Here is a 57,671-nt window from a genome sequence, read left to right on the forward strand (position 1 = left end):
AGTATTAAGTATTAAGTATTGAGTATTAAGTAAATTTATTTCCTCAGTTATATTTTCCAAAGTCAAAAAAGATACATAAAATTTTATAATTGGATAAAAATATATTTAAAAGATTCGATATTCTGTTATCGCTGACGACGGCTATACTTATTACGATTGGTATTCTTGCTATTTACAGTGCGACATACGGCAATGCAACAAGTCACGAATTTTATATGAAGCAGTTGTACTTTGCTTTATTCGGTTTTGCGCTTATGATTGGTCTCAGTTTCGTTCCTCCGCAGTACATGTCTAAAGCTTCATATCTGATGTATCTCGTAACTATAGGACTGCTCATTGCTGTGCTGCTCTTCGGTCGTGTTATCAAAGGAAATAAAAGCTGGTTTTACATAGGAGGATTCGGTATTCAGCCCTCGGAGCTTGCAAAGTTTACTACGATACTCTGCCTTGCAAATTATCTATCCTCAGGCGGAGAAGAGACGCGGGATATTAACAAACCATGGGAGTTCATTAAGGCAAGCTTGATTGTATTAATACCTTTCGCTCTTATTTTAAAGCAGCCAGATACAGGAACATCTTTGGTGTTCTTATCATTTCTTATCCCGATTTTTTTCTGGGCGGGACTTTCCCCATACTTTTTAGTTGCGCTTATTTCATTTGGTGTGATAGCATTCGCGGCATTTATAAGTCCAACATATTTCATCGTGGCAATTATTATAATAGCTATAAGCCTGCTGCTGTTTAAGCGGAATTATATTATATCCGGAATTATTGTAGCAGTAAATGTTGCTATAGGTTTTTCCGTCCCTAAGGTATTCAGCAAGCTGCAACCGTATCAGCAAAAAAGAATTATGGCTGTATTCGATCCTTCAACTGACCCGCTGGGCAGCGGATACAATGTTATCCAGTCAAAAGTTGCTATCGGTTCAGGCGGTATCTGGGGCAAAGGTTTTCTCGCAGGGACTCAGACACAGCTGAAATTTATTCCTGAACAATGGACAGATTTTATCTTCTGCATGATAGGCGAGGAGTTTGGATTTATCGGTTCAATTATTCTTCTTACATTATACATCGTAATTATTTATAAGCTAATTAGCAACGCATATCTTACAAGAAGCAGATTTTTATCAATTGCATGCGTAGGTTTCGCCTCTATTATTTTGTTCCACTTAGTTATTAACGTTGGAATGACTATCGGTCTCATGCCCGTTATAGGAATTCCGCTTCCGTTGATGAGCTACGGTATATCTTCTTTGCTTTCATTTCTGATTATGCTTGGTATTGGCATGAGCGCGTACAGGAACAGAAATCTTTACATATAAATTCAGAATTCAGAATTCAGAATTCAGAATTTTTAAAACAAATATTTTAATTCTACATTTTAAATTCTTAATTCTAAATTGAAGTATGATTCTCTCCGACAAAAAAATTCTCGAAGAAATAAAAAATAAAAATATTGTTATCACTCCGTTTGACAGGAAATGTCTCGGCACAAACAGCTATGACGTTCATTTAGGCGAATGGCTTTCAGTTTATGATGACGATATTTTAGATGCTAAGAAGCATAATAAGGCAACTGCGTTTAAAATCCCGAAGGAAGGAATTACTTTACTCCCATCGAGATTATATCTTGGAGTAACTCAGGAATATACTGAGACGTATAAATATGTGCCGTTCCTGGAAGGTAAGTCGAGCATCGGAAGACTAGGAATTGATATTCACGCAACTGCCGGTAAAGGTGATGTTGGATTTAAAAATTACTGGACGCTTGAAATTTCAGTGAAGCAACCGTGTATTGTTTATCCTTTCATGCCGGTCGGCCAATTGATTTATTTTTTGGTAGAGGGAGAAGTCGAGAATTCATACGATAAAAAGAAAAGCGCAAAGTATAATAAGAAGACGAACAAGCCCGTTGAAAGTATGATGTGGAAGAATTTTTTAAAGAAGTAGAATGACTTACTTAGAAAAACTCAAAGCAGTCGTTAAGAAAAACAATTCGAATCTTGTAATCGGACTTGACTCCGATATTACAAAAATTCCGAAGTGTTTTCATAAGTATTCTGACCCTGTGTATGACTTCAATCATTATATAATGTGTTCAACGAAGGATATTGTTGCCGGATATAAACTGAACATGGCTTTTTATGAGAGTGTTAAAGGTTATAAGACGGTTGAGAAGACATTGAAGTACATCCCGGATAATCTTATAAAGATATGTGATGCAAAAAGAGGGGATATAGGTAATACTGATGAAATGTATGCGCGCTCATTCTTAGATGAAATGAATTTTGATGCAATTACTTTTCAGCCGTACATGGGATATGACTCCCTTGAGCCGTTTATTAACAGAAAAGATAAACTGACCTATGTGCTTGCACTGACTTCTAACGAAGGTTCAAATGATTTTCAGAAACTAAAAGTCGGCAATAAGTTTTTATATGAAAAAGTCGTTGAGAAATGTATAGAGTGGAATAAAAATAAAAACATCGGATTTGTGTTCGGTTCTAATTATGTTAAAGAGATTGGAAAGTATTCCAAGGAACTTCCTGACTATCCTTTGCTAATCCCCGGAGTAGGGAGCCAGCACGGAGAAGCAGGGGACTTGCTCAAAAATCTCCATAATAAAAATTTTGTAATCAACTCCAGCAGGGGAATAATTTATTCTTCTCCTATGAATGTTGAAAGAAAAGAATTTGAAAAGATAGTGAGACAGAAGACAATAGAACTGAATAATACAATTAATAAATTATAAAACACCCCTCCCGACCTAAAGGTCGGACTCCCCTCAAGGGGAGAGTTGAATAGTCTAACTCCTCCCATGAGGGAGGTGTCAACGAAGTGAGACGGAGGGTGTTCAGAATGCAATTAATTTTCACTATAAGATAAATCAAAATAATTCATAAATCATAAACCATTATTATGAATAAAAAATATTATATAAGTTCTTTCGTATTTTTATTTGCCCTCACAGCAGCGTTTATAATTTCCGGATGCGGAAAAAAAGACGACGGCACTAAAATGACAAATCTGCAAGGCGGAATAAAAGGCGGCGGAACATATTTAATGAATGAAAACGATAACGTCCGAAGCTTAGACCCTGTCGGTATTAATGATGACATTTCTCATCACGTTGCCCATCAGATCTATGATTTATTAATTGATTTAGATTCAGCTTTAAATTTAACTCCGGCACTTGCAACACGCTGGGAGATTTCACCTGACGGACTTGAATATACATTCCATCTGAGAAAAGGTGTTATGTTCCATGATAACGCATGCTTTCCAAATGGAAAAGGAAGAGAACTCACTGCAAAAGATGTGAAGTACTCCTATGAAAGAGTCTGCGACCCGAGAACATCAACTCGCGGATTTGATTTCTATAAAAATTTAGTTGTCGGCGCTTATGAATATTATTATGATATCTCCAATGCTACCAAAGAAAACAGAGAGCCGAAGCTTAAAGAAGTAACAGGTTACGTTGTAAAGGATGATTCTACCTTTGTTATTAAATTAAAGAAACCATTCGGACCGTTTATATATTATACATGTCTCGGTTTCGGATATATCGTTCCCAAAGAAGCTGTCGATAAATACGGAAAAGATTTCTTCCAGAATCCCGTTGGTACAGGTCCGTTTATTTTTGAAAACTGGACTCAGGATAAGGACCTTAACCTGAAAAGAAATCCAAACTACTGGATGAAGGATGATTTCGGAAATCAGTTACCTTATGTAGATAACGTTAAGTTTAAATTTATAAAAGATCTTTCACAGCAGTTACTTGAATTCAGAAACGGAAACATTGACGAGTCATACAGAATACCTAACGAATCATTCAAAGAAGTTGTAGATGCAAGCAAACAGTTAACACCGGAGTTTGCAAAGTTCCAGCTTCAAAGAGTGCCATCATTATCTGTTCAGTTCTATGGATTTTTAACCACAGGCAAAGTTTTAGGAAACGTTAAGCTCCGCCAGGCAATCAACTATGCACTTGACAGGGAAAAAATTATAAAGTTCGTTCTTAACGGACAATCAAGCTACGCAGGTATTTACGGAGTGGTTCCGCCTTCAATGCCGGGTTATGATTACAAGAGTATAAAAGGGTATTCATACGATAAAGAAAAATCAAAACAGCTTCTGGCTGAAGCAGGTTATCCTGACGGAAAAGGACTTGAAGATATTTCTCTGCAGATTAACGACGGCGGCGGAAGAAATACACAGGTTGCAGAAGCAATACAAAGTATGCTTAAGGAAGTCGGCATAACCATGAAAATCAATCAGATACCGTTTGCCCAGCACTTAGATAATATTGATGCAGGACGCGCTAACTTTTTCAGACTTGGCTGGATTGCAGATTATCCCGACCCTGAAAACTTCCTGAATTTATTCTATGGAAAGAATGTACCGGCTAATCCGAAAGATATAAGCCCGATAAACAGCACAAGATATCAGAACAAAGCATACGATGAATTATTCGAGCAGGCAATAACTAAATCTGACAGGAACGAAAGATATAAATTATATTTGCAGGCAGAGCAGCTTGCAATGAATGACGCTCCGCTTCTTATAATCTTTTATGATGAAGACTACAGGTTACTGCAGCCATATGTGAAAGGTTATCCGCTTGATGCTATGCACAGAGTTAACTTCAGAAGATTGTGGCTGGATAAGTAAAATCTTTGTAATAAGATTTATAATAAGATTTTCTTTCTGCAAGATACAATTGGTATTTAGAGTTGCGCTTTGAAAAGTTTTTATAAGTAGTAATTCTGTAATACAAATATGATTTTATTGATTGATTTTTGATTTTAGATATTTTCTCGTAAAAAGTTCTTTAAAAGTTGAAATTTTAAGTGTGACATTTTTGAGAAAATGACATATTGTGCATTTTTAATTTGGGGAAAATGGATATTTAAGCTATAATTGAGGTTGGTTTTGTCAGTCTTTTTTGACAAAAATTAAGAAACCTTAAATTGCAGAAAAAATGATCTTGCAAAATAATATTAAATATAGTACTTTTACAACATTGTTCTTTTAATATAATAAACTAAACGGAGGAATTTAGTTAATGCTAATTGGCAGGCAACCAAGAACTACTTCCGAATCGTTAAAGTTTATAGTAATGATTGCAATGGCAGTATTCGTTGTTAGTTCTACAGCAATGAGCCAGGAGATTAAAGATAACCTTTCTAAGAAGGTTGGCAGCAGCTACAAGAAAACAGAACAAGTGGCAAGCGTCAATTTTAAATCTAAAACAGAAATTAATAAAGGTAATCTCGAATCTCTATCAAGCTCACTCGCAGGATACATCGAAACCGTCAGCAACACATCAGCTGTAAACAGTGACGAAGTTATGTACAAAGTGATTGAATACCTTAACACTCCATACCTATGGGGTGGTACTTCAAAAAGAGGTATCGATTGCTCAGCATTCGTTCAAGCAGTAATGTACCAAGCCCTCGGCGTTGCATTACCAAGAACTTCACTTGAACAATCAGGTGTCGGCACAGAAGTAGAAGTCAAAGATTTAAAATTCGGCGACCTTCTTTTCTTCGACACAATGCATAAAGGAAGAGTTACACACGTAGGAATGTATTTAAGCGATGGATATTTTGTTCATTCAGGTTCCAGCACAGGTGTGATTGTAACATCTCTTGAAAAAGAAACATATGCGAAAGCATTTCTTAAAGCAAAGAGAGTTATCGAGCAGTAAGAGAGAAACTACAAGTTTCGAAAAGTCTCGGATTCTATATGAATTCGAGACTTTTTTTTTATACTACGTATGTTATATTGCATCATACAAATTTTATAATATTCATATTCAGTCATCATTGAATAAAAATATTCTTATCAACAGCGCCTCAGTATAATGACAGCTTATATAATAAGAAATTTTCTTTACACAATTTTAATTCTTCTGGGTGTAGTAACAGTTACTTTCTGTTTGCTATATGTTGTTCCCGGAGATCCTGCAAGAATAATGCTCGGGCAGCGCGCAGATGTCGCTTCTGTTGAAGCAGTCCGCGAAGAGCTCGGATTAAATAAACCTCTCTACATTCAATATTTCAGATTTCTCGGGAACGCAGTTCAGGGAAATCTTGGCCGCTCATACTCAACTAACAGAGACGTTGTTCAGACTATAATAGATAAGTTTCCTGCAACGGCTTTGCTTGCAGTAAGCGCATTGATTATATCGGCAATTCTCGGAGTGATAATAGGCATCATATCGGCAGTTAAATCATACACGGCTTTGGATAACGCGTCGATGCTATTTGCGCTCTTTGGAATATCGTTTCCTACGTTTGCATTCGGTTTGATAATGGCGCTTGTCTTCGGCTTCTGGCTGAAGTGGTTTCCGCTTTCGGGATATATTTCCGAAGGACCGAGTTATTTAGTGCTGCCAATGATAACTCTTGCATTGAGACCGCTTGCAATAATTGCGAGAATAACGCGTTCATCAATGATGGATGCAATGAGCCAGGATTATGTAAGGACTGCAAAGGCAAAAGGACTGAGCTCAGGCAAAGTGATTTTCAAACATACATTAAGGAATGCATTAAATCCGATTGTAACTACAATCAGCACATCGCTTGCTGCAACACTTGGCGGCGCGTATTTTATAGAGTATATTTTCAACTGGCCGGGTATCGGTCTGCTGGCATTCGATTCGATTTTGAAGCTTGATTTTCCTATGATACAGGGCACGGTGCTTTTCAGTGCAGTTGTATTTGTTGTGATTAATTTCTTTGTTGATATATTGTATGCAGTACTTGATCCTAAAGTAAAACTATCTTAAAAATTCTTGGAAACTACAGAACAAGTTTATATACGTGAAGAGGGGATGGTACTCGACCCCTCACCTAAAAGTCTCTGGCACTACTCATGGAAAAGATTAAAGCGCAACAAGCTTGCAATGATTGGGCTTATAATAATTGCGCTCCTTTTTATTATAGCTGCTACAGCGGAATTAATAGCGCCCTTCAATCCTAATCAGCAGATATTGGAATACTCCGTTAAGCCAATCGGCTTTAAAGGAAATGTTATAATAAAAAAGCTTGAAGGAAGCGAATTACAGTATATTCCTATAAAGAATATTATAAGAGAAGATAACAGCAAAGTTTATTATACGGATTTCTCCGGAAGCGAAGCGAACATAGATAAAGCTGAGCTGAAAGGGACTTCTCAGAAAGAATGGAACAAAGAGCTTAATTTTTATCTGGGAACGGACAGGTTCGGGCGTGATGTGCTAAGTAGATTAATTTATGGCAGCCGAGTGAGTTTATCAGTCGGGATTATATCTGAAAGCATTGCAATATTTCTTGGCGTAATGCTCGGGGCTATGGCAGGATATTTCAGAGGTAAGACGGATGGTGTGATAATGTGGGTGATTAATGTTGTATGGGCATTCCCTTCGATTTTATTCATTATAGCGCTCTCTGTAGTGCTCGGTAAGGGCTTCTGGCAGGCATTTGTAGCCATAGGATTGACAGGTTGGGTTGATATAGCAAGAATAGTAAGAGGTCAGTTCTTCTCATTGCGAGAAACGGAATATATTGAGGCAACTAAGGCAATAGGATTTAAAGCTCCGAGAGTTATTATTAAACACATGCTGCCAAACTGCATGGGTCCTGTGATAGTAACAGGTACCGTGGGACTTGCAACGGCAATATTATTCGAGGCAAGTTTAAGCTTTCTGGGACTTGGAGTTCAGCCGCCTACGGCAAGCTGGGGACAGATGATTTTTGACGGATATAAGTACATTATAGCAGGCTCCAATTGGGGACTTGCAGTATTTCCATCGATAGCTATTATGCTTACAATTTTCGCAGTGAATCTTGTGGGTGACGGTTTGAGGGATGCGTTGGATCCGAAGTTGAAAAGATAGTTTCTAAAGTTAAAAGTTTTAAGGTTTATAAAGTTTATAAAGTAAGAATTTAGATTTGAAATAAAATTGCCACGGCTTTCAAGCCGTGGATTAATGATGTAACGGATGTTTGCCCTTTAGGGCAAATAATAAGTCAGATTGCCCTGAAGGGCATCATTATTGAGACTATTTTTATCCACGCCTTAAAAGGCGTGGCAATTAATTATAGAGGCACAAATTTTGTGTCCCGACAAGAAGCGTTTAAAGAAACTTTTAACACGAATTATAAGTATATTATATATAGATATACTAAACACTTGGGAATGCACCGGTTTCGACGGATTGTTAGGTGTTTAAAACTGCATATGGTGGTCCTGCCAGGCACCTAAAAAAGGGTAGAAAACTACAATCGGCAACGATTACAATTACGCTTTAGCAGCTTAATAAAGCAGCTAACACTTCAAATTCTCTCCACCTCTCGGCGGATTTGAAGTGATAAACAGAGGGGTTGGCTTAAGGTGATACTCTGTAACTTTAAGTGAGATTTTCAGGGTTGGTGATAAGCATTTTGTCGGTTTAGCCGTTTATCACGAGATAAAGAAAACCAGACTAAATATGTAGAAGTTTTAATGGTCTGCTTTCCGGACCCGGGTTCGACTCCCGGCATTTCCACAAGCTTTATTAACCTGTCAGGTTTTTAATCCTGACAGGTTTTTTTATATTCTTTCCGAAATTTTCACAAATTTCTCGTAAATATCCTCAGCGTTTATATCTTCAATTCCTTTTTCGCTGTTAGAAATTATAGTTTCATTTATATCACTTAGCGGTTTAAATCTTTCATAATTCCAGTCAACTTTAGGATATAATCCTATTATTGGTTTATTTAATCCTGAAGAAAAATGAACAATAGATGTATCAGCGGAGATAATTAATTTAGAGCTATTTAATTCGTTAATTAACTCCTTTAAGTCGTAATTATACTTGTAAGTTATGTGTTCAGTTTTAAATGTTTTATCAATATCAAGCAAAAGTTGAGCATCCTTCTCTATTCCAATTAGATGAATTCTGATGGATGGGTTTTTATCCAGAACATTCCCGACAAGGGCATTCCACTTTCTGATGTCAAGATATCTTGAAGGGTCGCCTGCAGATAAATTTATAAGTAGGTCGCTTTTACCGTTAGTTTCTTTTTGGATAAAATCAGTCAGAACAGGCTTAGGGTTTACCGGTTCTTTTCCAAAATAATATACCGTGGCAAGGCTTAAATCTACAGCATGCTTTCCTTTTGTAAATTCCTTTAAATCTACATCAAATACTTTTTCATTCTTTGGATTGGGAACATTATATCCCAGCGCTAACTTCGGCTTTGCAAGTTTCAGCAATGAAGACGCTGTTCTGGAATATCCGTCTTTCACGTCTATCCATAAATCGAAATTTTCCTTCTTTAGCCTGCTGGCAAGAAATAAATCCTTCAGCACATTTTTCTGATATACAATTACTTCATCAACAGCCTTCAATCCCGAAACAAATTCTTTGTTAACGGGGGAAGCAAGTACTTTCAGCTTTGCCTGCGGGAAAATATTTTTAAGCTCATAAAAAAGGGGACTGGTAAGCACCATATCGCCTAATTTTCCTATTTGAACAACTAATATATTCTTTGGATTTATCTCCACGTAAAACCTTTCTTATAAAATCCTGAATTTCTTTTTAATAAAATAAAGAACTATTCTAAAATTATTTCTTTGGTGTATTTGGTTTACTATTCGTCTGCACAACGGTTACTTCACCTGCTTTTTCTTTATCTTTTTTATTTGTATAGTACTGCTGAATAATAGAAAGAAGATTAAATGTGAAATAATACAGGTTCAGTCCTGCAGGGAAACTGAAGAACAAGAGTGTCATCATTATCGGCATTACATATACCAAAGCTTTTTGCTTAGGGTCAGTAACAGTCATCTTTTGCTGAATGAACATTGTAATACCCATCAGTGTTGCAAGTCCCGATACTGCATGAATTCCAAAAATAGGAATTGTAAACGGCAGATTGAAAATAATATCAGGTGCAGCTAAGTCATGAATCCACCATATAAACGGCGCGCCTCTTAACTCAATCGTTGAACGGAAAACACCGAACAGCGCATAAAGAATAGGAAGCTGAAGCAGCATCGGCAGACATCCGCCGGCAGGATTTATTTTTTCCTCCTTGTACAGCTTCATTATCTGCTGATTCGCCTTTACTGGGTCATCCTTATATTTTTCACGGATGGCAGTCATCTTTGGACTTAATTGTCCCATCTTCTTCATCGATTTCATCTGCGACTTTGTCAGCGGATTCAATATTATCTTCAATACAACAGCAAAAATAATAATCACAAGTCCGTAGTTTGGAATAAATCCGTGCAGGAACATGAAGAAAGGAATAATCAGGTACTGAGCAATTGGTCTTACAATAAAGTCTAAGCTGAAACGCAGAGATTTTTCAAGGTCAACTCCGTATGCTTTTAATAATCCGTACTCTAACGGTGTAACTAAAATTTTGAAAGAAGATTTTTCGTAGTTATCGGCTTTTATATCTTTCTTGATTGCGATGGAATAATTTTCCTTCACTCCGTTATCGGGAAGATGCTCGCGTGAGCCGGTTAAATATGCTCCGTCTCCCGGCGCTCCGTCAGGAATAATATAAACTCCGAAATATTTGTTTCTGCTTGCTACATATTTTGTGTTTCCTGTAAAATCTGCTTTGTAAGGCTCGTCAAACTTTGCAGCATCAAGCTGTTCTATATCTGTCCCCATTAAAGCAAATGCTTCTGAGAATGTTGCTTCATCGTCGCTTCTGTTTTCGGAGAGGTTCAGAGAAGTTTCCCATGCAACCTGATACTTTGAACCTGAAATAAATTTATCACTATTGAATAATTCATAGTTAACATCGAACTCATACGAGTCCTGTTTGAAAGTATAAGTCTTTACAATTTTCTGAGAGCCGTCAGGTGTTATGTTTAAAGTATATTTAAGAGCGAAATCTTTTTTATCTTCAATATTTATCTTTTCCCATTCTTTATAATCCGCTTCAAAGACTAAGTTAGCTGTATTGATCTGCTTGCCGTCTTTAGATGTAAATATTAAATGAAGCTCTTTGCCTTTCTTCCAGTTGACTAGCTGCATAGGATTGTTATCCCATGTCTTGAAATCTTTTATCGTGAATTTTCTTAATGTTCCGCCGTAGTTAGTGAACTCAATCTCAACTTTTTTATTTTCAACTGTAATAATCTTTTCGACTGCAGGTTTTGTGCTTGCAGAATCACTTGAACCTGTTGATGAGTTCTTTGAAAAAATATTTCCTAATGAACTTGTTATCGAATCATTCTTTGACTGAGTACTAGAAACTATATTATTTGGTGCTTTGCTTGTATCTGTATTTTGTTTTGTTTCAACTTTCACCGAATCCTGTTTCTTAGGCGGAGGCGGGGGAGTTTTGGAAGTGTTCCAGTAAAGCCAGAACATTAAAACTACTCCGATTAACACAAAACCTATTATTGAACGTCTATCCATTTTTGTATGATGTAAAAAATTTAATGTTTATGAGCGCAGTCTTTATGAGGAATGGGGTCAAACCCTCCTTCAAAAAAAGGATTGCACTTTAAAATTCGTTTAACTGATAAATAAAAACCTTTGAATACGCCGAATTCCTGAAAAGCTTCAAGACTGTATTGTGAGCATGTGGGATAAAATCTGCACGACGCAGGTAAAAGCGGGGATATGAACTTCTGATAGAACTTTATAAGATAGATGAATATGATCTTCAACTGAGGAGCCTGAATATTTTTAAATATTTCCTAAGCATTCTGCTTAAATATTTTAATTAAAAGCTTTTGCATGTCGCCTTTGGCTGAGAGAAGACTGAACTTGCCTTCTTTAAAATTCTCGTAACCTGAGTCAGACAAAGTAAAAATTATTTCAAAATTCTTTTTAACCGGTTTCAAATCGATGGAAGTTTTTTCCGTTCTGTAAGATTCTCTTAAAAGCCTTTTGATTCTGTTACGTCTTACGGAGCTTTTAATTCTTTTCTTAGTAACAACAAAGCCCGCCTTTATGGAAACTGACGGGCTGTTAAAATCGGATTTGCTTTCACTGATGTAAGTTCTTACGTATGCTCTTAGTGCGCCGCTGTTGGTTTTCGCAGAAGACTCAAAAATCTTTGAAAATGCATCATGGCCCCTGATAATGAGCTCCTTAGGAAGCTTATTACCGGTGAAAAAATCATTATACTGAACGGTTGTATTCGTCGCTGACTGTGAGTTTTTTTCTGCCTTTAGCTCTTCTTCTTGCAAGAACTTTTCTTCCGTTTTTTGTTTCCATTCTTTCACGGAATCCATGTTTATTTTTTCTTTTTCTGTTGCTTGGCTGAAAGGTACGTTTCATTGCTTATAAAAATTTAAAGTTTAATCTATAATATACGGATTATCTGCAAATTAAACAATACATTTATGGAGATGGAAAGCTTATTTCGCCGGTAACTTAACCACAGAAGACACAGAGATTTTACCCAAAGGACACAGAAAAAATATAGTTTTAACTGAAATATAAATTTTCTGTGTTTTCAGTGGTTTTAATCTGTGTTCTCTGTGGTTAAATAATCAAGTATTAGCAAAAGCTGTTTTCTTTAACTCTTCTTCCTTTGGCTTATTTTTCATGTAAAGAAAAATTCCTCCTATTATCATTGCTACAGAAATTATCTGAGCCTGGCTGAGTTCAAGTATTATTCTTGGATTTGTTCTGATTATCTCTACTAAAAATCTTTCAAGTCCTGCAAGTATTAAATAAATAGCAAACAAGGTTCCCGGTACGTTATAATTCTTTCTTATTTTCATCAGGAACAAAAATATTAAAAACGCTGCAGCGAATTCATATAATGGAGTAGGGTGTACAACTACTCCGGGAGGAGTAGGGTATGTGCCTTTCTCATAACTCATTGCAAGAAATGACCAGAACGAACCTTGCGGAATCGGCATTCCGTAATCTCCGTCTCCTGCAAGATGACAGCCGATGCGGGCAATTCCGTAACCGAGAATTGTACCGGGTGACATCATATCAAAAATTCTGAGAACAGAAAGTTTTTTTACTTTGCAATAAATAATTATAAGAACGATGGACATTACTAATCCGCCATAAAATGTAAGTCCCGATGCTGAAAACATTTCTTCAAAAGTAAAGTAGTGCATCAAGCTTGCAAAACTTCCGAAGTTCCACTGCTCAATGAAATAAAATAACTTTGCACCGACGATGCCGCCGAAAAGAGCAAGGAATACTATTATTACACCTGTGTTTTCATCGTAGCCGTTGCGTTTCAATTCTTTTCCGAAAAGCCAGTTGCCGACTAAGAATGCAATGCCGAGCATCAGCCCGTAACTATATACAGGAATGGGACCTATTTGAAATAATTTTGGATACAATTTCTTTAAATGTTTACTTTGATAAATTTATTCGAAGCCGGAGCTTTAAGAATCTTGATATTGTTTTTCATGACTTTGAACCTGTACAGATTTTTCCTTTTCTCATGATTAAAAAGCACAAGCTCATATTCCTTTGAGTTATAATCATAAAGTTTATATACGTAGCTTGCAATTCCTGCCTGCGAGAGGGAAAGTTTTGGAGCAGATAAACCTTCTACATTAAACTCAATTTTGTTTTTAGCCAGGTCAACTTTTTCATATACGACTACCTTGTACTGGAAGTTCATAAATTCTTTAGTAGTAACAAATTCAAACTTAACGAAGTTCTTATCCTGAAGGTCGTCATGTTCCTTTGTAATTGTAAGCTCGTACTCGAATTCTTTTTTTTCAGGTCTTACTTGTTTAGTCCGCATTATTTGCTAATGTTTGTTTGTTTAATAACTCTTCAAAGAGCATTATGTCATCGTAAATTCTGTTTATGTCCGCCTCAATTTCCTTACTGTCAGCCATTCTTTTTAGTTTACACTTTTGAGATGTAATTTCATTTTCACCCAGCACGATAGTATATTCAGCGTTATATTTATTAGCTTCCTTCATCTGTGATTTCACGCTGCGCGATAAAAAATCCGACTCGCATTTTATTCCCATAGTTCTTAAAACTGTAAGAATACTTTGTATTCTTGATGTATCTTTTAATCCTGCATTGACTATGTAAAGATTAAGTTTATTATCCTCAGGAAATGTAAATCTTCCTGCTTTAGCTTTCTCTTCAAGTAAAATTAATATACGTTCGATTCCTGCGGCAAAGCCGATTGCAGGAGTAGGTTTTCCGCCAAGCATTTCAACAAGAACATCATATCTTCCGCCGCCGAGAATAGTACTCTGCGCGCCAAGCTCTGCGGAAATAAATTCAAATGCAGTTGAAGTGTAGTAATCGAGTCCGCGCACAAGCTTATAATCTATAACATATTTTATTTTTAATGCATCGAGCGATGATAAAATATTCTGAAAATGATTTTTAGATTCATCGTTTAAAAAATCATAAAGAGCAGGTGCGTTCTCTAAAATTTTTCTTTCTTCGGGATTTTTTGTATCAAGTATGCGTAACGGATTTTTTTCTAATCTTACTTTGCTAGTTTCAGATAACTGCGATTCAAACGGTTTGAGAAATGCTTTAAGGTTATCAAGATAAATTTTTCTTTCTTCAATAGTACCAAGTGTGTTAAGTGTAATAGTATAATCTTTAAGTCCCAGCGCTTTCAGAATCGAATCTGCAAGTACAATCATTTCAACATCGATAGAATAATCTCCGCTGCCGATTGCCTCTGCACCGAATTGTGAGAATTCGCGATAGCGGCCTTTCTGCGGACGCTCAGCCCTGAACATATTTGAAATGTAATATAGTTTCTGCAAAGGGGACTCGTTGTACAAGCTGTTCTCAAGATAAGAACGGATTACTGATGCAGTCATTTCAGGCTTAAGCGTAAACTCGCCGTCACTGAATGAATACATTTCTTTGGAAACAATGTCGGTCTCTTCGCCTATGCCGCGTTTAAATAACTGAGTATTTTCAAATGTAGGTGTGCGAATCTCACTGAAATTGAAATTGGAAAAAACTTTTCGCGTAGTTTCTTCAACATATCTTCTTTTTACAACTTCAGTTGGGATTAAATCGTACGTTCCGCGTGGTTTTTGTATTTGCATCTACAAAAATAGTCGGAAAAGGGATAAGTATTAAGGGGGAAATTAGTAACAGGTAGAAAGTAGAAAGTAGAAAGAAAAAATAAATTATCCAATAATGTCCCCGCCTTTGCAAGGAGGCTGGAGGGATTAAGGAGGTGTTAAAATAAAAAGACCTGACAGGGTTGAAAACCTGTCAGGTCAGAATTGCTTTGGATTGAGAAAACACTGGCTCATAATTTCCCCCTCCTTTACAAGGAGAGCTTGTCCCGCCAAAGGCGGGAGAGATTAAGGGGGGTGGTTAAAATAAAAAGACCTGACAGGATTGAAAACATGTCAGGTCAGAATTGTTCTCATTCCCAAACCTCAGTTTGTGACGGAAACGGGTATAGAAAGTTTACATACCTTTTTTATTATTTCTTTTAAAGAAAAAGAAATAATAAATCAATAAAGCTGCTATTGACGCTGCGAATGTAAGGTACTCTCCGAAATAATTTTCAAAAATACCAGCACCGCAGGTAATAGCCAGAACTATAACAATAGTTACTGCAAAATTTTTTACTCCGAAAACTTTTTTAAAATCCAATGGATAAATCCTTATTTCACCAACAGCATTTTTCTTGCAAGGTTAAAAGACGGAGTAGTAAGCCTGTAAAAATAAACTCCGGATGCAAAGTTTGAGTTAGCGCTGAAGTCAATCGTATGTTTGCCTTCAGTAATTTCTCCGCTTATTAAAACAGCAACTGAGCGTCCCGTTATATCAAATATTTCTAATCTTGCATATTCTGCTTTTGCAAGGCTGAATGATATTTTGGTAGTGGGATTGAACGGATTCGGATAATTCTGATTTAAATAATATGTGTTCGGAATTACAACAGGTTCTCCTGTAGGCTCATCGTAAGAAATTTTAGCATTAACTTCTATTTCTGCAAGTCCTGCAACACTTTTGTTCATAATCTTCCCTGTAAAATTTCTTATGAACACAGACATTCTGTCAAATTTTTGTACTGGTGTTAACGGAATAATAAGCCCGTCTGCAGGTATTGGTCCTGTTGAAGGAATATACTTCAGTAAAACATCTTTATAATAGAAAAATATTTCGCAGTCATTGACACTTATGTTTGTGCCTGCACCTTCGTTTGGAATAATATTATATAATTTTATTTTTCTGCTCTCAATCGGAATCTCCCATTTTAAATCCACATACTGGTCATTTGCTCCGTTTGCAATCCAGTTAACTGATGCATTGACGTTGTTTGCTTTTCTGTCGACGACTTTTTGTCCTGCAAAGGATGAATCATTATTTAATATACTGCTTGCAGTTACTAATGCAGAAGTGGATAAATTTGTATATCCGCCTTCAGTTACATTGTTTGCAACAGAAATTTGTGTATGTCCTGCATGGCAGCCAACGCATTTTGTACCTGAACCCTGCGCGCCGAAATTAAATCCTGATACGTGAGCAATATTACCTTTTCTGTTCTGCATTACTTTTCCTGTGCTGTCAACCATCTGCTCGAACATTGATACGTTTGCCGGCATATCGCCTTGGGCAATTTTACCGTCAAAATCCAAGTCAATTTCTCTGAATAAAATAGGGTAGTCCTGACCGTTAGGGTCCTGTCTCTGGAAGTTTAAAAAGAACTGAAACTTTGCTCGCTTTTTAATCGGAGGAGCATCGTCAATAGGAGTATCGACCGGAGCATTTGCATAAACATTAAGACAGTCGAATCTGAACAATCCGCCCTGATAAAATGTATTCGGGTCAGTAGTAGGAGGAACCTGGCTCTGATCGTAATCATCAACTCCTAAGTTAAGCGGGGGTCTCGGTCGGGAAACTAAAGGCTCAGCATTAAGCTCAAGAGTCCCGGGAATATCATAGAACGGACTTATAGTATTTGTATTTAAGTCATATGTATATAAAGCGTAATCGGAGTTTATAGGAGAAAGAGCATAGGAGAAAATAATGCGTCCGTCGGGCATTTCAGCAGGGTCAGTTGCATATGGTCCTGCATATGTATAAGTCGAAGTCGGGTTTAGCAGAGCAGTGTTTGTATCAACTCCTGCAAGATATTTGTAATATGATAATCCTTTATCAGTGATTCTAATTCCCGGGCTTCCGCTAGTCATAGTCATTGAACGGTCGGGAGTAAAAACCGATAGCAGCTTTCCGTTTGACATTACTCTGCCGCGATAATTGTTCAGTGTAATTCTATGCTGCGGGTCGCCGCCATAAAATTTCAATACATCAGAATCGGTAACGCAGGATGCTACCTGCCAAACATTGCCGAAATCTGTAGTAAGGGCCAAATTGTCATCTCTTGTGATCTTATTTTCAGTAGCGTTACTCGGCCTGTCAATATTTTGCCACCAGCGTGAGTAAATTATTGCTCCGTTCTGTGGATTTATGGAAGGCTTTTCACCGCTATTTCGTTCTGAAGTAACACGTTTTATATATGTGCTATTTGAGTCTGTTACAAATAAGTTTGTTGCAGGAAATCCTTTTTGTGATAAAGTAGGGTAGCGGGTTGATGCGAACAATATTCTGCCATCCGGTAAATAAATAGGGTCAATATCTTCATATGTTCTGAATTTATCTGCTGCAGGACCAAACTGGTTAAGACTTATATTTCTGTTGCTGAACGTAAGTTTTTTAAATCCTGTACCGTCTTTATATATTTCATAAATTCTCCATGAGCTGTCCCTGCTTTCAACGCCTGCAAAAATAATTTTATTGCCGTCATAGCTTACGAACGGCTGCTGTACATCAACTAAAGATATTCCGTTGAAATTTTTTGTACTGTCAATTAATGTGAAGATGCTTCCGTCAGTGTTGCGGATGAGAAGCTTGCCGCCGACAATTGCAAATCTGCCGTAAGGACCCATACCCGGTATAAGGGTAGCCTGAGGAAATAAAACGTTTCCGTTGCTTACCATGTTTCTGGAAACAAATACTACAGGATAGTCAGTCGCAAAAACAACTGAACTTCCTGAGAGAATAACAAGCCCCAATAATAAAATCGTAATTACTTTTTTCACTTTTCTGAGATGAGATTTTGTTACTTTTAGTAACAACAATAAAGGTATTAAAATTTAATTTTTAATAAAATAGAGTAAGCAGGTAGTTTCATTTTTAAAAGCGGAATGGCAATTTTACGTATTCCTAAAAATAATATCTGAATTATGCCTGAAGAGAATTCTCCTTTCAAAGTAGTTTATGCGTTAATATGGAAATCGCACGAACCCGATGAAATATTCAACCCGCAGGAATTCGATGAAAGAATTCCACGTCTGATGCTCTGGCTAAAAGAAATTCATAGTAAAGGGAAACTTGTGGCCTGCGGCGGAGGGGGATTTGAAAATCACACAGGAGGATTAACATTAATAACTGCTGATAACATCGAAGATGCCATAGCAATAAGCGAAGGAAGCCCGATGAATGAGATTGGGGGTACTGAAATTCTTATGTGGGATGTTTTTTATGGCAATTTAAATGAGAAAAGCCAAATTGGTAAGCTCAAATGAATACTTATTAAATCCTATTGTATTATTAATAATAATTTTTTAAGTTTTAAAACCTCTAAGTTATTGCTCAACTCCACAAATAACTTAAAAAACTGCTATGAAGAAAAATTTACAGCTCTTCCTGTTCTGTTCAATCTTAATTTTATCAGCTCAAAATTTATTTTCTCAGGGGTTAAATGCTATTATTGCTCCCGATAATTTAAATGTTGTTGCCGCAGGTAATAACGGAAATATATTCCGCTCAAGTAATGGTGGAGCATCATGGTCAAGAACCATAATAGGTTCTGTAAATTATAAAAGTATTACTTCATTCGGCGATGATGTCTGGATAAGCGGAAGCGACGGCAAGGTTTATAAAACAAGTAAAGTAAATTCTCCTCTCAACGGAATTGCAACAGGAACATCAAATTCTCTCAATGGAATATCTTTCACAAGTCTTACTACCGGATTTGTATGTGCCGATGGCGGTTTAATTTATAAAACAACAGATGCGGGCTTCAACTGGACTTTGAGTAATTCTGGTATTCCGAACGTAAAGTTAAACGCTATTAATTTCAGAGATGCAAATTATGGAGTAACAGTCGGAGATAACGGAAAAATTTATTTAACAGATAACGGAGGAGCGAGCTGGACAGCCGTAACATCCGGTACTACAAGAAATCTTCTTGCAGTAAAGGCATTCGGGACGGGCACAATTATAACCGGTGAGTGGGGAACACTGATATCACTAACGGGAGTCACTGCTGCGATAATCAACTCAAGAGTAAATTCAGATATTAGAGCAATAAGCGGTACAAGTTTTACTGATGTTCACATAGTTGGCGGCGGCGGGTTTATACGAAACAATAAAAATTCAAGCAATGAGTTTTTGAATTTTGAAATCAACCCTATGATGGGAAATCTTGCAGATGTAAATTTTCTTGATGCTACAACAGGTTTTGCAGTAAGCAGTTTAAATAATGCTATTATTAAAACTACAAACGGAGGACAAAGCTGGCAGTTAACTGCGGGTAATTCAGCTAATATAACATATTCCCAAAAACTGACATCATTCAGCGGAATAGGCAACGGACTTTGTCTTCATCCGAATAACAGAGATGCAATTTTTGTATGCTATGGAAGAACTATTTACAGAAGTTTTAACAGAGGAGAAAATTGGACACAAATTGCAACCATACCAAACACATTAATTACTTCAAACAGTACACATTCATTTTATGTAAGCCCTCTCGATACAAGTGTTTTTATTGCTGCCTGTGAAAGCGCTCCAAATGACAGAGTAATCAGAAGTACTGATTATGGAACAACATGGAGTGTTATACTTAATTCAAATTTTACAAGCTACGGTACTCCTCTTGAAATTGACCACGTAAATCCTGCAATTTTTTATTATGCCCCGGATGGCGGCGGTTTTTATAAATCCACTAACAGCGGCGCAACATTTACAGAAATAAGCGGGATTTATCCGTTCAGAAGTCCTTGCGATATATCAGTATCCTGGGAAGAACCCAATGTGATTATTTTAGCTGACGGAGTTACAAGCGCAGCTCAGCCGGCGGATTTATTTAAATCAACTAACGGTGGTGTGAACTGGGTGAAAGTTTTTACAAATCCCGGAACCGGAGGAAACTTCAGTGAAATTCCCTGCATTATGAATTCCCGTTTCGATAAAAATTTATTGTATATCACGAACTGGAGCGGAAACATGAGATTTAAATCTACCAATGGGGGAGACAACTGGTTTTCAATACAGTCAACTTCTTTCAGCGGGTGGACAGGTGAAATCTGTCAGGAAGACCCGTCTTTAGTTCTTACCGGCCGTTACGGTCAGAGTGTATCATTATCCACAAACAGCGGTGCTAACTGGACTGAGTTTTCATTGCCGAGCGGAAACTGCGGAGCGGGCACAATTGTTCCTGCAAGAGATTATCTTATATCGCAGCAGTGTGACGGAGTTTTAAAAATGAAAATACAATATGATGGAGCAGATATAATTGAGGAAGGAATAATATCAAATAATGTACCTTCAGATTATTCTTTATATCAAAATTTCCCGAATCCGTTCAACCCAACGACTGAAATCCGTTATGATATTAAGAGTGGGGGAATGGTAAAGCTTAAAATTTATTCGGAAGAGGGAAGAAATATTTATACTCTTGTAGATGGAAATAAAAATGCAGGTACATACAGCGTGAAATTTGATGCATCTAATTTTTCATCCGGAGTTTATTATTATACATTAGAAACCGTGGGAAATCTTTTAACAAAGAAAATGGTTTTAGTGAAATAATAGTATAGAATCGTTTTATAAAGGGTGCCGGTTTAATTTCGAATGTAAAATCTTTTGAAGACATAAGATTTATATTGTATTCTAAAAAGAGATTTTTTAATTTCCATACTATATTTAAAAAAACATTCCGGCTCCCCAGGACAACTTTAAATAGCTGCCCTACCTTTTATAATTTCAAGTTTATTTATTCAAAAATATATTTTAAAAATTAAATCTTTTACTAAATGAAAAAGTATGTAAAGATTTTTTTACTTTTATTCTTTATTATAGTTACTGTTTCAAATTCCTATTCTCAGGGTTTGAATACAATGGCTTATGGAGATTCAAATACTGTTTTTGCCTTTGGTGATAACGGTAAAGTTCTGAAAACTTATAATGGCGGTTTGACATGGTCAAGAACGACTTTAGGGACTGCTAATTTTGTAAGTTCAGCCGCAGTTGGCTCGTTCTTCATGGCAGCGAGTAACGACGGTAAAGTTACAAGAATAAATTTTCAAACAGGTGAAACTATTGTTTACACTACACCTGCTACTTCCATAAATGGCTGTAACTTCCGCGGATTCAGTGACGGATTTATCGTTGGAAATAATGGAAGTGTTTATAAGTCAACTGATTTCGGTATATCTTGGACATTAAAGAATTCAGGAATCCCCGGTACAGTGAAACTTAATGCAATAGGAGGAACCGACCCATATTATATTACAGTTGGTGATGGCGGAGTCGCATACAAAACAACGAATGGCGGAAATAACTGGACTGCATTAACAACAGGTACAACTAAAAATTTACTCACAGTATTCACCTCCGGACCCTTAGTTGATTATTTTGTTGGCGGTGAATCAGGTGCATATTTTTCCGGTACGGTATCAGTTGCGGGTAACCCGACAGTTACTTATTTGACACCTAGTGATATAAGAACTATATCAGGTGTTAATTCATTTTATATAAGGATTGGCGGCGGACAGGGATTTATAAGAAATAATACATTCCCTAACGGTGACGGTTTTGCTCATTTTGAACCAAATCCTTTAATGTCGGATTTATCCTGCATAACTGTAAACAGAGTAAATCTTAACGGCACTTATTATGCATGCAGCAACAAAACCGATGCTATAATTAAAACAACAAATAACGGTGCTAATTGGGAATTTACCGGCGGAGCAACCAAAAGTATATCATGGGTAACTAAATTATCAGCTTCAGGCGGAATAGGAAATAATCTTTGCATGAACCCAAACAACAAAAATGAAATGTACGTTGTTTACGGAAAAAATATGTACAGAAGTATGGATAGATGTGAAACCTGGACAAATTTCGGAACTGTAGGAGCTACGTCAGGAACAATTTCTATAGCTCACTCTTTCTATGTAAGCACACTTGATACAAATGTTTTAATGTGCGCAATTGAAGGTACGCCAACTGACAAAGTGGTCAGAAGCACTAACTATGGAGCAACGTGGACTACAATAATTGCAAGCAACTTCAGCAGTTATGGAATGCCGCTTGAAATGGACCAAAACACTCCGGGTGTATTTTATTATGCACCGGATAACGGCGGTTTCTGGAAATCCACAGATAACGGAGCAACCTTTACTGAAATAAGCGGAGCTTATCCGTTCAGAAGTCCTTGTGACGTAGTAGTTGAATGGGGAAATTCAAATAATATTTTACTTGCTGATGGTATCACAGGAAGCGGTGTTGCAGATATTTTTAAATCAACAAACGGCGGAGTTAACTGGGTAAAAGTATTTACAAATACAAGCGGAGCAAGTGAGATTCCTTCTATGTGCAATAGTCAGTTTGATAAAAATTTAGTTTATGCAACTAACTGGTCATCGGCAAACAGATATAAATCAACTAATGCCGGTAGTAACTGGGCGGGAATTCAATCTACGTCATTCAGCGGTTGGGGCTCGGACATTTGCCATGAAGACCCGAATGTAGTATTGACGGGAAACTACGGACAAGGCTCATCATTCTCTACAAACGGCGGTACAAGCTGGACTGAATATAATATGCCTGCAGGCGGATGCGGCGCAGGAATTATTGTGCCTGAAAGAGGATATCTTGTCGCGATGGAGTGCAGCGCGCTTCTTAAAATGAATGTAACTTACAATGTTATTACAAATGTTGAAGAGCAGACACTAACAGGTATTCCTTCAAAATATAACTTGTATCAAAACTATCCTAATCCTTTTAACCCGATAACAGAAATCAGATACGATATAGTTAATCCGGGAAATGTTTCAATGAAAGTTTTTGACCAGTCAGGTAAAGAAGTTTATAATCTGGTAAATGGTTTTAAAAATGCCGGTTCATATAGTGTTAAATTTGATGCGGCTTCTTTTGCATCAGGAGTATATTATTATACATTAGAAACAGGCGGTAACATTTTTACAAAGAAAATGATTTTAGTAAAATAAATTTTATCTAAAATTTGATTGTTAAAAAAAGGAGGCTTGTGCCTCCTTTTTTTATTTACACAAAGTGAAAGTTTTATATTGTTTCAAAAGATAAGAATTATTAATTTTTATGATTAATTTTTAAAATGCGGCACACCTAGGCAACAATTAAGTTTGTCTTATCCTCCTTACATAAATCAATTTTACGATTACGGTTTTTATTTTATTTAATTTTTTTATTAATAACAATTTTTAAAAACTAAAACTTTTATAAATGAAAAAGTATGTTAAGATCTTTTTATTAACAATCCTTACAACGATTATATATTCAGATTCTTACTCTCAGGGTTTGAATGCTATTGTTGTACCGGATACAGTTAATATCCTTGCCGTAGGCGATAACGGTAAAATGCTACGCACCAGCAACGGTGGAGCGACCTGGTCGAGAACAGCTTCCGGTACTGCAAATTTTAAATGCGCAGGTTGGGTAGGAGATATGGTTCTTATCGGCGGCAGCGATGGTAAAGTCTACAAAACTACAAAAGCAAATTCATCTGTTTCAGGATATAACACTGGAACTTCTAATTCAATAAACGGGATTTCTGTAAGATTTGCAGTTGCTTATGCATGTGCTGATGGTGGATTGGTATATAAAAGCACTAACCAGGGAGTTAACTGGTCATCTGTAAGCGCCGGTTTACCAAACGTAAAGTTGAACTCAATCTACTTTATGGATGATAATACAGGGATGGTAGTCGGAAATGCAGGCACTGCATATAAAACAACAAACGGCGGCACAAACTGGACCGCTGTAACTACCGGAACTACAAGAAATTTATTAACAGTTTACGGTCGCGTTTTAGAGTATTACATCGGCGGTGAATGGGGCACATTTTTATACGGAAGTTTCCCAAATCCTGCGCCACCGGTTGCATGGGATATGAAAACACGAAGCGATATTAAGTGTATTACCGGACCAGGTTCGTTTGATTTGAAAATTGTCGGAGGCGGTGGTTTTATAAGAAATAATAAAGTACCAACAGGAACATACTTTAATAATTTTGAAGTAAATCCTATGATGGCTTCATTAGTAAGCATTGAAACATCCGCTTTAACAGGTACAAGTTTCGCCTGCAGTAATGTTACTGATGCTATAATTAAGACATCTAACTATGGTGCTTCATGGGAGTTTACAGCAGGTGCATCAAAGAGCATTACATGGGTATCTAAATTATCAGGTTCAGGCGGTATCGGAAATAATTTGTGCATGAACCCTAACAACAGAGATGAGTTGTATGTGGTTTATGGAAAAACGATGTACAGAAGTATGGATAGGGGAGAAACATGGACAAATTTTGGTACAGTTGGTTCAAGCACAACAACAGTAAGTTCCGCTCACTCCTTTTATGTAAGTCCGCTTGATACAAATATATTGATGTGCGCAATTACAAGTTCTCCTACAGATCTGGTTGTAAGAAGCACAAACTATGGAGCAACCTGGACAACAATTTTATCTATAAATTTCAGTAATTATGGTATGCCCTTAGAAATGGACCAGAACAATCCTAACGTTTATTACTATGCTCCTGACAATGGCGGGTTCTGGAAATCTACAAACAATGGTGCATCATTTACAGAAATCAGCGGTAACTATCCGTTCAGAAGTCCCTGTGATATAGTAGTTCAATGGGGAAATTCAAATAAAATAATGGTTGCCGATGGTATTACAGGCAGCGGCGTTGCAAATATTTTCAAATCTGATAATGGCGGAGTTAACTGGACATTGGTTCATACAAATCCAAGCGGCGCAAGTGAAATTCCATCTATGTGTAATTCAGCACAGGATACTAATATTGTATATGCAACAAACTGGAGCCAAAGCACCAGATACAGAACAGTAAACGGTGGAAGCAACTGGGCTTCAATACAATCTACATCATTCAGCGGCTGGGGTTCCGATCTTTGCCGTGAAGATCCGAACGTTGTTCTCACCGGAAACTACGGGCAAGGTTCTTCACTCACTACAAACGGAGGGCTGACATGGACTGAATATAGTATGCCTTCCGGTGGCTGCGGAGCAGGGATAATTGTACCCGAAAGAGGGTATCTCATTGCAATGCAATGCAGCGGACTTTTAAAAATGAATATTACATACAATGTTATTACAAATGTTGAAGAGCAAACTTTGACGGGAGTTCCTACAAAATATAATTTATATCAGAATTTTCCGAATCCGTTCAATCCTACGACAGAAATAAGGTACGATGTTTTAAATACAGGAAATGTATCTATGAAAGTTTATGACCAGTCCGGCAAAGAAATTTACACATTAGTAAATGGAATAAAAAATGCAGGTTCATACAGTGTAAAATTTGATGCTTCTTCTTTTGCATCGGGTGTTTATTATTATACATTAGAAACGGGCGGAAATATTTTCACTAAAAAAATGATTTTAGTAAAATAATTTTCAGGATTTTTCCATCTTAATCAAACAAAGGAGGCATAAAAGTCTCCTTTTGTTTTTTATAAACTCCTCACAATTTCTAATTTGTTTAGTTTTTACTAATAAGTTTTCATATTGATTTAAAAAAAGGGTTTTGGTATGTTAAAGGCTTATTCACAAAAAACCAAAACTAAAAACTTTTAAGAAAACTTTAAAAATGGAAAAGTATTTAAAGATTGTTACATCTTTATTTATTCTTGCCTTGTTCACCTGCAATGCTTTCTCTCAGGGATTAAACGCAATTGTAGCTCCGGATAACAGCAATGTATTAGCTGCGGGAGACAATGGTAAAATTTTACGTTCTAATAATGGCGGTTCAACTTGGTCTAGAACAACAAACGGTACAGTAAATTTCAAATCGGCAGCCTCTTTTGGCAGCAACATCTGGATTGGTGGTAATGATGGAAAAGTTTACAAAACAACTTCAGGAAATTCTCCTATAACAGGGTACTTTACAGGCTCTATTAATTCAATTAATGGTGTATGTTTCGTATCTTCACTTGTCGGTTATGCTTGCGGAGATGCAGGTGTAGTTTATAAAACAACTGACGGAGGTCTTACATGGGCTCCAAAATTCAATGGTTCCGGTTCAGAAAATCTTTATGGAATCAGTTTTAAAGATGCCAACAATGGTATTATTGTGGGTAATAACGGTGCTGCATATGTAACTGTTAACGGCGGCGATAACTGGACTGCTATTGCAACAGGTACAGCAAGAAAACTTCTTACTGTAAAATATTTTGCTTCAAACGCATTTATAGGAGGTGAGTGGGGAACACTTTTAAATTATACAGGTGTGCCGAATACTTCAGTAATAAAATCAAGAACCAGAAGTGATATAAAATGTATAACCGGCTTAGATAATGCAAATGTTCACTTAGTTGGCGGCGGCGGTTTCATCAGAAATAATACAGCAAGCAGCGCGGAATTTTTAAATTTTGAGCAAAATCCGATGATGGCAAACTTAGTAGGAATTTCTTTCTCCGACCTTAATACAGGTTTTGCTGTCAGCAGTTTAACAGACGCAATTATTAAAACATCGAATGCAGGAACTTCATGGGAGCTTACTGCAGGCGCAACAAGAAGCATATCATGGGTTTCTAAACTTTCAGGTTCAGGCGGAATTGGAAACAATCTTTGTTTAAATCCAAACAACAGAGATGAAATGTATGTTGTATACGGAAAGAATATGTACAGAAGCATGAACAGAGGTGAAACCTGGACAAACTTCGGAACAGTAGGAGCAACTTCAGGAACAGTTTCCAATGCTCACTCTTTTTATGTAAGTCCTCTTGATACAAATATTTTAATGTGCGCTATCGAAGGTTCACCTACAGATAAAGTTGTAAGAAGTACAAACTATGGCGCTACCTGGACAACTATACTGTCAATAAATTTCAGTAACTATGGTATGCCATTAGAAAACGACCAGAATAACCCTAACCTATGGTACTATGCACCGGATGGCGGCGGTTTCTATAAATCAACAGATAACGGAGCAACCTTTACTGAAATCAGCGGAGCATATCCGTTCAGAAGCCCTTGCGATATTTTAGTTGCATGGGAAGATTCACAAACAATTTTTATTGCCGACGGTATTACAAGCGCATCACAGCCTGCAGATATTTTCAAAACAACTAACGGAGGTGTAAACTGGGTAAAAGTTCACACAAATCCGTCAGGCGCAGGAGCAAGTGAAATTCCATCAATGTGCAATACAGCATTCGATTTGAAACAAGGTTTTGCAACAAACTGGAGCAGTTCAAGCAGATATAAATCAACAAACGGCGGAAACAACTGGACAGCAATCCAGTCCACTTCATTCAGCGGATGGAATTCAGATTATTGCCGTGAAGATCCTACAATAACACTTTCAGGTAACTACGGACAAAATTCTTCATTAACAACTAATGGCGGAACGACATGGACTGAATACCCATTGCCTTCGGGTGGATGCGGCGCCGGTATTATTGTTCCTGAAAGAGGATATTTAGTTGCTATGCAATGTTCAGGTTTATTAAAAATGAACGTAACTTACACAGTAATTACAAATGTAAGTGAGCAGACATTATCAGGCATACCTACAAAGTATGACTTGTATCAGAACTATCCGAATCCTTTCAACCCTTCAACAGAAATCAGATATGATATTCTGAATGCAGGAAATGTAACATTGAAAGTATATGACCAGGCAGGAAAAGAAGTTAACACACTTGTTAACGGATTGAAATCAGCCGGTTCATACAGCATTAAGTTCGATGCATCTTCGCTTTCTTCAGGTGTTTACTATTACACACTTGAAACAGCAGGTAACACTTTCACAAAGAAAATGATATTAGTAAAATAAGAAATAAGAACTTATTTTATAAAAAAGGCGGCTAAACACCGCCTTTTTTTTTGCCCTTAAAATAATTTTAATACAAAAATTTGATACTTAATTTTTGTTTAAATAAAAATTATTTTACGTAATAGAGCTTAATGAAAAAAATCCTTATCATAGAAGACGAAGATTTTATCCGCGAGACTGTGCAGGATATTCTGGATGCCGAAGGCTTTGAGACTGATTCTGCCGAGAACGGACAGATTGGAGTTGAAAAAGCTAAAGGATTTCTTCCGGATTTAATTATCAGCGATATTATGATGCCTGTTCTTGACGGTCATGGAGTAATCCGTGAGCTCAAAAAGGACGAAACAACCGCACAAATACCATTCATTTTTCTTACAGCAAAATCAGAGTTAAAAGACTTACGCGAAGGCATGGAGCTTGGTGCCGACGATTATTTGAATAAGCCGTTCACTGCCGATGAACTGATTAATGCTATCCAGGTAAGAATAAATAAAGCTGACCAGACTAAAAAAATAACTGAATCTAAGTTAGATGAACTTCGTTCTAATATTATATATGCCTTACCGCATGAAATGAAAACAGCATTAGGGGGAATTGCTACGACTGTGGAAGTGTTGATTGATATGGATGAAGCATTCAGCAAAGAAGAACGTTTTGAAATGTACGGTATGATAAAAGATTCAGCATTGAGATTAGATGCATTGATTAAGAAAAATTTATTATATGCTAATCTTGAAATTATAAATTCAGATAAAAATAAAGCCGCTGAATTAAAAAGACATACCACTGATCAAATTAAAAAATCTCTTGAGGAAGTTCTTTCAGATAAAAGCGCAAGATACAGACGCGCAGATGATTGGAATTTAATTTGCGGTGAAGATGTTAAAATTAAAATCTCAAAGGATAATCTGTTAAATATTCTCGATGAAGTAATTGATAACGCCTTCCGTCATTCAAAGACGGGAAATAAAGTTACAATAACTGTGGATAACAATCCCGAGAATACTCATTTAAATATTGTTGTAAGAGATGAAGGAAGAGGAATATCGGTTGAAAATTTACAGAAGATAGGCGCATTTATGCAGTTTGACAGAAACAGATATGAGCAGCAGGGACTGGGACTCGGATTAATAATTACAAAAAAATTAACTGAAACACACGACGGAATTTTCGAAATAAAAAGTGAAGAGGGAAAATTTACTGAAGTAAGAATTTCTTTCCTTCTTGATAAATAATTTTTACACTACAAAAAGCTAAACACATACCATATAATTTACAGATGAAAAATTACACAAAAATTAACGACTTTTCGCAGAGACATATCGGACCAAACGATGATGAAATCAACATTATGCTTGAGGCATTGGGCTTAAAATCACTGGACGATTTAATTTACGAAACAATTCCCGATAACATCAGAAAAAAAGAGCCGATGAGATTAGATGCTCCGCTTTCTGAATTTGAATTTTTAAAAAAGATAAAAAGCATTGCAGCGAAGAATAAGATTTATAAATCTTATATAGGAATGGGATACCACCCTACTATTACTCCCGCTGTAATATTAAGAAATATATTAGAGAATCCGGGTTGGTACACACAGTACACTCCTTACCAGGCAGAGATTTCCCAGGGGAGACTGGAAGCGCTACTTAATTTCCAGACACTCATAATTGATTTAACGGGACTTCCAATTGCTAATGCATCATTGTTAGACGAAGCAACTGCAGCAGCCGAAGCTATGCACTTATTTTATGCAGTAAAGCCTAACACAAAAAAAGATGCAAACAAATTTTTTGTATCTAAGAATTGTTTTCCGCAGACAATAGATGTTATAAAAACCAGAGCTGAATCCATCGGAATAGAAATTGTCATCGGTGATAAGAGTACCATGGGTGAACTTAACAATGACTTCTTCGGAGCTCTTGTACAATATCCTAATGCAACGGGTGAAATTCCTGACTACTCAGAATTTTTTGCAAAATGTAAAGAGCATGGGATTTTAATCGCAGTTGCTGCTGACTTAATGAGTCTTGCCCTACTTAAACCTCCGGGAGAATTTGGCGCAGATGCAGTGGTAGGCAACAGTCAGAGGTTCGGAGTACCTATGGGATACGGCGGACCGCATGCAGCATTCTTTGCAACTAAAGAAGAATTTAAGAGAAGTATACCGGGAAGAATTATCGGAGTAACGGTTGATTCACACGGTGACAAGGCATACAGAATGGCTTTACAGACGCGTGAGCAGCACATAAGACGTGAAAAGGCAACAAGCAATATCTGTACAGCACAGGTGCTTTTAGCTATCATGGCGAGCATGTATGCAGTTTATCATGGACCTGAAGGTATATTGGAAATTGCTACTACGATAAATTATAATACTGTTGTATTGAACGATGCTTTAACTTCAATGGGAGTTAAGCAATTAAACAAATCTTTCTTTGACACTTTAAGACTTCAGTTAGATTCAAAAGAAGAAGTTGAAAAAGTTAAAGTGAAAGCAGAATCAAAAAATATTAACTTCAGATACTTCGGTGAAAATAATGTCGGCATTACTTTAAATGAGCAGACAACAGTCGATGATATAACAGAAATAGTTTCTGTCTTTATTGAAGCATTAGGAAAGAAATCTAAAATTAATACTGATCCTATAAAATCTTCAATTCCGGAGAATTTAAGAAGAACAACTGAATTTTTAACTCATCCTGTTTTTAACACATATCACTCAGAAACAGAGATGCTGCGTTATATGAAGAAGTTAGAGAATAAAGATTTATCTTTGACGGTCTCAATGATTCCGCTGGGTTCATGCACAATGAAGTTGAACGCAACAACTGAAATGATTGGAGTAACTTATCCTGAATTCGGAGAAATACATCCGTTCGTTCCTATGAATCAGGCAGAAGGATATTTAGAATTAATAAAAGATCTGGAAAAAGATTTGTGTGAGATAACAGGCTTTGCAGGAATTTCATTGCAGCCGAACTCAGGCGCGCAGGGTGAATATACAGGATTGCTTGTAATAAGAGCGTATCATCACAGCAGAAATGAGCATCACAGAAACATTTGTTTAATTCCTTCATCTGCGCATGGTACAAATCCCGCAAGCGCAGTTATGGCAGGTATGAAAGTTGTTGTCGTTGCCTGCGATGCAGAAGGAAAAATTGATTTAAAAGATTTAGAGGCAAAAGCTGAACAGCATAAGGATAACCTTGCAGCATTGATGGTAACATATCCTTCAACGTTTGGAGTGTTCGACACAAATATAAAAGACGTTTGTAAAATAATTCATGATAACGGCGGACAGGTTTATATGGACGGCGCGAACATGAATGCGCAGGTAGGGCTTACAAGTCCTGACTTAATTAATGCAGACGTTTGTCATCTGAACTTACATAAAACATTCTGCATTCCGCACGGCGGCGGCGGTCCGGGAATCGGACCTATCGGAGTTGCAAAACATCTGGTAGAATTTTTACCGGGACATTGTGTTGTTCCTATGGGAAATAAAAATTCCATTAGCGCAGTATCGGCTGCCCCATGGGGAAGTGCAAGTATTCTCATTATTTCTTACGCATACATAAAAATGATGGGTGAAAGAGGACTGACGAGAGCAACACAGCTTGCAATCCTGAATGCAAATTATATAAAGGCAAGACTTGAAGATGATTACAAAGTATTATATAAAGGTGACAGGGGAATGGTTGCGCATGAGCTGATATTTGACGTTAGGGAATTTAAAAATTCGGCAGGTGTTGAAGTAGTTGATATTGCAAAGAGGCTGATGGATTACGGCTTCCACGCTCCGACAGTTTCGTTCCCGATTCCGGGAACATTAATGGTTGAGCCGACGGAAAGCGAATCTATTAACGAGCTCGACAGATTTATTACTGCAATGAAACACATAAGGCAGGAGATAAAAGAAATTGAAAACGGTATTTACGATAAGACTGATAATGTACTGAAGAACGCTCCGCACACTGCATACAGTATAGCAGCGGAGAAGTGGAACCACTCATACAGCAGAGAGAAAGCAGTTTATCCTGTGGCTTCACTGAGGGACCAGAAATTCTTCCCAAGTGTAGGCAGAGTGAACGATGCGCAGGGCGACAGGAATTTAATATGTGCCTGTCCTCCGACAGAAGCTTACGCAGAAGAAACTGTTTAGTTATCAGTTGTCAGTTTATAGTTTTTAGTAAAAGAAAGGCGTTCAGTTGAACGCCTTTGCTGTTATTGCAGTTATATAGTGAAATAGTTATAGAAATTTTTTAAATTAAGTTATGGAAAAATATAATTACATTACAGCAGACCCTTTGATTCTTGGAGGTAAACCAATTATAAGAGGAACGCGCATAAGTGTTGAGCTTATTCTTGAATGGATTTCAAACGGTTCTTCGATAAAAGATATTAATAAATCCTATCCCCATCTTTCAGAAGCCTCAATTAAGGAAGCTGTGCAGTATGCAACAGAATTTTTAAGAAATGAAATTTTTGTTGAAATAAAGCATGATGCTTGATGCAATTAAGAGATTGTAAATTTCTTATTGACGAAAATCTTCCGTCTGATTTCACACTCTACCTCCGAAATCAGAAGTTAGATGTAAAAGATATTAAAGAGGAAAATTTATTTGGTATTAATGATGTGGAAGTATTAAAACTTTCCAGAGATGAAAATCGAATTCTTGTAACTCAGGATAAAGATTTCGGTAAAATTGTTTACACAAGTCAGTATAGCTTTACAGGTATAATCTATCTTAAACCGGGACATATATCTGGAAAAATACACACAGATACTTTTGAGCATCTTTTAAATTCAGATTTAATTTTTAAATCATCTTTTATAGTTGTTGCAGAAAACAATAACGGTGATATAAAAATTCGATTAAGAAACGAATTAAAATTTTAACTCTTTAATACACACGTTATCCATTCAGGATTATCAGAGGTGAACGGCTCTGCACTTCCTGTGCGTTCAATCTGTATATCTTTCATTGTGTATCTCACAGGTAATTTGAACCCTGCAGCAGCTAACAGTTTTAAAAAATAATCCGGGTCATAAAAGTTTACAAAGTCCAGTCCTACAGAATCTTTTATTTTTCTGAAGACTTCTGTTCCGAAAATTCTGTTGTCTTCGTCAATCAATTCGGGTGTAATTCCGAAATCACAAGCAAAAGATGAATTGCTTGGGGCAAAGAATTTAAGAATATTTATAAAGTCTTCCTGTTTAAGATAATAAATTATTCCTTCCATAATTAAAATTGTCGGCCTGGCATTGTTCCATTCGTTCTCGAATAAATTCTGATGAAGCAACTCTATATTTGTTATATCACATTCAATGAATTTTATATTAGGACATATTCCGTTGAGATATTTTTCTTTATCCTTCATTAAGTATTTATCAATATCATATACAGTGCTTGAGGGATAAAGGGAAGCGAGTTCAACAGACATGGGAGCGATTCCCGCGGCAAGAATGACTACTTGTCCGTCTTTATTTTGTTCAAGAAAATTAACAGCGCATTTTCTGACGAAAAACTTCCTGTTACTTACTGCCTGAAAGTGCATGTAATGCTCTTTTACATCAAAGAGCTGAAGCAATGCATCGGCAGAGCTGAGGTCAAGGCGGTTAAAATAATCTATGGCATTTTGTGATTTCCAGATGTCAGGGGAGGTCCAGTTTAGTACAAGCGCAGAAGTATCTGAAATTATCATTATTGTGTTTAAATTAAGTCATAAAATTAAGTAAATTTATGATGTAAAAAAATATATAAGATATAAATTGTAATATTCTTTTTAATAAAAATATTCTAAATTTACCCATTGTAGAAATTAAATCTATTTCAAAATGCTAAACACAGAAAACTTCACTAAAGAACTCAATTCAGTAATCGCAAAAAGCAGTCTGCTTGAACATCCTTTTTATCAGAAATGGAATGAAGGCAAGCTTACTATAGAAGAATTGAGAGAATATGCAAAACAGTACTATCATTTCGTAAAGCATTTTCCAAGATTTGTCAGCGCAGTGCATTCAAATTGCGATGACATCGAAATAAGAAAAACTTTAGTTGAGAATTTAGCAGATGAAGAAGGATTCAAAACAGGAATCGAAAACCATCCTGCATTATGGATTAACTTTGCAGAAGGTTTAGGTCTATCAGCAGATGAAGTAAGAAATGCAGAGCCTATTGCTGAAGTAAATGAGCTTGTAAAAGGAATGTATGAATTAACAAAATCAGAAGATTACATTAAAGGACTTTCAGCATTATATGCTTATGAAATGCAGGTCCCTGAAATTTCAAAAACAAAAATTGCAGGTCTGAAAAATTTCTACGGAGTAGATTCAGAGAAGGCAATCGAATTCTTTACAGTTCACGAAGAAGCAGATGTGTATCACTCAAAAGATGAATTAGATATTATCTTAAAAAAGACAGATAACTCTGCAAAACAATTTCATGCAATTCATGCAGCAGATACTTCATCTAAATTAATGTGGAAATTCTTAGACGGAGTTTATCACAATTACTGTGTTAATTAATTAAATTTTATATTTAAAAAATTTGAAAGGGTTTGAAGAAGTTCAAACCCTTTTTTTATAAAATGAACTGATATGACTACTGAAGACGTATTGAATAATTATAAAAAAATTGCCGTGCTTGGCTTTTCGCAAAATCCTGTAAGACCAAGCAATCATATTACAATTTATCTTCAGAAGGTTGGATACACTGTTTACGGTGTGAATCCCGGACTTGCCGGAAGGGAAGTTGACGGCATAAAATGTTACGGCTCACTTTCCGAAATAAAAGATGAAGTTGATATTGTGAATGTATTCCGGAATGCAAGATACCTTCCGGAAATTATTGACGAAGTTTTATCATTGCCATATAAACCAAAAGTTATATGGACGCAGCTTGAAGTTGTGAACGCTGATGCTAAAGCAAGAGCTATTGCAGCAGGAATAGACTATGTGGAAGATAAATGCATCTATGTAGAACATAAATTAAACCCTAACGTTAAAAAGTGATTTTTATTTTATGAACACGAATAAAACAAAATTAATATATCAGATCTTAGCATTTGTAATTCCGTTTATTGCATATGTGATTACACTTGCTCCGACGGTAACATTCATTGATGCAGGCGAGCTTACCACAGTCTGCGCAAAACTAGGAGTAGCGCATCCTACGGGATATCCTTTGTTTACATTGCTTGGGCATATATTTAGCTTTCTGCCTACAGGTTCAGTTGTTTACAGTCTGAACTTTATGTGCGCAGTATTATCTTCAACTACAATAGTTATTTTCTTTAATTTAATGGTATTTATATTTTCAAAGTTAAAGCTAAATGACGATACTTGGGAAACTGCATTATCTGATACTGTAATTTACAATGTTTCTTTCGGGGCAGCTTTGATACTTGCTTTCTCGAAAACATTCTGGGATACTTCAAACGCAATTGAGGTTTATTCACTGCACACATTATTTATTGTTTCTAATATTTATCTTTTCCTCAGAGCCTGCAATGTAACATCATTTGATACTAAGGCAAACATTTTTCAAAGAGAAAAATACTGGCTGATATTTGCTTTTGTTCTGGGATTAAGTTTTACAAACCATCTATCAACAATTTTTCTTTCAGTAGGATTTTTGTATTTATATTTCGCCGTCAACGGTTTCAATAAACTATCCTTACAAAGAATATTATTACTTGCCGTTCCGTTTATTTTAGGACTCTCCGTTTATATTTATCTTCCAGTCAGAGCGGATAATCCTGTACTTGCATGGGGACATCCTGATACCTGGGATAATTTCTTCAGACACGTTTCCGGTAAGCAGTTCAGCGTATGGATGTTTACAGGTACTGAAAACGCTACAAAACAATTTTCGTATTTCAGAACTGCATATCCCCTTGAATTCTTCTACGCTCCTATGCTCTTAGCAATTTTAGGATTAGTGGAGATTTTCAAAAAGAGTTTAAAGCTTTTCTGGTACACACTTTTACTTGCAGGATTTTGTGTTCTGTATGCAATCAATTATGATATTCACGATATTGACTCATACTTCCTTCTTGCATACATTGTAACTGCAATATGGATAGGCTTCGGTATTTATTTTATAGTAAAAAGATTAGGTGAAGCCTCAAGAAAAAGTGTATCATTTATTTTAATATTTGTCGCTCTGCTCCCTATGAGCAACAGTTTTAAGTCTGTGAATGAAAGTCAGAATTATTATGTTAAAGATTACACTTTTAATATTTTCAATTCTGCTCCCCAAAATTCAATTATAGTTTCTACTCAGTGGGATTTCTGGTTATCAGCTTCAATTTATTTTCAGTATGTGGAAGGAATTAGAAAAGATTTGGTTATAATAGATAAGGAGCTTTTGAGAAAGACATGGTACGTACCGCACATAAAGCAGCATTATCCTGAAATTTATGCAAACAGCAAAGGTGAGTTCGATATATACTATAATGAGCTTTTGAAATTTGAAAAATATCCTGACAGATATACTAAACCGGCAAATGAATCTGAGAGGCAGGACGTTGCGAAGATTCAGGCAGCTTTTAAAGAATTACTTACGAGTATAGTTGATAAAAATCCGAACAGGAACTTTTTCACTACATTTGAAATTGAATCAGAGAAGAATGAAAGATTTGCAAATGCATATATGAGAATTCCGGAAGGATTATTAATAAGATACATGAAAGTAACGCCTGACTATGATAATTATGTTATGCCTCAGTTTACTTTTCAGAATAATCAGGATTCAGATTACTATCACACATTTTTAAGAAATGCATATTACAACGCTTACCTTAGCAGAGTAAACTATCTTATGAATTTTGCAAAGTACAATGAAGCCGAGCAGCTTATAAATAAAGCCGCAGAAGTTAATCCGACAGGCGGGGAAATTCTGATGATGAGAAACAAAATAAAGCAGTTAAGAACAATGCCAACTAAATAATAAAATTTGATAAAGACACTCATTCTTACAATTTCGATACTGTTGATTTATATCAGTGATACTAAATGCCAGCCGCAGGATTCTGCAAAATATGTTGTTGATAGTACAATTTCCGAAAGTAATCTTCGTATATTAATTGAAAATATAGTTGTAACCGGCAACAAAGTAACCGATGCCGATATTATTTTGCGCGAGATGCAGACTAAGCAAAATGAGTACACAACTGTTGATGTTTTAAACCGTGATTTGCAGCGCATTTATAATCTTGGCTTGTTTACAAAAGTTGATATGATTCCGATTCCTTCCAGTGATAAAGGATACAGTCTTTTAATTACAGTTGAAGAAGGTTTTTATTTTTTGCCGATTCCTATAGGCGGAATAAAAGACGGTGACTTGAAGAAAATTTGGGTTGGGATGAATCTTAAATGGAGAAATTTCAGAGGAAGAAATGAAACTGTAGGGCTTGCGTTCGGAGTGTTTTACGATCCGTTTGTAAATGTAAGTTATTCAATTCCATGGATAGGAAAAAATCATCACTACTTCACATCTTTTGACGCAGGATATTCCGTGAATAATAATAAAAGTATACCGGATGATGTTACTGCTCCTCTAAACGTTAATGATGTTTATACTTACAAGACTTTCAACTGGAATACAAAAGTTTCGGTAGGAAAATATATGTTCAAAGAACTTTCAACAGCAGTCAGCTTAGGATTCAACAGCACATCAACTTCAGATTACATAAAAGATAAAACTCTTTCAACAGACGGGACCGATAATTATTTATCAGCCGGCTATAATATAAATTACGATACAAGAGATTCTTATGAATATACTCTGGCAGGAATATCTGTTTCTGGAAATTATCTGAAGTATGGTTTTGGTGATGTTATAAATTACAATTCTATCGGAGTTGATTTAAGAAAATTTATTCCGATAAAACTCAGCGATAAATATTTAATTTCATTAGGGACAAGATTCAACTCCACTGTTTTCTGGGGCGGTAACATTGCCGATTATCATCATTCGCAGCTAGGCTACAGCAGATTGATAAGAGGCTGGGATGATTATGTTTTCGAAGGAGAAAACTCGATGATTTATTCCAATGAACTGAGAATTCCTATTATACAACCTTTCTATATTCCGGGTAAAGAACTTCCTATTGCAAGAAAGTTACCTGTACTAAAAGATTTTAGTTACAAGTTCGGACTATATGCAACGTTATTTTATGATGTCGGCGCTGTCTGGAATAAGCACGATAATATTTTCAACACCAGATTTTACGATGGATACGGCGCAGGGCTTAATTTCATTCTGCCGTTCGGATTTGTAGGCAGAGCTGACTGGGGCTTCCGTCATCAGAATAATTTTTATAAAGGACAATTAATATTCTCCCTGAATTCTTCTTTCTAATTTTTTGATATGGAATATTATTACACAGAGAAGAAAAATATTTTCCCTGAAAAAAATCTGCTCATTATAGATAATTTTGAATTCAATCATTTATCTAAAGTACTTCGCAAAAGAGCAGGGGATTTAATTACACTGACTGACGGCGAGCTTGGAGTCTATGATTGCAAAATTGATGGCATCGGCAAGGACAAAATTACTTGCACGATTTTAAATACGAAATTTGATATTTTTGAACCTGAGTTGAACGTTCATTTATACATCTGCTATCTTCGTAACAGTGAACGATTTGAATTTGCAGTTGAAAAAGCAGTTGAACTTGGAGTGAAAAGCATCACTCCTGTTTTTTCAGAAAGAGTTATAAATAAATCCGGCTTTTCTGCTAACAAAGAGAAAAGAATTAACCAGATAATTCTTTCAGCGATGAGCCAGTCACAAAGATGTTTCAAACCTGTACTACATTCCCCGGAAACATTTTCAGAAATGCTGAGTAAAACAATTGGACACGATAATAAACTTGCTTTGTATGAATTCGCAGATGAAAATGATACACTTTCACAACTTGAAAGTAAAAGTGACGTATATATTTTAACAGGACCTGAGGGCGGTTTTTCAGATGCCGAAGTTAAGAGTCTGAAAGAAAATAACTGGAAAGTTCTTTCATTGGGTCCAAGAAAATACAGAGCAGAAACAGCAGTAATAGCAGCGTTATCAAAAATTTTAATATAAATTAATTAATATAAAAAACCTCAAATGAAAAAAATAATACCCTTTGTTTTATTGGCGTTATTCGCATTCACTTCAAAAGGATTCTCACAGTTTGATCAGCCTTCATTTCAGTTAGGTGTCGGGCTTGCATTACCTTTAGATCAGTTAAAAGGCGACAACTTTCTTTCTACAAATGTTTATAATGGTATTCAGGTAACACAAATAGATACAGTGGATTTTTTAAGAAATAATATGGGTGCAAAAACAGGATTTAATGTTTTCGGTAAAGCAAAAATTAATTTTGATAAGTTCAATATTGTACGAGGTGTCGGTTCTATCGGCTTCACAAGCTTTAATACTTTCCAGACAGCTCAGTCAGGTAATTATGTTATAAATTATAATAACCAGAACTTCTTATTACCTGCAAGTTATAATTATAATTTCAATGCGCTTAATGTCGGATTAGGGCTTGAAGTTGCTCCTACAGCTTTCACAAGTCTTGTTTCACCATATTTCGGCGGTTATATTTCATTCAATAACTTCAGCGGTGAGTTGAATAGGACAGAAAACTCATACGATACTACAAGATTTTCATTCAGCGGATTCAGAATCGGTGTTAATGTCGATGCAGGTATAGAGTTCAAGGTAAAACCTGAATTCGGTTTTGCATTAGGCTTCAAATATGACTTCGGAAATTTATTGTTAAAAGAAAAAGCTTCTGCAAATATTTCAGAAAGATCTGACTGGGGAAGAACAAACGGAAAATTATGGGATGACGGCGGCAGCTTCTATTCAAACTTAGGAAATCAGAACGGCGGATTGTATTCATCACAATCAAAGAATCTTAACTGGGGAACAGTTTACATTTCGTTGAACTTCTATCCTAATGCGTTGAAGAATAAAACAGGAACTTCAAAGAAGAAATAAATAATTTTAATATTTACTTGATAAGGCGGATTTAAAGTCCGCCTTTTTTATTTAAGGAAATTTTTTAAAAAAATCTGAATAAAATCCTCGTTTCAATTCTACTTCAATTTTGTTAAATTACCAAACTTAGTTCCCGAAATTAAAAAATATAAATTCTAAATTCAAAAACTAACAAATGATTAAACTTTATCTTTCAGTTCTTTCACTTTCATTAGTACTTTTAATTTCCGGATGCGGTAAAAAAGAATCATCTACAACCGATAATAAACCTGTTACAAAATCTGCCGATGTGCTTGCAAAGCAGGGTAAGGATATATTTTATGGCAGCACAGGAGTTAACAGTGTAACAAATTTAGCCTGCGCGCACTGCCACAGCGACGGAACAAACGATGCAGCATATCCATTAACAAAATACCATTCAAATATAAAAAATGCAGATTTACGAACTCAGACATACCTTGGCAAATTCAAAGGGGAAGATGTTAAGAAAACTGCAGGGGGAGCAACAGTCTGCTGGGAACAATATCTGAAATTCAAAGAACCTATGACTGCCGAACAAATTGCATCACTCAATGCTTATTATGAATTAGTAGGTAAAGGTGAGCCGGTGAAAGATATGGTTTATACAACAATAGCATTGCCTACACAGGATAAGGAAAAATTAAAAAAAGACCAGGAAGAAATTGCAAAGTTAACAGGTGATAAGGCAAAAGGTGAGGAGGTTTTCAACGGAGCTTGTAAATTCTGTCACGGAGACGGGACTAAAGTAAAAAGCGTTCCGAGCTTGTTCAAAGATTTTGACGGCAATTTAAAATCAATTACGTTCATGTCAAGATTCGGAAAGAAGTATATGCCGTTCTTCAGTTATGAATCAATTTCGAATCAGGATATGGCAAATCTGGTAGCATATATAATGAACAACCAGCAAAAATAATTTTAGTACTGCACTTTATTTAACCAAAACAAAGCCCTGTTGAGTGAAATCAGCAGGGCTTTTTTTATAGTACAAACTATAAACTTCAAAAACTTATTTCAATTAGTTACTCTCCGTCCCAAACCCCCGTTTGGAACGGCTCACTATATTTTATTCTTTTATATGCATTCCCAAACAGGGGTTTGGGAATGCGGATGTGGACTCACCAAAATAAAAAATCCCTGCTGAATATAATTATCAAGGCTTTTTTTATTTCATTAGTACATGCAATAAAAATATTTCTCTATTACTGCTAATAGGGAAGACAGTATTGGATTGTTCATCTATTCTTTTTATATTTGTGAGCTTTATTTTGGAACCTGATTTTTAAAAACGGTACAAAATTTTTCTAAAAATTCCGGTGCTAAATAATCAGTGAGTTAGAGTATAACTTACGAGGGGGCGTAAGTTTCGATATATGTTTTATCAGAATTTAACGGGAATAAAAAAAGCCCTGCTGAAATAAATCAACAGAGCTTTTAGTTTATAAACCTTAAAAACTTTCTAACCTTAAACTAAAATCACATTTTGAATATGATATAAAGCAGAATTATTACTATACCTGCAACTGAGATTGTAGTATAATCCTGAATAACACCTGATTGTATTTTTCTCCAGTCAACGCTAAGCTTTTTAAACCATGTTCCGCTGCCTCTTACAATACCGTCTATGATATTTACATCTACTACTTTCCATAGTACGATTTCTGAAAGCTCTCTGATAGAAAATACAAAAGCTGTATCATATAATTCGTCAACGTAATATTTATTTTCAAGAACCTTGCCGAATCCTTTAGGAGCCGGGAATTTATCCTGAACTGAGAATCTCCTGAATGAAACAATAATTGCAATCGTAGCAACTACAACTGAGACTGCGACAAGAATTAACTCAGTTGAAAGCGCTCCTTCATGCTCACCGTGAATACTTGCAAGCACTGTGTTTGCAGAAGCAAATACAGGTTCAAGCCAGTGCTCAAGAGCGTTCGGTCCTAAGAAATGCGGAAGTCCTATAAATCCGCCGATAGCCGAAAGAATTGCTAAAATGATAAGAGGAATTGTCATAGTAGCAGGGGATTCGTGCGGATGAACATGATTAGCATCGAATCTTTCCTTACCGTAGAAAGTAAGCGCTACTAATCTGAACATATAGAAGGCAGTAAATGCTGCCGTCATTAATACGATAAGATACGGGAATATTCCTGCGTTAGTAAATACTTTATATAAAATTTCGTCTTTGCTGAAAAATCCTGAGAGCGGAGGAATACCTGAAATTGCAAGCGAGCCGATGAAGAAGGTAATGAAAGTAACTTTCATATATTTTTTCAGGCCGCCCATTTTTGTGATATCCTGCTCTTCGTGCATTCCGTGAATAACAGAGCCGCTGCCTAAGAATAAAAGCGCTTTGAAGAATGCATGTGTTATCAAATGGAAAATTGCAACGTAATATGAACCTGTTCCCAATGCTATGAACATAAATCCAAGCTGTGAAACGGTTGAGTAGGCTAAAATCTTTTTAATATCGTTTTGCTTCAGTGCAATTGTTGCTGCCATTACCGCAGTTGCAATACCGATTATCAGAACAACATTCTGCGCTATCGGAGCAAGAGCATATAACAATGAAGTTCTTGCGACTAAGTAAATACCGGCCGTCACCATGGTTGCAGCGTGAATAAGCGCAGATACCGGTGTAGGACCTGCCATAGCGTCTGGCAGCCAAACAAATAACGGAATCTGTGCTGACTTACCGCATGCACCGACGAACAGCAATAAAGCTATAATAACTAAGAGGGGAGTGCCGACCTGCATACCGCCAAGTTTTCCGATGAACTCCTGAATGTTTAATGTTCCGAAGTTTGCGAATATCATAAACATCGCAGTCATAAATCCGAAGTCACCGATTCTGTTTACAACGAAAGCTTTCTTTGCGGCATCGCCTGTAAATTTCTTTTCGTACCAGAAACCGATAAGCAGGTAAGATGCAAGTCCCACGCCTTCCCATCCGAGGAAGAGCACTAAGAATGTATCACCCAGAACGAGGTTAAGCATTGCAAAGATGAAGAGATTGAGGAAGCAGAAGAACTTTGCAAATCCTTTATCTCCGTGCATGTAGCCGATAGAGTAAACGTGAATAAGGAATCCGATGCCTGTAACAACCATTGTCAGAGTAATTGAAAGCGGGTCTATATAATAAGCATAGGTGAGGTTAAGACTGCCGGTGGCAATCCATGAAAAATAATTTATGATTATTTTTCTTTCTTCAGGTGGTAATCCGAGAAGCTCAAAAAATGTCATGACCGCTATAACAAACGGAATGAAAACTGCGAGCGACGATATTATGCCTGAAAGTTTTTCGTTATTGATTTTTCTGCCGAAGAGCCCGTTGATAAAAAATCCAACAAGCGGCAGTACGGTAACAAGGTAAAAATATTTTGCCATTTAGTTTACCATTTTAAAATATTTATCTCATCAATATTGATGGTATCTTTATTTCGGAAAAGCGCAATAATAATTGCAAGCCCAATAGCAGCTTCTGCCGCCGCAACAGTCAGAACAATGAATACAAAAATCTGACCGTTGGAGTTTCCCAGAAATGATGAGAATCCTACAAGTGAAAGGTTAACGGAATTGAGCATAAGCTCGATGCACATAAAGATAATTATGGCATTTCTTCTGATGAGAACTCCGATAACTCCAAGTGAAAAAAGAATTGCTGAAAGTAACAGATAGTAGTTTAATTCAATCATGTCGCAATATAAATATTATAGATGATAGATTAAATGAAAAGATAAGGTGGAATGCGATTTTTGTAAAATTTATTCTCATTTCATGGTAAGATTTTTTGATGTTTCTTTTTTAATTTATTAGCAATTCTTATCTTTGAAAAATTAAATTATACATCCATGTACACTCAAACCCAACTGCTAAAAATAATGCTCGAAGATGCCCGAAGAAAAACTCTGAAGGGAATCGAGGGCTTAACAAAAGAACAATTATTTGCCCCGCCAGTTCCTAATGAAGAATGCATTGGCGCTTACTTAATGCATTTTGGTGAGTGTGAAATTGGATGGTACGAAGAGATTTCAGGTGAAAAACTTTCACAGGAACTGAAAGACAGGAATTACTATGGAGTCTGGATTGGCTGCCCGGCTGAATTTGCTCACCCGCCAAAAGAAGCACCGGAAGTTGAAAATTATCTTTCTGCACTTTCAGATGTAAGAAAACTCTGGATAGACTATTTAGATAAAATGAAAGATGAAGAGCTTGATGATATAGTAGTTGCTTATAAAGGGCACGGTGATATTAAAATGACAAAGCGTGATATAATAAACCGACTCATTTCCCATGAGAATCACACAAGGGGACAAATGTTTCTCCTTATGCGTATGGGCGCAATAAAGCCTAACTTTGATAATATCTGGGGAATAAGATTAGAGGAAAATATGAGAAGTCCTAAATAATCATAAATATTGAGCCTGCAACAATAAGTGCTCCGCCGATAAGCGTTTTTGCAGTTGCAGGTTCCTTTAAAAATACTAACGAAAAAATTAAAACGAGCGCAACGCTTAATTTATCTATCGGGGCAACTTGCGAGACGTTACCAAGCTGCAATGCTTTGAAATAAAATATCCAGGAAAGACCTGTTGCAACTCCGGATAAGCAAAGGAAAAGTAAGTTTGTTTTGGTAAGTCCGCCGACTTCGCCCATTTCACCGCGTGCTAAAACGATTCCCCATGCTATAAATAAAATAACCACTGTACGCACGGCCGTTGCTACATCTGAGTTTACATTTTTAACGCCGACTTTAGCAAAGATTGCAGTCACTGCTGCAAAAAGAGCTGAGAGTAATGCATATATCCACCACATAGCTTTTCAGTTTAATTTGCTTCTATTTTACTAACACCATCTTTTTTGTAAAAATATTTCTCGTACCATTTGTTTCGGTTATCATTGAATAAAAATAAATTCCGCTGGATAGGGGAGCTCCGGCAAAATTTACAGTATGGAATCCTTCACTTTGAAAGCCGTCGGCTAACTCCATTATTTTTCTCCCTCTTGTATCATAAATATTTATTTTAATTCTACTGTCATGCGGAAGAAAATATTTTATAGTTGTAGAAGGATTAAACGGATTAGGGTAGTTCTGATACAAAGTAAAATCAGAAGGAATAACATCATTAAATCCGCCCAGAGAAACATCGGATATCATTGAATAATTTTCAAATATGACTTGTCTTGAGTCATTGCACAAATATCTTTTCAGAAATCCTGCAGCTTTTTTAGGAATATACTCTATAGGATAAAAATTTTCATGACCGCCACCCGGAACATAATCTAATTCAAATGGCTTTCGTAAATTCTTAAATCGTTTCATCATTTCAGCGGAACCCATAGTTCTTAAATAATTTGCGCATCCGTAAACGTTACCTGTACCATATGGGATGTTTAAATCAGCAGTGCCCTGAAACATAATGGTCGGGACTGCATTAGATGAATTTATAAAAGTAGTATCATTCAATCCTCCGGATGAACTCAAAACACATTTTATCTTATAGGAATTTGTAAGATTGTTTGAAGCATTATTCAGCGGACCGAGTTCATTTATAAATGAAGGATAAAGCGTATTCATATTTTCCTGAGTTGCAAATGAAATCAATAAAGATGTTACAGCGCCTGCACTTATGCCTCCGCAAAAAAAGTAATTTGTATCTATTCTATATTTGTTTGCATTAGCAGAAAAGTATCTTAGCGCTGCTTTGGAATCCTGCATAGCTCTGTAAACAGCCTTTGCAAGTGAAGTTCCTGTTCCCAGGCAGGCGAATGGATCTCCTGTAACATCCCATCCGATCCGATAATTTATAGAAGCGCAAACATACCCTCGTTGAGCAAAATCCATCATAACGGGTGCAACCTGATATTTATTGCCGTCAATGAAGCCGCCGCCGTGAATTAATAAAATAAAAGGACGTTTTCGTAAAGTATCTGCTTCAGTGCCGGGATATGCGATTATGAAGTCAAGATTAACAGGGTTTCCTTGCCAGTTAATATTTTGCCCGTAACTAATATTATCTTCAACAGTTATTTGCTGTGATGAAAAGCAATATGTAGTATCAAATCTTCCCGGAATGCAGTACTGCTGAGCAAAAATAAAATTGTAAGAGGGAAGTGTTAAACAGATTAAAATTGTTATAAATAGTATACGTTTCATTTTTAAAAATAATCACGAAATATAGTTTAATAAGTTTATTAATTTTAGAGAATTTTCATTGCCTTAATATCAATTTATTAATCCTGTATTTTTAGAAAAATAAAATAACGAATTATAATGAACAACAACGACGACAACAACCAATTACCGCAGCAGCAAATAAATATAGAGCTGGGAGAAAAAGAAGCAGAGGGAATTTACTCAAACTTTGCCATACTCACACACTCTCCGGCAGAGTTTATTCTGGATTTCACAAGAATATTTCCGGGTACAACCAAAGCTAAAGTAATGTCACGTATTATAATGACTCCTCAGCACGCAAAAATGTTTTTGAATGCTTTTAAGCAGACAGTTGATAATTTTGAGAATCAGTTTGGAGAGATTAATTTGAATACGATGAACCACCCTTCTAATCAGGGATTCGGATTTCAGGTTCCGCAGAAGCCAAAAAAAGACGAAAAGATTAATTAAATCAGATTTATTTATTGATTTTAAGCAGATAGTAAAAGGCAACTAAAGAGAAAACAATATTTGCAAGCCAGGCTGTGAGAAGCGGCGGAATATCTCCGTTATAACCAAAAGTTTGTGAAATTTTAAGAAATCCAAGGTAAATAAAGCATACAAGTATACTTATACCGAACTGCAGGGCAGCTCCGCCTTTTCTGCGGTTTGAAGATAGCGAAACTCCGAAAATGATAGTTACAAGTCCGGCAAAAGGATATGATATACGTGAATAGTAATCTACTTTAGTTTTGGTAACATCCTGACCCGTACGCTCTTCACTTGCTATAAACTCCTGCAAATCTGTTAAATTCATTTCATCGGGCTTTGTCTGTTTTTTCTTTATAAGGGAAGGGGAGAGAGTTATGTTTTTAAGCTCTTCAAAATCATGCAGAAATTTACCCGAATCAAGAGCCATTTTTTCCTTTGCCTGTGATGTATCGAACGTTCTTTTGGCAGATGAAGTTAATTTCCAGTCGTTTTTGGCATTATCCCAGGTCATCATTTTAATATCAAAACGGTAAGATAGGTCATACTTATTAAATTTTTGAATAGATACATTCTGGCATTCTGATTTTATTTCATCGAAATTTTCTATACGGATTATTCTGTTATCAGATTCCTGAAAATAGAGATTTGATTGTGAGCTGCTTCCGCCGCCTTTGCCAAGAACTTCTTTTTCGAAACGGAATTTAGCAGAATTGGCATTTGGAACAACCCAGCCATTGAAATATAAAGTAATGCCGGTTAGCAGAATACCTGTGATAAAAATCGGTGCTATGAATCTGTATACACTTTGACCTGAGGAATTAAATGCAATCATTTCTGCGGAGTTAACAAATTTACTTGTAGTAAATAGGGAAGCTAATAAAACACTTAATGGTAGAATTAACTTTAATATTTCTGGTATAAAATACATATAATACTGACCGATAATATATAATTTTAAACCTTTATCTATAAACTTATCAAGATTTTCAAAAAGGTCTACAAGTATAAATATAAGAATAAAGCTAAGGAGCCCAAAAAGCAGGTTTCTGACAAAAGATTTTAATATATATATGTCTAATAATTTCAAATTATTGTCTTCTAAATGAAAAATTCAACTGCAATACTGGATTTATGTGAGCTTGTATCTTGTATCGCAGGCAAAAAAACTATTTATATTGATGAAATCCTTCAAAAAATGAAAAATAAAAGGGTTAACCCTTATAAAATATACGAATCTATGCTGCAAATATACCTCTTTTGCGGCTTTCCGGCTACAATTATTGGTATACAAGCCTTCTCCAAACACTTTAAAATAAGCATTTCTAAAGAAAGTTATAATTTAAAAATATTTAAAGCCCGCGGTAAGCTCAATTGTAAGGAAGTATATCAGTCAAATTATGAGAAACTTATCCACAATTTTGATAAAATGAGCCCTGATCTGGCCGAGTGGATGATTGTTGAAGGCTATGGCAAAGTCCTGGGCCGTAAAAATCTTTCTTTAAAAGAACGTGAATTAGTAAATGTAGCAATCCTTTGTACAAATTATTACGAGCATCAGTTATTTTCTCATTTAAAAGGTTCGATGAATACAGGTAACAATAAAGACTTAATTGAGAAAGTTATCATGAAAACCACTAAATTCAACCTTAAAAGTAATGTGAAAAACGCTTTAAAATTGTTAAAAAAGTGTTAAATTCTTTATATTAATTTGTTATATAATATATATTATGTAAAGTTGATGATATTTAGGTGTTGGTATTTTTGTTAATAACTTGTTGCTAATTCTTGGAAATTTTGTGTTGTGTATGCTTCCCTTTCTCTGCAATTCTTCGGACAATTTGCAATTAAAATATTAGGTATTTTTGAATTATTAAGGTTGAAATAAATCTTATATGATTTATATTTCTATACTCCACTTTTAATTCATTTATGAAAATATTTATACTAATACTGCTGCTTTTTTATTCCCAATGCCGTCCGCAGAATAAAAACGAGTTATCCTTAAACATCGGATTACATACTTTAGTCGATGCTAATTTTAAAAAGTCTGATAACGGAGTTATTTATGAACAGTCTTCTGGAATGAAGAATAATCCTAAAGAGACCAATTTTTATTTCAGTATGACATATCTTAGAGCTTTGACTGATTATATAAAAGTCGGCAATGGATTAGGGTTTAACGCAATTCAGGGATTTAGTAATATTTCGCCCTTTATTACCTCAAGAGTGATGTATCCTGTCTTACCCGTTAACCCTTATATTATGGGGTTATATGGACTTAACTTTATGAAGTATGAATCAACCAAGTATAATCTTGGTATTTTCTACGAATTAGGAGTAGGATTGGAAATCCCTATTGTAAAGAAAATTTTTCTGGATTGCAGGTGGAGTTACAGTTACTTTAGCAGTAGAGAGTGGGTAAAAGATATTAACAAACCTAAAGATGCTGATATAACTAAATCTATTGACCAAAAGTTTAATACCGTTAATGTTCTTACCGGTATTTCTTTTAGGTTATAAACGCAAATCTCTATAAAAAATTGGAATATGTAATTTAAAGCTAATATATCCTTTCGTTTACTCACTCGGTGATTTTAGTTTGCAGACCGCCTGTTACAGGAACTGCCCATATCCGTCCGTCCCCTTTAATTACATTAGTATATGTAACAAATTTACTGTCTGAACTCCATCCGGGGTTCACACTAAATCCCGCGGTTAACTCGCGAACTTCGGAGCCATCAGTTTTCACAACGCATACCGTTCCATTATTTTTAAAAGTATAGTACGTTACATAATTGCCATCCGGCGATACTTTAGGGCTATGTTTCCACTGATTATCATGTGTTAATGTTGTTGAATTGCCATTTGTATCTATTATGGCAATTTGCGGAGCATCAAATTCGTCGCTGACGAAATACCGAAGTACTGATAATCGGATTCCGTCGGGAAACCAGGTCGGGTCCCGAATTTCGCCTTCTGTTGGTGCATAGACAAGTCTTTTCTTGTGAGTTCCGTCAATTCTGATTTTCCATACAAAACCGAGGCTGCTGGGGCTGTTTTCTCCTGACTGATATGCCAGCCATTGTCCGTCATTGCTTATTGATTGAACGGTTCGAACTGTGCTTATCAGAACTGCTGATGTATCCCCTTCTAAACGTCTTTTGAATATTCCGCTGTAATATGAATAATAATATGCAGAGTTGCCATCTGAAGTAAGCTGAATAAAATAATTGTCACTTATTTTCCTTTTGTTAATTCCCTGTAAGCCGGTCATATCTAATAAATATGTTCCTTTAGTACTGTCATTTTCATAGCCGTAGTAAATCATTTTACTGCCGTCTGAAGTCCACATTGCGTAGTCATCGTGGTTTTCATATTCAATTTCCGGAATGACAGATACTATGTCTTCGTTTTTATTGCAGGAAGAATAAATGAAGGCTAAAGGTACTATAAACAGCAAAAAATACTTTTGATATTTTCTCATTATAAAATTTAATTACAAAATTTAATTTGAAAAAGGTAGAGCAGCTTCGAGGTAGATTTTAGTTAATTTAAAAAACTTTAGTAACTAATTTATCTATAGATTGGTTTGATTTATGTAGTTAACTATAACTTAACTTTATTTAAGCAAAATTTCAACTCACATTATGCACTTAAAATTTTTTATACTCCTCTTATAATCTTGAATAAGCAATCCATTCTTAATAATTTCTTTTTTCCAAAACTAATCAAATTTTAATGAGTCTTCTTGTTGTCGGTTCAATGGCATTGGATACAATTGAAACACCATTTGGCAAAGCTGAATACACGCTTGGCGGTTCAGCGACTTTTCTATCAACTGCAGCGTCTTATTTTACTAATGATATTAAACTTGTTGGCGTAGTTGGTTACGATTTTCCTAAAAAAGAAATTGAATTTTTACAATCTAAAGGAATTGATACTGCCGGAGTAGAAATACTTAATGATACTAAAACATTTCACTGGCATGGTAAATATCATTACGATATGAACACACGTGACTCAATTACAACTGAACTTAATGCGCTTGGAGTATTCGACCCTAAGATTCCTGATAATTACAAATCCTGTGAATATATTTGTCTCGGTAATATTGAACCTACAATTCAGCAGAAAGTAATAAAACAAATTACTAAGCCTGAAATTGTAATGTGCGATACTATGAACTTCTGGATTGAAAGCGCGCGGGATGAAGTAGTCAAGACTTTAGGAATGGTAGATGTGCTGGTTATTAACGACGGAGAAGCAAGACAGCTTACAGATGAATATAATCTTATTACCGCTTATAAAAAGATGCGCGATATGGGACCAAAAGTTATCGTAATCAAAAAAGGCGAGCACGGCGCATATTTATTTACAGATGACTCAATCTTCTCCTTCCCTGCCTACCCGCTTGAGAAAGTTTTTGACCCAACAGGAGCAGGTGATACATTTGCAGGTGGTATGATGGGATGGCTTTGCAGATCAAAAAATCTGTCAGAAGAGAATTTAAAACTATCTGTTGTTTACGGCAGCACAATGGCTTCACTTTGCGTTGAAGAGTTTTCATTGGAAGGAATTAGAAATTTATCTGCAGATAAAATCCGTGAGAGATATAATGCTTTCAGAAAACTGACACACTTTGAAGGAATAGAGATATAATTATTAATTTTTGTTCTATGTTAATAGCCTGAACAAGGAATGAATTATGGCATTAGTAACAGACGAAGCGGTTATATTAAGAACGGTAAACTACGGTGATACGAGTAAAATTCTCACTCTGTACTCGCGCAACAACGGCAAGATAAACTGTATCGTGAAAGGTGCTCGGAATATAAAATCCCGAGTGCTCGGAGTTATAGAGCCGTTCAATCATATTACTATTGTTTTCTATAATAAAGAGAACAGGGATTTACAGATGCTTTCAAAAGCTGAAACGATAAAAAATTTCAGAGTTATAAAAACGGATTTAGATAAGCTGACTATCTCCTACCGGATTCTCGAAACTATGAATAAAGCTGTTTACGATAAAGAGCACAGCAATGAATTATTTGAGCTTTTAATAAAATCGTTTACCTACATAAACGAAAGTAATCCCGAAAAATCTGCTGAAAATTTTATTTCTTATTTATATTTTCAGGTGCATTTATGCGAGCTTTTGGGTATCTCCCCCATCGATAAAATTGAGACTGAAGGTGATACTTTTAAATCCAGAGAGATGTTTTTAAACAGACCTCAGTATGAAATGATTAAGTATATTCTGGAGAACGATATAGTGAAAATGGATTCCGGCATGGCGGCAAATGAAACAATTTTGAATTTAATGAGTATTTATGATAAGTATTTAGCGGACCATACCGAAAACTTTATTAAATTAAAAACGGTTAGAGTCTTTAATCAAATGAATTAATACACTACATTAAACCAAAAGGAAAATTTTCTATCGAACAATTAATACCGCTTAATTAAAAGCATTTATAATTACAAAAGGAGAAATATACAATATGTCAAAAAAATCAGTAATAGCCGCGGCTTTCTTAGTTATGTTTGCTGTAGCATTTGGCGGAATATTAATCGCTAGCTTCAGCGGAGTAAGACCGATAGTTGCTAACACACCAGTAGATTTCAAAACTACCCCTCCGATTTCAACACCTAATGCAACTCTTAAAGGGCTGAACGAAGGCTTTGTTGAAATTTCCAAAGCTGTAACACCAACAGTAGTTAATATAGAAGTAACGGGAAGTTCAAAGGGTGAAAATAATCCTCATCAGGATATTCCATTCTTTTTCGGACCTGACGGCCAGCAAATGCCGGACCAGGATATGCCGAGCAAAGGAACAGGTACAGGATTCATTATCAGCAAAGACGGCTATATAATGACGAACAATCACGTTGTTAAGAATGCCAACGATAACGGTATTAAAGTACAGCTTAATGATAAGAGAGAATTTACAGCCAAATTAATCGGAACTGACCCAAACACTGATGTTGCCGTTATTAAAATCGATGCAAACGATTTACCTGTTGCATCAGTCGGTAACTCAGACGAAGTACAGGTCGGGCAGTGGGTTCTTGCAATCGGTAATCCCCTTCAGCTGAATTCTACCGTTACAGCAGGTATCGTTTCTGCTCTCGGAAGAAATATCAATATTGACGGCAACAGCTATGCTATAAATAATTTTATACAAACAGATGCAGCAATTAATCCGGGTAACAGCGGCGGTCCGTTAGTAGATATTAACGGTTCAGTTATCGGAATCAATTCTGCAATCAAATCACAAAGCGGATATTATCAGGGTTACGGATTTGCTATTCCAATTAATTTAGCAAAGAATGTCGCAACTGAATTAATAAAATCTGGAAAGATAAGCAGAGGATATATCGGAGTTTCTATTAAGGATGTAGATATGAAGGAAGCAAAAGGATTAGGACTTGATAAGGCACGCGGTGTACTTGTACAGGATGTTATTAAAGGCGGCGCAGGTGAAGATGCTGGTGTAAAAATCGGTGACGTTATTTTATCGGTTGACGGAAAAGATGTTAACGCAGCAAACGAACTTCAGTCAATCATCGGACAAAAACATCCGGGAGAAACAGCTGCTTTGAAAATCTTCAGAGACGGTAAAACATCTGACTTAACTGTTACTTTAAAAGCGAGAGATGAAAATCAAAATGCTGCAAGTAACAACCCTAAGAAAGAAGAAGAAAGCAATAAATCAGAACCAAGCGCAAAATCTTTTGATAAGACCGGATTTTCTGTAACTGAGTTAACAAGCGCGCAAAAACAGAAATTTGATGTTAACGGCGGAGCTTATGTTACATCTGTAAAAAGGTTCTCAGAAAGTTTTGACAGAGGATTAAGAGAAGGTTTAGTAATTATTGAAGCGGATAAAAAAAGCATAAGCGGTGTAGATGATTTAGATGCAATGATTAGCAAAAAATCCAAAGGCGATATACTTGTATTAAAAGTAAAATCACCTGAAGGACAGGTAAGACTTGTTGCAATAGAAATTCAGTAATAATTACAAACAATAATTAGATATAGCCCCTTTCGTTGAAGAAATGTAAGGGGCTTTTTAATATGTAAGTGTTTATTTAATTTTTTGAACTTTTTATAACATTTTTGCGTATTACATATAGAAGATTATTTTGCAGATTTTCAAATACTTCTTCAATAAAGTTTACTAAGTGTCTATAATTTGAGACACATAAAGAAAATAAATATATTGACAATAAACTTTAATATTACTATTTTTCAATTAAGATGATTAAAAGGATTACCATATTATTCGTTGCAATGTTTTTTATTTTTAGCGCTTTAGGGGTAGCTAATACTAAAATACATTCCAAATTCTCAAACGGTAAGGGTTCCGGTGCAGGTCTGTACGCAGACGATTATAAACTGTATCAGAATTACCCAAATCCTTTCAACCCATCTACAGTAATCGGTTTTAAGTTGAATCAAAGCGGTTATGTTTCTTTAAAAGTTTATAACTTAGTAGGAAATGTAGTGGCAACTTTAATCGGAGAGTATAAACAAGAGGGCAATTATGAAGTGACTTTTGATGCTTCAAACCTCACGGCAGGTGTTTATCTCTACAAATTACAAATTAATGATTTTAGTTCAGTCAAGCGTATGACGCTGATTAAATAAAATCAGGATTTAGTAATTTCCTCTTTTTAAAAAACAAAACGACATTAATGATTACAAAATTAACTTATGCATTAGCGGCATTTGCATGCTTATTTTATACTACCTCATTATTCTCTCAACCTCTCGAGTACGATACTTTTGATAAAAAGGCTCTTCCTAACTGGACCTGGGGCGGTCTGGAAATGAAATACTCACACGAAACAGATAATGCAGAAAACGGTTACGCAGAACTTATTTACAGCACTCCTTTAAAAGCAAACAACTACATTGGAAAAATTACAAAATACTCCCCTATTCTTCTTGTATCAGGTAATTTTTTAAATGTAATGCTACAAGGTGTTAAAAATGATGTTACTGTGAAAATCGAAGTGCTTTACGATGTTGATAACAACAACAAATACAACGATGACCAGGATATTATGCTTCAGTCAAAACCGTTTTCTTTAAACTATGAAGGCTGGAAAGAAGTAAAAATTAAACTTGATGAAGATAACTTTAAATTGATTTCGAATTACAAAGATGATTTCACAGTTACTGAAGAAGATGCTCTTGGTATTCAGATTGAGTTTGAAACAGGTCCAAATTATAAAGAAGGAAAGTTTGAATCAGGCATAGCAGTTATTTCAGAAATTCCTAATAAGGAAAATCTTTCTTCGATGCCGAAATTCGAGAAACAGGATACAAGCAAAGAAAGAGAATCTTACTATAAAGCAAAAAATTTCCCGAATCCTTTCAATCCTACAACAACAATTTCATTTACTTTACCGGAAGCAACAAACGTTGAGCTGACAGTTTATGACAGACTCGGAAGAGAAGTCGTAAGATTACTCGATACCAGTTTAGGCGCAGGAACTCATACAGCAGAATTCAATGCAAAGGATTATCCAAGCGGAATTTATTTCTACAGAATAAAAACAACTGAAAGAACTGAAGTAAGAAAAATGATTTTATCAAAATAAGTTTATAAATTTTCTTTTGTGTAAAAACAGGAAAGCCCGTTATGAATTATTCGTAAAGGGCTTTTTTGTTAATAGAATATATATTTGTTTTTTACAAAGCAAATTATTTTATCAGCATCATTCTTTTAGTCTCTTTAAATTCCCCTGCCTCAATTTTATAAAAATAAATTCCGCTAGCAAGATTCGATGCATCGAAATGAACTGAGTAACTTCCGGCATTCTGCATTTCATTCACTAATCTTGCAACTTCCTTCCCGCTGACATTAAAAATTTTAAGGCTAACAAATGAGTTAATTCTTAATTGATAATTAATATTTGTAGAAGGATTAAACGGATTAGGGTAGTTCTGCGATAAAGAAAATTTATCAGGAATTTCTGAAGCGGTTTGTTGAACTCCCACTAATCCAAGCGGCAATCTGAAAATATTTTTTTCCGTTGTTCCCGCAAATGCAAAATTATCGCTGAGTGCAAGTGAATGAATTGTTGATTGCTCCATACCGGCATTCATTAAAGTCCATGTGCTGCCATTATCTGAAGAGACATAGAAGTTATTGTCCCCTTCCGAGCCGGCAAAAATAAACTGCCCTCTTACAGCAAGTGAATTTATCGTTCTGTTATTTAATGAAGTCTGTACCCAGCTTGTGCCGTTATTTGATGAGTAATAAACTCCAAAGTTTAATGTACCGGCAAAAATAGAACTGCCGTTCACAACTATGGATTTAACTGTTTTATCATTCAGTGAAGTCTGATTCCATGTTACACCGTTATCAGGTGAAATATAAACTCCGTTATTTTCTGTTCCGGCATAAACATTAGAGCCTTGTCCGGTCAGCGATGTTACAACTCCTCCATTAAAGGAAGTTTGTATCCACGGATTTCCTGTAAGATTACCTCTCCAGATTCCGTGATATCCTGCAAAAGCATAATTATCATTAACGGCAACGTACCTGGCTTGCGCAATCACTCCCGTCTGCAGCCAGCTAGTACCGTTATTTGATGATATGAATATTCCGTTATATGCGCCTGCATAAACTCTTGTTGAGTTAGATGCAAGTGAGTAAGCTGCAGGTCCGATGGTTTGATTCCATGTTGCTCCGTTATCAGAAGAAACATAAACTCCGGTTCCTCCTTTAGAGGCAAATACTAAATTATTTTTTGTTGTTATTGCGTTAATGGAATTAAAGCTAAGATTACTTTGGCTCCAGCTTGCGCCATTATCAGTTGATATCAAAGCGCCGCTGAATGTTCCGGTAATAAGTGTTCCTATTGATGAAGTAAGTGAGTATACAAAATCCGAAACAAGTGAAGTTTGCAGCCATGAGGCTCCGTTATTGGTTGAGTATTTCAGTCCCCCGTTATAAAGTCCTGCAAAAATTTTATTACCGCTTATTAAAAGTGTCTGAACACTTTCGCTGTTCATTGCAGTTTGATTCCAGGATAATCCGTTATCCGTGGATAAATAGACTCCTTCGAAATTTGTACCCGCAAAAATATTATTGCCTGAAACAGCAATTGCATTCACATCAAGATTATTCATCAGAGATGTCTGAGTAAATGTATTCCCGTTATCGGTGGAAACCATTACACCTCCGAATCGCACTCCTGCAAATACAGTATTACCGGAAACTGCTAAGGTGAATATAATATCCGGAGTAAAGTTTACAAGCGTAGACTGAGTCCACGTCTCCCCATTATCAGTTGATTTGTAGATCTCACCTGTGTTGGAGCCCGCAAAAATTGCACTAGATGTTTTTGCAAATGCATTAATGATACGGTCATTAATAGAAGTCTGGCTCCAGGTTATTCCCAGATCAGATGACTTGAAAATACCGGCGGGAGGATTTTCTCTTGTGCCTGCAAAAATTGTATTGTTGTTTAATAAGACGGAACCGGTTTCATGTGTGAAAGAAGTCGTTCGCCATGAAGTTCCGTTATCGGTAGAGATTGAGACTCCCCATGAAGCAGCAGCTATATTGCTGCCTTCAGAGTGTAAAGAATTGACTGTACCGGGATTTGTTACTATTGGTGTTTGAACCCATTGTGCAGTTACTACTATCGGGTATATCAGGGACGCTAAAAGGAAAAACAAGAAATGTTTTTTCATTAGCAGAGTTTGTTTAAACTAATATATGAAATGTAAATTTAATTTGAAAGTGAGGTAGCTCATTTTCTGTAAATAAATCACCTGGAAGTAAGTAATAAAAAAGCTCATCCCGGTTTCCCAAGATGAGCTTTGAAAAAAAATCTCGTTATGAAGCTCCGGCTTCGTAACGGAAATGTATATTGAATACTATTTAATAAGCATCATTCTCTTTGTATCTCTGAAATCAG

At 36.0% G+C, this 57,671-nt stretch carries 51 protein-coding genes and 1 other RNA gene (1 of these 52 running past the window's edge); 33 read left to right on the forward strand and 19 right to left on the reverse strand.

Annotated elements, in window-relative coordinates; genetic code table 11:
- Window positions 1-89 precede the first annotated feature (89 nt).
- From rodA to ssrA, 8 genes are all read left to right on the forward strand, one after another.
- A complete protein-coding gene (gene rodA, locus JST55_01540) occupies window positions 90-1,322 on the forward strand; it encodes a rod shape-determining protein RodA (GenBank protein MBS1492161.1) in 1,233 nt (410 codons plus the stop codon).
- An 85-nt stretch (window positions 1,323-1,407) separates the two neighbouring features.
- Window positions 1,408-1,950 (forward strand): dCTP deaminase, encoded by a 543-nt coding sequence (locus tag JST55_01545; protein MBS1492162.1) that lies wholly within the window; start codon window positions 1,408-1,410, stop codon window positions 1,948-1,950.
- Between the two features lies 1 nt (window position 1,951).
- On the forward strand, window positions 1,952-2,752 hold the full coding sequence (pyrF, locus tag JST55_01550; GenBank protein ID MBS1492163.1) for an orotidine-5'-phosphate decarboxylase: 801 nt from the start codon (window positions 1,952-1,954) through the stop codon (window positions 2,750-2,752).
- A 167-nt stretch (window positions 2,753-2,919) separates the two neighbouring features.
- Complete coding sequence (locus tag JST55_01555; protein MBS1492164.1) at window positions 2,920-4,671, forward strand: ABC transporter substrate-binding protein; 1,752 nt, start codon at window positions 2,920-2,922, stop codon at window positions 4,669-4,671.
- 394 nt (window positions 4,672-5,065) lie between these two features.
- Window positions 5,066-5,710 carry a C40 family peptidase gene (locus JST55_01560; protein ID MBS1492165.1) on the forward strand — a complete coding sequence of 215 codons (645 nt, stop codon included), beginning with the start codon at window positions 5,066-5,068 and terminating at the stop codon, window positions 5,708-5,710.
- Between the two features lie 156 nt (window positions 5,711-5,866).
- The gene (locus tag JST55_01565; GenBank protein MBS1492166.1) at window positions 5,867-6,793 is read left to right on the forward strand and encodes an ABC transporter permease; all 927 of its coding nucleotides are present in this window, start codon (window positions 5,867-5,869) and stop codon (window positions 6,791-6,793) included.
- A gap of 45 nt (window positions 6,794-6,838) precedes the next feature.
- Window positions 6,839-7,882: an ABC transporter permease gene (locus JST55_01570; protein MBS1492167.1), complete on the forward strand. Its 1,044-nt coding sequence runs from the start codon at window positions 6,839-6,841 to the stop codon at window positions 7,880-7,882.
- Between the two features lie 298 nt (window positions 7,883-8,180).
- Window positions 8,181-8,536, forward strand: a transfer-messenger RNA (tmRNA) gene (ssrA, locus tag JST55_01575).
- Between the two features lie 41 nt (window positions 8,537-8,577).
- Here the strand turns inward: ssrA and JST55_01580 are convergent.
- The 10 genes from JST55_01580 to JST55_01625 form a co-directional block, all read right to left on the reverse strand.
- Complete coding sequence (locus JST55_01580) at window positions 8,578-9,534, reverse strand: glycosyltransferase family 9 protein (protein ID MBS1492168.1); 957 nt, start codon at window positions 9,532-9,534, stop codon at window positions 8,578-8,580.
- A gap of 61 nt (window positions 9,535-9,595) precedes the next feature.
- Entirely contained in the window at window positions 9,596-11,410 is a 1,815-nt protein-coding gene (gene yidC, locus JST55_01585) for a membrane protein insertase YidC (GenBank protein ID MBS1492169.1), read from the reverse strand.
- 20 nt (window positions 11,411-11,430) lie between these two features.
- The gene (yidD, locus tag JST55_01590) at window positions 11,431-11,664 is read right to left on the reverse strand and encodes a membrane protein insertion efficiency factor YidD (protein ID MBS1492170.1); all 234 of its coding nucleotides are present in this window, start codon (window positions 11,662-11,664) and stop codon (window positions 11,431-11,433) included.
- Between the two features lie 30 nt (window positions 11,665-11,694).
- Window positions 11,695-12,189 carry a ribonuclease P protein component gene (gene rnpA / locus JST55_01595; GenBank protein MBS1492171.1) on the reverse strand — a complete coding sequence of 165 codons (495 nt, stop codon included), beginning with the start codon at window positions 12,187-12,189 and terminating at the stop codon, window positions 11,695-11,697.
- Entirely contained in the window at window positions 12,122-12,280 is a 159-nt protein-coding gene (rpmH, locus tag JST55_01600) for a 50S ribosomal protein L34 (protein MBS1492172.1), read from the reverse strand. Before rpmH ends, rnpA begins: the two co-directional genes overlap by 68 nt.
- Before the next feature lie 215 nt (window positions 12,281-12,495).
- Complete coding sequence (gene lgt, locus JST55_01605) at window positions 12,496-13,311, reverse strand: prolipoprotein diacylglyceryl transferase (GenBank protein ID MBS1492173.1); 816 nt, start codon at window positions 13,309-13,311, stop codon at window positions 12,496-12,498.
- 5 nt (window positions 13,312-13,316) lie between these two features.
- A complete protein-coding gene (locus JST55_01610; protein ID MBS1492174.1) occupies window positions 13,317-13,724 on the reverse strand; it encodes a hypothetical protein in 408 nt (135 codons plus the stop codon).
- Entirely contained in the window at window positions 13,714-15,015 is a 1,302-nt protein-coding gene (locus tag JST55_01615) for a histidine--tRNA ligase (protein MBS1492175.1), read from the reverse strand. Before JST55_01615 ends, JST55_01610 begins: the two co-directional genes overlap by 11 nt.
- A 373-nt stretch (window positions 15,016-15,388) precedes the next feature.
- Complete coding sequence (locus JST55_01620; protein MBS1492176.1) at window positions 15,389-15,577, reverse strand: hypothetical protein; 189 nt, start codon at window positions 15,575-15,577, stop codon at window positions 15,389-15,391.
- 11 nt (window positions 15,578-15,588) lie between these two features.
- Window positions 15,589-18,030, reverse strand: a complete 2,442-nt coding sequence (locus tag JST55_01625) for a T9SS type A sorting domain-containing protein (protein MBS1492177.1) — start codon at window positions 18,028-18,030, stop codon at window positions 15,589-15,591.
- Window positions 18,031-18,174: 144 nt separating this feature from the next.
- On the opposite strand from JST55_01625, the gene JST55_01630 reads away from it, so the two are divergent.
- The 9 genes from JST55_01630 (at window position 18,175) to JST55_01670 (ending at window position 32,961) form a co-directional block, all read left to right on the forward strand.
- Window positions 18,175-18,516: a hypothetical protein gene (locus JST55_01630; GenBank protein ID MBS1492178.1), complete on the forward strand. Its 342-nt coding sequence runs from the start codon at window positions 18,175-18,177 to the stop codon at window positions 18,514-18,516.
- A 97-nt stretch (window positions 18,517-18,613) separates the two neighbouring features.
- Window positions 18,614-20,806 carry a T9SS type A sorting domain-containing protein gene (locus tag JST55_01635; protein ID MBS1492179.1) on the forward strand — a complete coding sequence of 731 codons (2,193 nt, stop codon included), beginning with the start codon at window positions 18,614-18,616 and terminating at the stop codon, window positions 20,804-20,806.
- Window positions 20,807-21,030: 224 nt separating this feature from the next.
- Window positions 21,031-23,229, forward strand: coding sequence for a T9SS type A sorting domain-containing protein (locus JST55_01640; GenBank protein MBS1492180.1), 2,199 nt, complete (start codon window positions 21,031-21,033; stop codon window positions 23,227-23,229).
- Window positions 23,230-23,482: 253 nt separating this feature from the next.
- On the forward strand, window positions 23,483-25,672 hold the full coding sequence (locus tag JST55_01645) for a T9SS type A sorting domain-containing protein (GenBank protein MBS1492181.1): 2,190 nt from the start codon (window positions 23,483-23,485) through the stop codon (window positions 25,670-25,672).
- A gap of 196 nt (window positions 25,673-25,868) precedes the next feature.
- Window positions 25,869-28,058: a T9SS type A sorting domain-containing protein gene (locus JST55_01650; GenBank protein MBS1492182.1), complete on the forward strand. Its 2,190-nt coding sequence runs from the start codon at window positions 25,869-25,871 to the stop codon at window positions 28,056-28,058.
- Between the two features lie 131 nt (window positions 28,059-28,189).
- Window positions 28,190-29,293, forward strand: coding sequence for a response regulator (locus tag JST55_01655; GenBank protein MBS1492183.1), 1,104 nt, complete (start codon window positions 28,190-28,192; stop codon window positions 29,291-29,293).
- Window positions 29,294-29,337: 44 nt separating this feature from the next.
- Window positions 29,338-32,223: an aminomethyl-transferring glycine dehydrogenase gene (gene gcvP, locus JST55_01660; GenBank protein MBS1492184.1), complete on the forward strand. Its 2,886-nt coding sequence runs from the start codon at window positions 29,338-29,340 to the stop codon at window positions 32,221-32,223.
- Window positions 32,224-32,335: 112 nt separating this feature from the next.
- Window positions 32,336-32,572, forward strand: a complete 237-nt coding sequence (locus JST55_01665; GenBank protein MBS1492185.1) for a DUF433 domain-containing protein — start codon at window positions 32,336-32,338, stop codon at window positions 32,570-32,572.
- The gene (locus JST55_01670; protein ID MBS1492186.1) at window positions 32,572-32,961 is read left to right on the forward strand and encodes a DUF5615 family PIN-like protein; all 390 of its coding nucleotides are present in this window, start codon (window positions 32,572-32,574) and stop codon (window positions 32,959-32,961) included. Before JST55_01665 ends, JST55_01670 begins: the two co-directional genes overlap by 1 nt.
- On the opposite strand, the gene JST55_01675 is transcribed toward JST55_01670, so the two are convergent.
- Window positions 32,958-33,767, reverse strand: coding sequence for a class I SAM-dependent methyltransferase (locus JST55_01675; GenBank protein MBS1492187.1), 810 nt, complete (start codon window positions 33,765-33,767; stop codon window positions 32,958-32,960). The two genes, JST55_01670 and JST55_01675, sit on opposite strands and share 4 nt — an antisense overlap.
- Before the next feature lie 133 nt (window positions 33,768-33,900).
- On the opposite strand from JST55_01675, the gene JST55_01680 reads away from it, so the two are divergent.
- The 7 genes from JST55_01680 to JST55_01710 all read left to right on the forward strand — a co-directional run bounded on the left by JST55_01680 (window position 33,901) and on the right by JST55_01710 (window position 40,994).
- Window positions 33,901-34,590, forward strand: coding sequence for a CADD family putative folate metabolism protein (locus JST55_01680; GenBank protein MBS1492188.1), 690 nt, complete (start codon window positions 33,901-33,903; stop codon window positions 34,588-34,590).
- 72 nt (window positions 34,591-34,662) lie between these two features.
- Window positions 34,663-35,076: a CoA-binding protein gene (locus JST55_01685; GenBank protein MBS1492189.1), complete on the forward strand. Its 414-nt coding sequence runs from the start codon at window positions 34,663-34,665 to the stop codon at window positions 35,074-35,076.
- Window positions 35,077-35,086: 10 nt separating this feature from the next.
- Entirely contained in the window at window positions 35,087-37,015 is a 1,929-nt protein-coding gene (locus JST55_01690; protein ID MBS1492190.1) for a DUF2723 domain-containing protein, read from the forward strand.
- 6 nt (window positions 37,016-37,021) lie between these two features.
- On the forward strand, window positions 37,022-38,428 hold the full coding sequence (locus JST55_01695) for a hypothetical protein (GenBank protein ID MBS1492191.1): 1,407 nt from the start codon (window positions 37,022-37,024) through the stop codon (window positions 38,426-38,428).
- A gap of 9 nt (window positions 38,429-38,437) precedes the next feature.
- Complete coding sequence (locus tag JST55_01700) at window positions 38,438-39,154, forward strand: 16S rRNA (uracil(1498)-N(3))-methyltransferase (GenBank protein ID MBS1492192.1); 717 nt, start codon at window positions 38,438-38,440, stop codon at window positions 39,152-39,154.
- Window positions 39,155-39,178: 24 nt separating this feature from the next.
- Window positions 39,179-40,060, forward strand: a complete 882-nt coding sequence (locus JST55_01705) for a hypothetical protein (protein MBS1492193.1) — start codon at window positions 39,179-39,181, stop codon at window positions 40,058-40,060.
- A gap of 175 nt (window positions 40,061-40,235) precedes the next feature.
- Window positions 40,236-40,994, forward strand: a complete 759-nt coding sequence (locus tag JST55_01710) for a c-type cytochrome (protein ID MBS1492194.1) — start codon at window positions 40,236-40,238, stop codon at window positions 40,992-40,994.
- Between the two features lie 560 nt (window positions 40,995-41,554).
- Here JST55_01710 and nuoL read toward each other — a convergent pair.
- Together nuoL and nuoK are read right to left on the reverse strand one after the other, a co-directional pair.
- Window positions 41,555-43,468: an NADH-quinone oxidoreductase subunit L gene (gene nuoL, locus JST55_01715; GenBank protein MBS1492195.1), complete on the reverse strand. Its 1,914-nt coding sequence runs from the start codon at window positions 43,466-43,468 to the stop codon at window positions 41,555-41,557.
- A gap of 5 nt (window positions 43,469-43,473) precedes the next feature.
- On the reverse strand, window positions 43,474-43,776 hold the full coding sequence (gene nuoK / locus JST55_01720) for an NADH-quinone oxidoreductase subunit NuoK (GenBank protein MBS1492196.1): 303 nt from the start codon (window positions 43,774-43,776) through the stop codon (window positions 43,474-43,476).
- 186 nt (window positions 43,777-43,962) lie between these two features.
- On the opposite strand from nuoK, the gene JST55_01725 reads away from it, so the two are divergent.
- Complete coding sequence (locus JST55_01725) at window positions 43,963-44,490, forward strand: DinB family protein (GenBank protein ID MBS1492197.1); 528 nt, start codon at window positions 43,963-43,965, stop codon at window positions 44,488-44,490.
- Here the strand turns inward: JST55_01725 and JST55_01730 are convergent.
- Both JST55_01730 and JST55_01735 read right to left on the reverse strand, forming a co-directional pair.
- On the reverse strand, window positions 44,483-44,896 hold the full coding sequence (locus tag JST55_01730) for an EamA family transporter (protein ID MBS1492198.1): 414 nt from the start codon (window positions 44,894-44,896) through the stop codon (window positions 44,483-44,485). The genes JST55_01725 and JST55_01730 overlap by 8 nt on opposite strands.
- Before the next feature lie 22 nt (window positions 44,897-44,918).
- Window positions 44,919-46,238 carry a T9SS type A sorting domain-containing protein gene (locus tag JST55_01735; GenBank protein ID MBS1492199.1) on the reverse strand — a complete coding sequence of 440 codons (1,320 nt, stop codon included), beginning with the start codon at window positions 46,236-46,238 and terminating at the stop codon, window positions 44,919-44,921.
- 117 nt (window positions 46,239-46,355) lie between these two features.
- Here JST55_01735 and JST55_01740 point away from each other — a divergent pair, with 117 nt between their 5' ends.
- Window positions 46,356-46,709, forward strand: coding sequence for a DUF3467 domain-containing protein (locus JST55_01740; protein ID MBS1492200.1), 354 nt, complete (start codon window positions 46,356-46,358; stop codon window positions 46,707-46,709).
- 7 nt (window positions 46,710-46,716) lie between these two features.
- On the opposite strand, the gene JST55_01745 is transcribed toward JST55_01740, so the two are convergent.
- Window positions 46,717-47,817: an LptF/LptG family permease gene (locus JST55_01745; protein MBS1492201.1), complete on the reverse strand. Its 1,101-nt coding sequence runs from the start codon at window positions 47,815-47,817 to the stop codon at window positions 46,717-46,719.
- Window positions 47,818-47,832: 15 nt separating this feature from the next.
- Between JST55_01745 and JST55_01750 the strand changes: the two genes are divergently transcribed.
- Both JST55_01750 and JST55_01755 read left to right on the forward strand, forming a co-directional pair.
- On the forward strand, window positions 47,833-48,423 hold the full coding sequence (locus tag JST55_01750) for a carboxymuconolactone decarboxylase family protein (GenBank protein ID MBS1492202.1): 591 nt from the start codon (window positions 47,833-47,835) through the stop codon (window positions 48,421-48,423).
- Between the two features lie 236 nt (window positions 48,424-48,659).
- On the forward strand, window positions 48,660-49,250 hold the full coding sequence (locus JST55_01755; protein ID MBS1492203.1) for a hypothetical protein: 591 nt from the start codon (window positions 48,660-48,662) through the stop codon (window positions 49,248-49,250).
- A gap of 61 nt (window positions 49,251-49,311) precedes the next feature.
- Here the strand turns inward: JST55_01755 and JST55_01760 are convergent, their stop codons facing one another.
- A complete protein-coding gene (locus JST55_01760; GenBank protein MBS1492204.1) occupies window positions 49,312-50,214 on the reverse strand; it encodes a PD40 domain-containing protein in 903 nt (300 codons plus the stop codon).
- Between the two features lie 254 nt (window positions 50,215-50,468).
- Between JST55_01760 and JST55_01765 the strand changes: the two genes are divergently transcribed.
- The 5 genes from JST55_01765 to JST55_01785 all read left to right on the forward strand — a co-directional run bounded on the left by JST55_01765 (window position 50,469) and on the right by JST55_01785 (window position 55,340).
- Window positions 50,469-51,389, forward strand: coding sequence for a sugar kinase (locus JST55_01765; GenBank protein MBS1492205.1), 921 nt, complete (start codon window positions 50,469-50,471; stop codon window positions 51,387-51,389).
- A gap of 46 nt (window positions 51,390-51,435) precedes the next feature.
- Window positions 51,436-52,137, forward strand: coding sequence for a DNA repair protein RecO (gene recO, locus JST55_01770; protein MBS1492206.1), 702 nt, complete (start codon window positions 51,436-51,438; stop codon window positions 52,135-52,137).
- A gap of 94 nt (window positions 52,138-52,231) precedes the next feature.
- Entirely contained in the window at window positions 52,232-53,746 is a 1,515-nt protein-coding gene (locus tag JST55_01775; protein ID MBS1492207.1) for a Do family serine endopeptidase, read from the forward strand.
- Window positions 53,747-54,024: 278 nt separating this feature from the next.
- Entirely contained in the window at window positions 54,025-54,381 is a 357-nt protein-coding gene (locus tag JST55_01780; GenBank protein MBS1492208.1) for a T9SS type A sorting domain-containing protein, read from the forward strand.
- A gap of 47 nt (window positions 54,382-54,428) precedes the next feature.
- Window positions 54,429-55,340 (forward strand): T9SS type A sorting domain-containing protein, encoded by a 912-nt coding sequence (locus JST55_01785; protein MBS1492209.1) that lies wholly within the window; start codon window positions 54,429-54,431, stop codon window positions 55,338-55,340.
- A 103-nt stretch (window positions 55,341-55,443) separates the two neighbouring features.
- Here JST55_01785 and JST55_01790 read toward each other — a convergent pair whose 3' ends face one another.
- Both JST55_01790 and JST55_01795 read right to left on the reverse strand, forming a co-directional pair.
- Complete coding sequence (locus tag JST55_01790; protein ID MBS1492210.1) at window positions 55,444-57,444, reverse strand: T9SS type A sorting domain-containing protein; 2,001 nt, start codon at window positions 57,442-57,444, stop codon at window positions 55,444-55,446.
- Window positions 57,445-57,630: 186 nt separating this feature from the next.
- Window positions 57,631-57,671, reverse strand: partial view of a T9SS type A sorting domain-containing protein gene (locus tag JST55_01795; GenBank protein MBS1492211.1) — the 3' end only. 3,157 nt of this gene lie beyond the right edge of the window; 41 of the gene's 3,198 nt are visible here — the last part of the coding sequence; its start codon lies beyond the right edge, outside the window — the gene reads right to left on this strand; the stop codon is at window positions 57,631-57,633.

It is taken from the genome of Bacteroidota bacterium, assembly GCA_018266835.1.
Lineage (GTDB): Bacteria > Bacteroidota > Ignavibacteria > Tepidaquicellales > Tepidaquicellaceae > JAFDZO01.

Excerpts from the sequence above, each read along its gene's own strand:
- JST55_01545 (MBS1492162.1), top strand. The coding sequence starts at position 1,408 with ATGATTCTCTCCGACAAAAAAATTCTCGAAGAAATAAAAAATAAAAAT.
- pyrF (MBS1492163.1), top strand. The coding sequence starts at position 1,952 with ATGACTTACTTAGAAAAACTCAAAGCAGTCGTTAAGAAAAACAATTCG.
- JST55_01555 (MBS1492164.1), top strand. The coding sequence starts at position 2,920 with ATGAATAAAAAATATTATATAAGTTCTTTCGTATTTTTATTTGCCCTC.
- JST55_01560 (MBS1492165.1), top strand. The coding sequence starts at position 5,066 with ATGCTAATTGGCAGGCAACCAAGAACTACTTCCGAATCGTTAAAGTTT.
- JST55_01565 (MBS1492166.1), top strand. The coding sequence starts at position 5,867 with ATGACAGCTTATATAATAAGAAATTTTCTTTACACAATTTTAATTCTT.
- JST55_01570 (MBS1492167.1), top strand. The coding sequence starts at position 6,839 with ATGGTACTCGACCCCTCACCTAAAAGTCTCTGGCACTACTCATGGAAA.
- yidC (MBS1492169.1), bottom strand. The coding sequence starts at position 11,410 with ATGGATAGACGTTCAATAATAGGTTTTGTGTTAATCGGAGTAGTTTTA.
- rpmH (MBS1492172.1), bottom strand. The coding sequence starts at position 12,280 with ATGAAACGTACCTTTCAGCCAAGCAACAGAAAAAGAAAAAATAAACAT.
- JST55_01610 (MBS1492174.1), bottom strand. The coding sequence starts at position 13,724 with ATGCGGACTAAACAAGTAAGACCTGAAAAAAAAGAATTCGAGTACGAG.
- JST55_01615 (MBS1492175.1), bottom strand. The coding sequence starts at position 15,015 with ATGCAAATACAAAAACCACGCGGAACGTACGATTTAATCCCAACTGAA.
- JST55_01630 (MBS1492178.1), top strand. The coding sequence starts at position 18,175 with ATGCCTGAAGAGAATTCTCCTTTCAAAGTAGTTTATGCGTTAATATGG.
- JST55_01635 (MBS1492179.1), top strand. The coding sequence starts at position 18,614 with ATGAAGAAAAATTTACAGCTCTTCCTGTTCTGTTCAATCTTAATTTTA.
- JST55_01640 (MBS1492180.1), top strand. The coding sequence starts at position 21,031 with ATGAAAAAGTATGTAAAGATTTTTTTACTTTTATTCTTTATTATAGTT.
- JST55_01645 (MBS1492181.1), top strand. The coding sequence starts at position 23,483 with ATGAAAAAGTATGTTAAGATCTTTTTATTAACAATCCTTACAACGATT.
- JST55_01650 (MBS1492182.1), top strand. The coding sequence starts at position 25,869 with ATGGAAAAGTATTTAAAGATTGTTACATCTTTATTTATTCTTGCCTTG.
- JST55_01655 (MBS1492183.1), top strand. The coding sequence starts at position 28,190 with ATGAAAAAAATCCTTATCATAGAAGACGAAGATTTTATCCGCGAGACT.
- gcvP (MBS1492184.1), top strand. The coding sequence starts at position 29,338 with ATGAAAAATTACACAAAAATTAACGACTTTTCGCAGAGACATATCGGA.
- JST55_01665 (MBS1492185.1), top strand. The coding sequence starts at position 32,336 with ATGGAAAAATATAATTACATTACAGCAGACCCTTTGATTCTTGGAGGT.
- JST55_01670 (MBS1492186.1), top strand. The coding sequence starts at position 32,572 with ATGCAATTAAGAGATTGTAAATTTCTTATTGACGAAAATCTTCCGTCT.
- JST55_01675 (MBS1492187.1), bottom strand. The coding sequence starts at position 33,767 with ATGATAATTTCAGATACTTCTGCGCTTGTACTAAACTGGACCTCCCCT.
- JST55_01680 (MBS1492188.1), top strand. The coding sequence starts at position 33,901 with ATGCTAAACACAGAAAACTTCACTAAAGAACTCAATTCAGTAATCGCA.
- JST55_01685 (MBS1492189.1), top strand. The coding sequence starts at position 34,663 with ATGACTACTGAAGACGTATTGAATAATTATAAAAAAATTGCCGTGCTT.
- JST55_01690 (MBS1492190.1), top strand. The coding sequence starts at position 35,087 with ATGAACACGAATAAAACAAAATTAATATATCAGATCTTAGCATTTGTA.
- JST55_01700 (MBS1492192.1), top strand. The coding sequence starts at position 38,438 with ATGGAATATTATTACACAGAGAAGAAAAATATTTTCCCTGAAAAAAAT.
- JST55_01705 (MBS1492193.1), top strand. The coding sequence starts at position 39,179 with ATGAAAAAAATAATACCCTTTGTTTTATTGGCGTTATTCGCATTCACT.
- JST55_01710 (MBS1492194.1), top strand. The coding sequence starts at position 40,236 with ATGATTAAACTTTATCTTTCAGTTCTTTCACTTTCATTAGTACTTTTA.
- nuoL (MBS1492195.1), bottom strand. The coding sequence starts at position 43,468 with ATGGCAAAATATTTTTACCTTGTTACCGTACTGCCGCTTGTTGGATTT.
- nuoK (MBS1492196.1), bottom strand. The coding sequence starts at position 43,776 with ATGATTGAATTAAACTACTATCTGTTACTTTCAGCAATTCTTTTTTCA.
- JST55_01725 (MBS1492197.1), top strand. The coding sequence starts at position 43,963 with ATGCTCGAAGATGCCCGAAGAAAAACTCTGAAGGGAATCGAGGGCTTA.
- JST55_01730 (MBS1492198.1), bottom strand. The coding sequence starts at position 44,896 with ATGTGGTGGATATATGCATTACTCTCAGCTCTTTTTGCAGCAGTGACT.
- JST55_01735 (MBS1492199.1), bottom strand. The coding sequence starts at position 46,238 with ATGAAACGTATACTATTTATAACAATTTTAATCTGTTTAACACTTCCC.
- JST55_01740 (MBS1492200.1), top strand. The coding sequence starts at position 46,356 with ATGAACAACAACGACGACAACAACCAATTACCGCAGCAGCAAATAAAT.
- JST55_01750 (MBS1492202.1), top strand. The coding sequence starts at position 47,833 with ATGAAAAATTCAACTGCAATACTGGATTTATGTGAGCTTGTATCTTGT.
- JST55_01755 (MBS1492203.1), top strand. The coding sequence starts at position 48,660 with ATGAAAATATTTATACTAATACTGCTGCTTTTTTATTCCCAATGCCGT.
- JST55_01760 (MBS1492204.1), bottom strand. The coding sequence starts at position 50,214 with ATGAGAAAATATCAAAAGTATTTTTTGCTGTTTATAGTACCTTTAGCC.
- JST55_01765 (MBS1492205.1), top strand. The coding sequence starts at position 50,469 with ATGAGTCTTCTTGTTGTCGGTTCAATGGCATTGGATACAATTGAAACA.
- recO (MBS1492206.1), top strand. The coding sequence starts at position 51,436 with ATGGCATTAGTAACAGACGAAGCGGTTATATTAAGAACGGTAAACTAC.
- JST55_01775 (MBS1492207.1), top strand. The coding sequence starts at position 52,232 with ATGTCAAAAAAATCAGTAATAGCCGCGGCTTTCTTAGTTATGTTTGCT.
- JST55_01780 (MBS1492208.1), top strand. The coding sequence starts at position 54,025 with ATGTTTTTTATTTTTAGCGCTTTAGGGGTAGCTAATACTAAAATACAT.
- JST55_01785 (MBS1492209.1), top strand. The coding sequence starts at position 54,429 with ATGATTACAAAATTAACTTATGCATTAGCGGCATTTGCATGCTTATTT.
- JST55_01790 (MBS1492210.1), bottom strand. The coding sequence starts at position 57,444 with ATGAAAAAACATTTCTTGTTTTTCCTTTTAGCGTCCCTGATATACCCG.